General features: G+C 73.5%; 57 protein-coding genes (2 of these 57 cut by a window edge). 30 read left to right on the top strand and 27 right to left on the bottom strand.

The window, feature by feature from the left end; all coding sequences use genetic code 11:
- Positions 1 to 365, top strand: partial view of a hypothetical protein gene (locus NUM_RS01235; protein ID WP_207122593.1) — the 3' portion only. 319 nt of this gene lie to the left of the window's left edge; 365 of the gene's 684 nt are visible here — the last part of the coding sequence; its start codon lies beyond the left edge, outside the window; it ends in the stop codon at positions 363 to 365.
- A gap of 91 nt (positions 366 to 456) precedes the next feature.
- Here NUM_RS01235 and NUM_RS01230 read toward each other — a convergent pair whose 3' ends face one another.
- From NUM_RS01230 to NUM_RS01220, 3 genes are all read right to left on the bottom strand, one after another.
- Positions 457 to 2799 (bottom strand): arylsulfatase, encoded by a 2343-nt coding sequence (locus NUM_RS01230; RefSeq protein WP_207122592.1) that lies wholly within the window; start codon positions 2797 to 2799, stop codon positions 457 to 459.
- Between the two features lie 257 nt (positions 2800 to 3056).
- Complete coding sequence (locus NUM_RS01225) at positions 3057 to 3731, bottom strand: hypothetical protein (protein ID WP_207122591.1); 675 nt, start codon at positions 3729 to 3731, stop codon at positions 3057 to 3059.
- A 12-nt stretch (positions 3732 to 3743) separates the two neighbouring features.
- Positions 3744 to 5018, bottom strand: coding sequence for a hypothetical protein (locus NUM_RS01220; protein WP_207122590.1), 1275 nt, complete (start codon positions 5016 to 5018; stop codon positions 3744 to 3746).
- 292 nt (positions 5019 to 5310) lie between these two features.
- On the opposite strand from NUM_RS01220, the gene NUM_RS01215 reads away from it, so the two are divergent.
- From NUM_RS01215 to NUM_RS01205, 3 genes are all read left to right on the top strand, one after another.
- A complete protein-coding gene (locus NUM_RS01215; protein WP_207122589.1) occupies positions 5311 to 5826 on the top strand; it encodes a DUF7144 family membrane protein in 516 nt (171 codons plus the stop codon).
- Between the two features lie 169 nt (positions 5827 to 5995).
- Positions 5996 to 6421, top strand: coding sequence for a DUF6325 family protein (locus NUM_RS01210; protein ID WP_207122588.1), 426 nt, complete (start codon positions 5996 to 5998; stop codon positions 6419 to 6421).
- A 10-nt stretch (positions 6422 to 6431) separates the two neighbouring features.
- Positions 6432 to 6782, top strand: a complete 351-nt coding sequence (locus NUM_RS01205) for an SHOCT domain-containing protein (protein ID WP_225918250.1) — start codon at positions 6432 to 6434, stop codon at positions 6780 to 6782.
- 12 nt (positions 6783 to 6794) lie between these two features.
- On the opposite strand, the gene NUM_RS01200 is transcribed toward NUM_RS01205, so the two are convergent.
- Positions 6795 to 7769: a magnesium transporter CorA family protein gene (locus NUM_RS01200; protein WP_207122587.1), complete on the bottom strand. Its 975-nt coding sequence runs from the start codon at positions 7767 to 7769 to the stop codon at positions 6795 to 6797.
- 62 nt (positions 7770 to 7831) lie between these two features.
- Positions 7832 to 8851 carry a helix-turn-helix transcriptional regulator gene (locus NUM_RS01195; protein ID WP_207122586.1) on the bottom strand — a complete coding sequence of 340 codons (1020 nt, stop codon included), beginning with the start codon at positions 8849 to 8851 and terminating at the stop codon, positions 7832 to 7834.
- Positions 8852 to 8912: 61 nt separating this feature from the next.
- On the opposite strand from NUM_RS01195, the gene NUM_RS01190 reads away from it, so the two are divergent.
- Entirely contained in the window at positions 8913 to 10373 is a 1461-nt protein-coding gene (locus tag NUM_RS01190) for an MFS transporter (RefSeq protein WP_207122585.1), read from the top strand.
- Positions 10374 to 10392: 19 nt separating this feature from the next.
- On the opposite strand, the gene NUM_RS01185 is transcribed toward NUM_RS01190, so the two are convergent.
- The gene (locus tag NUM_RS01185; RefSeq protein ID WP_207122584.1) at positions 10393 to 10599 is read right to left on the bottom strand and encodes an acyl-CoA carboxylase subunit epsilon; all 207 of its coding nucleotides are present in this window, start codon (positions 10597 to 10599) and stop codon (positions 10393 to 10395) included.
- Positions 10600 to 10618: 19 nt separating this feature from the next.
- Entirely contained in the window at positions 10619 to 12229 is a 1611-nt protein-coding gene (locus NUM_RS01180) for an acyl-CoA carboxylase subunit beta (RefSeq protein ID WP_207122648.1), read from the bottom strand.
- Positions 12230 to 12447: 218 nt separating this feature from the next.
- Between NUM_RS01180 and NUM_RS01175 the strand changes: the two genes are divergently transcribed.
- The 9 genes from NUM_RS01175 (at position 12448) to NUM_RS01135 (ending at position 21068) form a co-directional block, all read left to right on the top strand.
- Entirely contained in the window at positions 12448 to 15141 is a 2694-nt protein-coding gene (locus NUM_RS01175; protein ID WP_207122583.1) for a phosphoenolpyruvate synthase, read from the top strand.
- Positions 15142 to 15301: 160 nt separating this feature from the next.
- Positions 15302 to 17056 (top strand): hypothetical protein, encoded by a 1755-nt coding sequence (locus tag NUM_RS01170; protein WP_207122582.1) that lies wholly within the window; start codon positions 15302 to 15304, stop codon positions 17054 to 17056.
- Positions 17057 to 17065: 9 nt separating this feature from the next.
- Positions 17066 to 17953, top strand: a complete 888-nt coding sequence (locus tag NUM_RS01165) for a biotin--[acetyl-CoA-carboxylase] ligase (RefSeq protein WP_207122581.1) — start codon at positions 17066 to 17068, stop codon at positions 17951 to 17953.
- Between the two features lie 208 nt (positions 17954 to 18161).
- On the top strand, positions 18162 to 18353 hold the full coding sequence (locus tag NUM_RS01160; RefSeq protein ID WP_207122580.1) for a hypothetical protein: 192 nt from the start codon (positions 18162 to 18164) through the stop codon (positions 18351 to 18353).
- 63 nt (positions 18354 to 18416) lie between these two features.
- The gene (locus NUM_RS01155; RefSeq protein WP_207122579.1) at positions 18417 to 18929 is read left to right on the top strand and encodes an Asp23/Gls24 family envelope stress response protein; all 513 of its coding nucleotides are present in this window, start codon (positions 18417 to 18419) and stop codon (positions 18927 to 18929) included.
- Position 18930: 1 nt separating this feature from the next.
- On the top strand, positions 18931 to 19263 hold the full coding sequence (locus NUM_RS01150) for a hypothetical protein (protein WP_207122578.1): 333 nt from the start codon (positions 18931 to 18933) through the stop codon (positions 19261 to 19263).
- Positions 19263 to 19802, top strand: a complete 540-nt coding sequence (locus NUM_RS01145; protein ID WP_225918257.1) for a DUF6286 domain-containing protein — start codon at positions 19263 to 19265, stop codon at positions 19800 to 19802. The genes NUM_RS01150 and NUM_RS01145 overlap by 1 nt, the downstream gene beginning before the upstream one ends.
- Positions 19802 to 20494 (top strand): hypothetical protein, encoded by a 693-nt coding sequence (locus NUM_RS01140; protein ID WP_207122576.1) that lies wholly within the window; start codon positions 19802 to 19804, stop codon positions 20492 to 20494. Before NUM_RS01145 ends, NUM_RS01140 begins: the two co-directional genes overlap by 1 nt.
- Before the next feature lie 64 nt (positions 20495 to 20558).
- Positions 20559 to 21068 (top strand): PH domain-containing protein, encoded by a 510-nt coding sequence (locus NUM_RS01135; RefSeq protein ID WP_225918249.1) that lies wholly within the window; start codon positions 20559 to 20561, stop codon positions 21066 to 21068.
- Between the two features lie 41 nt (positions 21069 to 21109).
- Here the strand turns inward: NUM_RS01135 and NUM_RS01130 are convergent, their stop codons facing one another.
- The 4 genes from NUM_RS01130 to NUM_RS37030 form a co-directional block, all read right to left on the bottom strand.
- Positions 21110 to 21907, bottom strand: a complete 798-nt coding sequence (locus tag NUM_RS01130) for an inositol monophosphatase family protein (protein WP_207122575.1) — start codon at positions 21905 to 21907, stop codon at positions 21110 to 21112.
- Between the two features lie 80 nt (positions 21908 to 21987).
- Complete coding sequence (locus NUM_RS01125) at positions 21988 to 22476, bottom strand: MaoC/PaaZ C-terminal domain-containing protein (RefSeq protein WP_207122574.1); 489 nt, start codon at positions 22474 to 22476, stop codon at positions 21988 to 21990.
- 33 nt (positions 22477 to 22509) lie between these two features.
- Entirely contained in the window at positions 22510 to 23064 is a 555-nt protein-coding gene (locus tag NUM_RS01120; RefSeq protein ID WP_207122573.1) for a GtrA family protein, read from the bottom strand.
- Positions 23065 to 23326: 262 nt separating this feature from the next.
- Entirely contained in the window at positions 23327 to 26014 is a 2688-nt protein-coding gene (locus tag NUM_RS37030; protein ID WP_225918248.1) for a sigma-70 family RNA polymerase sigma factor, read from the bottom strand.
- Positions 26015 to 26289: 275 nt separating this feature from the next.
- On the opposite strand from NUM_RS37030, the gene NUM_RS01110 reads away from it, so the two are divergent.
- From NUM_RS01110 to purE, 4 genes are all read left to right on the top strand, one after another.
- Positions 26290 to 27138, top strand: a complete 849-nt coding sequence (locus tag NUM_RS01110) for a hypothetical protein (RefSeq protein ID WP_207122572.1) — start codon at positions 26290 to 26292, stop codon at positions 27136 to 27138.
- 156 nt (positions 27139 to 27294) lie between these two features.
- On the top strand, positions 27295 to 27501 hold the full coding sequence (locus NUM_RS01105) for a hypothetical protein (RefSeq protein WP_207122571.1): 207 nt from the start codon (positions 27295 to 27297) through the stop codon (positions 27499 to 27501).
- A gap of 134 nt (positions 27502 to 27635) precedes the next feature.
- Positions 27636 to 28808: a 5-(carboxyamino)imidazole ribonucleotide synthase gene (locus NUM_RS01100; protein WP_207122570.1), complete on the top strand. Its 1173-nt coding sequence runs from the start codon at positions 27636 to 27638 to the stop codon at positions 28806 to 28808.
- Positions 28809 to 29009: 201 nt separating this feature from the next.
- A complete protein-coding gene (gene purE, locus NUM_RS01095; protein ID WP_207122646.1) occupies positions 29010 to 29483 on the top strand; it encodes a 5-(carboxyamino)imidazole ribonucleotide mutase in 474 nt (157 codons plus the stop codon).
- Positions 29484 to 29500: 17 nt separating this feature from the next.
- Here purE and NUM_RS01090 read toward each other — a convergent pair whose 3' ends face one another.
- A complete protein-coding gene (locus tag NUM_RS01090) occupies positions 29501 to 31045 on the bottom strand; it encodes a hypothetical protein (RefSeq protein WP_207122569.1) in 1545 nt (514 codons plus the stop codon).
- A gap of 639 nt (positions 31046 to 31684) precedes the next feature.
- Here NUM_RS01090 and NUM_RS01085 point away from each other — a divergent pair.
- Complete coding sequence (locus tag NUM_RS01085; protein ID WP_207122568.1) at positions 31685 to 32050, top strand: hypothetical protein; 366 nt, start codon at positions 31685 to 31687, stop codon at positions 32048 to 32050.
- Positions 32051 to 32094: 44 nt separating this feature from the next.
- Here the strand turns inward: NUM_RS01085 and NUM_RS01080 are convergent, their stop codons facing one another.
- The 3 genes from NUM_RS01080 to NUM_RS01070 form a co-directional block, all read right to left on the bottom strand.
- On the bottom strand, positions 32095 to 32859 hold the full coding sequence (locus NUM_RS01080) for a hypothetical protein (RefSeq protein ID WP_207122567.1): 765 nt from the start codon (positions 32857 to 32859) through the stop codon (positions 32095 to 32097).
- Between the two features lie 166 nt (positions 32860 to 33025).
- On the bottom strand, positions 33026 to 33397 hold the full coding sequence (locus tag NUM_RS01075; protein ID WP_225918247.1) for a CoA-binding protein: 372 nt from the start codon (positions 33395 to 33397) through the stop codon (positions 33026 to 33028).
- A gap of 35 nt (positions 33398 to 33432) precedes the next feature.
- Positions 33433 to 34866, bottom strand: coding sequence for a UDP-glucose dehydrogenase family protein (locus tag NUM_RS01070; RefSeq protein WP_207122566.1), 1434 nt, complete (start codon positions 34864 to 34866; stop codon positions 33433 to 33435).
- 225 nt (positions 34867 to 35091) lie between these two features.
- On the opposite strand from NUM_RS01070, the gene NUM_RS01065 reads away from it, so the two are divergent.
- Positions 35092 to 36261 (top strand): acyl-CoA dehydrogenase family protein, encoded by a 1170-nt coding sequence (locus tag NUM_RS01065; RefSeq protein WP_207122565.1) that lies wholly within the window; start codon positions 35092 to 35094, stop codon positions 36259 to 36261.
- A 149-nt stretch (positions 36262 to 36410) separates the two neighbouring features.
- On the opposite strand, the gene NUM_RS01060 is transcribed toward NUM_RS01065, so the two are convergent.
- Positions 36411 to 37160: an MFS transporter gene (locus NUM_RS01060; protein ID WP_207122564.1), complete on the bottom strand. Its 750-nt coding sequence runs from the start codon at positions 37158 to 37160 to the stop codon at positions 36411 to 36413.
- A 190-nt stretch (positions 37161 to 37350) separates the two neighbouring features.
- On the opposite strand from NUM_RS01060, the gene NUM_RS01055 reads away from it, so the two are divergent.
- From NUM_RS01055 to NUM_RS01045, 3 genes are all read left to right on the top strand, one after another.
- Entirely contained in the window at positions 37351 to 37881 is a 531-nt protein-coding gene (locus tag NUM_RS01055; protein WP_207122563.1) for a hypothetical protein, read from the top strand.
- Positions 37882 to 37967: 86 nt separating this feature from the next.
- Complete coding sequence (locus NUM_RS01050) at positions 37968 to 38795, top strand: alpha/beta fold hydrolase (RefSeq protein WP_207122562.1); 828 nt, start codon at positions 37968 to 37970, stop codon at positions 38793 to 38795.
- Positions 38796 to 38921: 126 nt separating this feature from the next.
- The gene (locus tag NUM_RS01045; protein ID WP_207122561.1) at positions 38922 to 39347 is read left to right on the top strand and encodes a hypothetical protein; all 426 of its coding nucleotides are present in this window, start codon (positions 38922 to 38924) and stop codon (positions 39345 to 39347) included.
- A 79-nt stretch (positions 39348 to 39426) separates the two neighbouring features.
- Here NUM_RS01045 and NUM_RS01040 read toward each other — a convergent pair whose 3' ends face one another.
- Entirely contained in the window at positions 39427 to 40071 is a 645-nt protein-coding gene (locus NUM_RS01040; RefSeq protein WP_207122560.1) for a hypothetical protein, read from the bottom strand.
- A gap of 142 nt (positions 40072 to 40213) precedes the next feature.
- On the opposite strand from NUM_RS01040, the gene NUM_RS01035 reads away from it, so the two are divergent.
- Positions 40214 to 40717, top strand: coding sequence for an acyl-CoA thioesterase (locus tag NUM_RS01035; protein ID WP_207122559.1), 504 nt, complete (start codon positions 40214 to 40216; stop codon positions 40715 to 40717).
- Between the two features lie 88 nt (positions 40718 to 40805).
- On the opposite strand, the gene NUM_RS01030 is transcribed toward NUM_RS01035, so the two are convergent.
- Complete coding sequence (locus NUM_RS01030; protein ID WP_207122558.1) at positions 40806 to 41060, bottom strand: hypothetical protein; 255 nt, start codon at positions 41058 to 41060, stop codon at positions 40806 to 40808.
- A gap of 167 nt (positions 41061 to 41227) precedes the next feature.
- Here NUM_RS01030 and NUM_RS01025 point away from each other — a divergent pair, with 167 nt between their 5' ends.
- On the top strand, positions 41228 to 41470 hold the full coding sequence (locus tag NUM_RS01025) for a GntR family transcriptional regulator (RefSeq protein WP_207122557.1): 243 nt from the start codon (positions 41228 to 41230) through the stop codon (positions 41468 to 41470).
- On the opposite strand, the gene NUM_RS01020 is transcribed toward NUM_RS01025, so the two are convergent.
- Entirely contained in the window at positions 41460 to 41642 is a 183-nt protein-coding gene (locus NUM_RS01020) for a ribbon-helix-helix domain-containing protein (RefSeq protein ID WP_207122556.1), read from the bottom strand. The genes NUM_RS01025 and NUM_RS01020 overlap by 11 nt on opposite strands.
- 91 nt (positions 41643 to 41733) lie before the next feature.
- On the opposite strand from NUM_RS01020, the gene NUM_RS01015 reads away from it, so the two are divergent.
- Positions 41734 to 43737: an acetoacetate--CoA ligase gene (locus tag NUM_RS01015; protein WP_207122555.1), complete on the top strand. Its 2004-nt coding sequence runs from the start codon at positions 41734 to 41736 to the stop codon at positions 43735 to 43737.
- 55 nt (positions 43738 to 43792) lie between these two features.
- Here NUM_RS01015 and NUM_RS01010 read toward each other — a convergent pair whose 3' ends face one another.
- The 3 genes from NUM_RS01010 to NUM_RS01000 all read right to left on the bottom strand — a co-directional run bounded on the left by NUM_RS01010 (position 43793) and on the right by NUM_RS01000 (position 46015).
- The gene (locus NUM_RS01010; protein WP_207122554.1) at positions 43793 to 44251 is read right to left on the bottom strand and encodes a DUF1877 family protein; all 459 of its coding nucleotides are present in this window, start codon (positions 44249 to 44251) and stop codon (positions 43793 to 43795) included.
- Between the two features lie 71 nt (positions 44252 to 44322).
- Positions 44323 to 45150, bottom strand: coding sequence for an alpha/beta fold hydrolase (locus tag NUM_RS01005; protein WP_207122553.1), 828 nt, complete (start codon positions 45148 to 45150; stop codon positions 44323 to 44325).
- Positions 45151 to 45361: 211 nt separating this feature from the next.
- Positions 45362 to 46015, bottom strand: coding sequence for a TetR/AcrR family transcriptional regulator (locus NUM_RS01000; RefSeq protein WP_225918246.1), 654 nt, complete (start codon positions 46013 to 46015; stop codon positions 45362 to 45364).
- A 75-nt stretch (positions 46016 to 46090) separates the two neighbouring features.
- On the opposite strand from NUM_RS01000, the gene NUM_RS00995 reads away from it, so the two are divergent.
- Positions 46091 to 46717 carry an NAD(P)-dependent oxidoreductase gene (locus NUM_RS00995; protein WP_207122552.1) on the top strand — a complete coding sequence of 209 codons (627 nt, stop codon included), beginning with the start codon at positions 46091 to 46093 and terminating at the stop codon, positions 46715 to 46717.
- 82 nt (positions 46718 to 46799) lie between these two features.
- Here the strand turns inward: NUM_RS00995 and NUM_RS00990 are convergent, their stop codons facing one another.
- Positions 46800 to 47540 (bottom strand): TIGR03089 family protein, encoded by a 741-nt coding sequence (locus NUM_RS00990; RefSeq protein ID WP_370466914.1) that lies wholly within the window; start codon positions 47538 to 47540, stop codon positions 46800 to 46802.
- A 274-nt stretch (positions 47541 to 47814) separates the two neighbouring features.
- On the opposite strand from NUM_RS00990, the gene NUM_RS00985 reads away from it, so the two are divergent.
- Positions 47815 to 48963, top strand: a complete 1149-nt coding sequence (locus tag NUM_RS00985; protein WP_207122551.1) for a glycosyltransferase family 4 protein — start codon at positions 47815 to 47817, stop codon at positions 48961 to 48963.
- Between the two features lie 81 nt (positions 48964 to 49044).
- The gene (locus NUM_RS00980; RefSeq protein ID WP_207122550.1) at positions 49045 to 50154 is read left to right on the top strand and encodes a mannose-1-phosphate guanylyltransferase; all 1110 of its coding nucleotides are present in this window, start codon (positions 49045 to 49047) and stop codon (positions 50152 to 50154) included.
- Between the two features lie 96 nt (positions 50155 to 50250).
- Here NUM_RS00980 and NUM_RS00975 read toward each other — a convergent pair whose 3' ends face one another.
- Complete coding sequence (locus tag NUM_RS00975; RefSeq protein ID WP_207122549.1) at positions 50251 to 51723, bottom strand: FAD-dependent monooxygenase; 1473 nt, start codon at positions 51721 to 51723, stop codon at positions 50251 to 50253.
- Between the two features lie 69 nt (positions 51724 to 51792).
- Here NUM_RS00975 and NUM_RS00970 point away from each other — a divergent pair, with 69 nt between their 5' ends.
- A complete protein-coding gene (locus tag NUM_RS00970; RefSeq protein ID WP_225918245.1) occupies positions 51793 to 52458 on the top strand; it encodes a TetR/AcrR family transcriptional regulator C-terminal domain-containing protein in 666 nt (221 codons plus the stop codon).
- Positions 52459 to 52524: 66 nt separating this feature from the next.
- Here NUM_RS00970 and NUM_RS00965 read toward each other — a convergent pair whose 3' ends face one another.
- The 3 genes in view from NUM_RS00965 to cofD are tightly spaced (each overlapping or abutting the next) and all read right to left on the bottom strand, a layout consistent with a single transcriptional unit that may run on beyond the window.
- On the bottom strand, positions 52525 to 53052 hold the full coding sequence (locus NUM_RS00965; RefSeq protein ID WP_207122548.1) for an NUDIX hydrolase: 528 nt from the start codon (positions 53050 to 53052) through the stop codon (positions 52525 to 52527).
- The gene (locus tag NUM_RS00960; RefSeq protein WP_207122547.1) at positions 53052 to 54371 is read right to left on the bottom strand and encodes a coenzyme F420-0:L-glutamate ligase; all 1320 of its coding nucleotides are present in this window, start codon (positions 54369 to 54371) and stop codon (positions 53052 to 53054) included. Before NUM_RS00960 ends, NUM_RS00965 begins: the two co-directional genes overlap by 1 nt.
- A protein-coding gene (gene cofD, locus NUM_RS00955) for a 2-phospho-L-lactate transferase (RefSeq protein WP_207122546.1) crosses the window boundary here: on the bottom strand, positions 54364 to 55250 show its 3' portion. It continues 73 nt past the right edge of the window; the window shows 887 of its 960 coding nt (coding positions 74–960); its start codon lies off the right edge, out of view; the stop codon is at positions 54364 to 54366. The genes NUM_RS00960 and cofD overlap by 8 nt, the downstream gene beginning before the upstream one ends.

The following is a 55250-nucleotide window of genomic DNA, read 5'->3' as shown; positions in this document are numbered from 1 at the left end:
CCCTGCCGAGCGGCCACTACAAGCTCACCTGGAACTGGGAGGGCGAGCAGGGCGCCGGCAAGTCGAAGGTGTTCACCGTCGAGTGCGCCAGCCCGTCACCGTCGACCAGCCCGTCGACCGGCTCGGCAAGCCCGTCGGCGAGTACCAGCCCGTCCGGTTCGGCGAGCCCGTCGACGTCGGCGAGCCCGTCCGCTTCGGCGAGTCCGACGTCGGCCGCGCCGGTGTCGCCGCACCCCAGCGGGTCCGGCTCGGCCGGCCCGACGCTGCCGGTCACCGGCATGCCGCTGGGCGTGCTGGCCGCGATCGCCGGGGCCCTGGTGGCCGGTGGGGTGGCACTGCGGATCCGGATGCGCCGCCGCAGCTGAGCCCGGCCGGTTCCCCGCGGTGATCCCGCGGGGAAGCGGCGGTTCCCGGCCCCCACCCGGTGCGTCGGGGCCGGGAACGGCCGTCGTCGGGCTACTCGCGGCTGGCGATCGCGACCGCTTCCTTCTCCAGATCGACGTACGGCTCCCCGGACACGTCGACGACGGCCTGGTGGATGGTGCCGCCGACGAACTCGTACGGCGAGACGCCCGGGTAGTCGTCGGTGACCGGCTCGGCCGGGTCCCGTCCGACGTTGAGCCCCTCGCCGACCAGCGAGAAGTTGCCGGGCTGGGTGGTGATCCGGCCCTCGCCGACCTTGCGGTCGCCGACGTAGAGCGTCAGCGTGCCGGTGGCCGGCATCTGCTCGCCCTCGCGTTCGAACACCGCGCCGAGGACCACCTCGCCGGTGGGCAGGTCGGTGTCGGCCTCGACGACCTGCAGGTTGCTGCCCACGAAGTTGTACGCGTACTTCAGCCGACGGTCCTTGACGTAGAGGCTGTGCCCGCCGAACCGGGCGCCGTGCGAGAACAGCACCCCGTTGGCGTCCGCCGAGTCGACGTGGACCGACACCGCGATCTGGTAGCTGCGGTTGCGGATGTTCACCGCCGCCGACTCGGGCACCTCGGCCGCGTCCGGGTAGTACACGTACCGGGACCGGGGCGGGGAGATCTGCGGCCGGGTCGGGTCGGCGAGCACCTCGACCGCGGTGCGGTCGTCCAGCGGCAGGCCGTGGTACTTGCCGGCCTCGTTGAACCAGATGTTGATCATCTCGCGCAGCTTCGTCGGATGCTCGGCCGCCAGATCGTGCATCTCGGTGGGGTCCTCGTCGGTGTGGTAGAGCTCCCAGCGGTCGTGCTCGAAGTTGCGCCAGCCCGACAGCGTCGGGTGCACCGAGACCGCCTTCCACCCGCGATGCCAGATCGCCCGCGAGCCGAGCATCGAGAAGAACGCCGTCTGCTTGGGCGTCGGCGCGTCCGCGTCCTCGAACGTCGAGCGCAGGCTGACGCCCTCCAACGGGACCTGCTGGAACCCCTTGACCTGTTCGGGCAGCTCGACGCCGAGGCAGTCGTACACGGTCGACACGATGTCGGTGGCGTGGCAGTACTGGTGGCGCAGCTCGCCGTGCGCCCTGATGCCGCGCGGCCACGAGATGATCAGCGGATCGGCCACCCCGCCCTCGAAGTTGTACCGCTTCCACAGCTTGAACGGCGTGTTGAACGCCCACGCCCAGCCCGACGGGTAGTGGTTGTACGTGGCCGGCGAACCGATCTGGTCGAGGTAGCGCAGGTTCTCGGCCATGTCGTCCGGGATCGAGTTGAAGAACTTGTTCTCGTTCACCGAGCCGTTCGGCCCGCCCTCGCCGCTCGCGCCGTTGTCGGACACGAACACCACGAGCGTGTTGTCCAGCTCGCCGGAGGACTCCAGGAAGTCCAGCAACCGGCCGATCTCGTGGTCGGTGTGCGACAGGAAACCCGCGTACACCTCGGCCATCCGGCAGAACAGCCGCTGCTCGTCGGCCGACAGCGAATCCCACGGCCGCACCACGTCCAGCGCCGGCCACTGCGCGCCGTCGACGCTGGTCTCCTCGACGTACGGGTTGATCGGGGTCAGTTCGGCGTCGGCCGGTAGCACGCCCAACTGCTTCTGCCGCTCCAGCACCAGTTCCCGGTACCGCTCGTAGCCCATGTCGAACTTGCCCGCGTACTTCTCGATCCACTCGCTCGGCGCGTGGTGCGGGGCGTGCGTCGCGCCGGGGCAGAAGTACATGAAGAACGGCTTCTCCGGCGCGATCACCTTGGCGTCCTTGACGAACTCGATCGCCTTGTCGGTCAGGTCCGCGGTCAGGTGGTAGCCCTCCGCCGGTGTCGACGGCTGCGACACCGGGTGGTTGTCGTACACCAGGTCCGGGTACCACTGGTTGGTCTCGCCACCGAGGAAGCCGTAGTAGCGCTCGAAACCGCGACCGATCGGCCAGTTCCGCTTCGAGGACGCCAGGTTCATCTCGTCCGACGAACACAGGTGCCACTTCCCGAGCATGTACGTGTTCCAGCCCTGCTCGCCGAGCACCTCGGCGACCGTGGCGCACTCGAACGGGATGTGCCCGTTGCCGTTCGGGAAACCGCTGGTGGCCTCGGCGATGCAGGCCATGCCGTTCGTCGTGTGGTTGCGTCCGGTCAGCAGGCTGGACCGGGTCGGTGAGCACAACGCCGTCGTGTGCCAGTTGGTGTAGGTCAGCCCGGACCGGGCCAGCCGGTTGATGTTCGGCGTGTCGATGAGCCCGCCCCACGGCTGCGCGGCCGAGAACCCCATGTCGTCGAGGACGATGTAGAGCACGTTCGGCGCGCCCTCCGGGGCGACCGGTTGCCGGTACGGCTCCCAGTCCGGCTCGGAGTCCCGGATGTCGACGTTGATCACACCACTGAACTGTTTGGCCACTTCGCCCTCCCCAGGACGAGGCTCCGCCGCAAACCGGCTTGGTCGAAGGGACCGCCGCCGGAGTGGATCCGCGGAGGTCCCCCGGCGGACGCAGGTGCTGGCGGGCAACGAAAGACCGCCGGTCGCAGGCGTGCGACCTACCCGATCGACTGTAGTTGAGCGAGGTTCGCACCGGAGCGGAACTCCCGAACGCGCCGCGAGGTCTCGGCCCCCATCGCCGACCAGAACGTCCACTGTGGAGTTTCCGGCGGTCCCGGTCAGATCTCGACGGGGAACAGCGCGAGCGTGACGATGCAGCCGAGCAGGGCGATCCCGGCCAACACGGTGAAGAACAGCTGGATGCGTCGGCCGTTGGCCTTGGTGGCCATGCCGGAGAAGAACAGCACGGTGGCGAACACGACCGCGGTCAGCACGTAGTTGTCCGACCGCTGGTTCGCGGCGCGGGCCGTGGCGGACAGCTTCTCCGCCCGGTCGACCAGGTGCTGCGCGCGCTGGTCGGCGGCGAGCCGGTACTGCGGCAGGTCGAACGGGGTCGCCGGGGCGTCCGGATCGATCAGCGGATGGGTGGCGAGCCAGGCGTCCACGGCCGGCCGGAACTCCGGCCGGAAGCGTTCGAACAGGAACCCGGAGACCATCTTCGTGTCCGGCGTGTAGGTGCCGTTCGGCCGGACCGACGGGTCGGCGACGATCTCCGCGTTCAGCGCGTTGAGCCAGGCGGTGAACGAGACGACGTCGATGGCACGCTGCTGGCTGGCCAGCGTCGTGGCGCGGCTCGCCTCGGCCCGGTCGGCACCGGCCGACGCGTACGAGTTGGCCTGGACCCCACTCCACTTGGCGCTCTCGAACCCGGCCCAGGCGGTGCCGACCGCGGCCAGCGCCATGAACAGCGCCACGATCAGGTCGAACCGGGAGGTTCGCGAGTCGTCCGGCATCCGCGCCTCACCTCACGCCGGGTCCGGAGTCGGCGCCGCGGCCGGCGCGGCGGGCGCGCCGGCACGGGCGAGGATCTCCACCACCAGCACGAGCGCCAGCAGGCCGAGGCCGAAGCCGATCGCGCTGTTCACCCCGGCACCGGTGAGCACGAAACCCAGCAGTGCCAGCACGAGGGCGACGATGTCGATGGCCACGTGGTACCGGCGCAGCACCCGCGGCACCGGCCCGAGCGGCACCCCGGTACGGCCCAGCGCGGCGCCGGTGGCGTCCAGGCCGCGGCCGGTGACGTGCCGCAGCGCGACCGCGGGACGCGCCGGTCCGGCGAGCCAGCAGACGATCGCGAGCAGCGCCCCGAGCACCGCGATCACCCGGTACGCCTGGTGGGTACGGCCCAGCACGTGGTCGAGGATGTGCGCGACCGCGGTCGGCGAGTGCACCTGCGGCGGCAGGTTGTTCAGGTAGTACGCGCGCAGCACCGCCATCGCCGCCAGGACGAGCAGCGCACCGACCGCGAGGAACACGCCGACCACCAGCAGCCCGCGGCGGTGCGCCGGGGCCACCGCGACCGCGATCGCCAGCAGTACCAGGCAGACCCAGGGCAGCCAGGTCGCCACCGTGTCCAGCAGCGTCACGTAGTTGCGCAGCTTCGGCAGCTGTGCCGAGGAGAACAGCACGAACTCGACGTTCACCGCCGGGATCTTGCTGGCCAGCCCGAATCCCTGCGCCTGCAACCGCTGCTTGACCGTGGCGATCAGTGCACCGAGGTCGACCGACACCGTGGTGCCCTCGCTCTTGATCGCGGTGGAACCGTGCCCGGTGAGCACCGCGTCGAGGTTCTTGTGCGCGGCACGGGTGGCCGCGTCCCAGGCCTGCGCGAACGTACCGCTGTGCACGATCGCGGTGATCTGCCGGGAGATGAACGACTCGGCGCCGCCGACGGCCGGCCCGACCAGCGAGTCGACCGCGGGCGGCGCGCCCTGCCGTTTCAGCCAGTCGGACGCCTCCCGGCCGAGCCGGTCCAGGTCGACCCGGTCGGTCACCTCGCTGGTCAGCCGCCGCGCGATCGCGTCCTGTACCGCGGGATCGCGGGCCAGCGGCGACATGGTGGCGACGAACCGGTCGGTGTCGAGCAGCTGGTTGCGGGCGAACACCGCCAGCACGGACACCATCGCGAGCAGCGCGGCCACGGTCACCAGCGCGATCGCGCCGACCCACCGCCCGGCCCGGGTACCGCGGCCCATCGTCCGCGCCGTGCCGGTCGCCGCGCGTGCCTGCTCCCCGGCCATGCCCGCACCCTCCCGCCGCAGCCGGGCGGCGACCGGACCCCGCAGCCACCCGAGCAGGCATTGAGCGTACGGTCCCGGCTTGGTTGCCCAACGTGGTTTCGAGCAATCTGCCGCGTGCGGTCGGCGTCGTGCCCGCCGTCGGGGACGTCCGGCTACGCGGCGTGACCCAGCGGGCGGGAGGGATGCGACCGCCCTTCGCCGGTGGCTCCATCGGCTGGTGGTTGCCGGGTTATGGCCCGCGGGAGGGGGCGTCGAACGTACCGTCGGGGCATTCACGGCGGGAGGGGGAATCATGGCTCGCCAGACCGGATTCGCGGCGCTGACCGGTGCGATGTTCGCCGCGACGATGCTGATCATGGTCGGGGTCTTCGAGATCGTCGCCGGTGTCACCGCGATCTTCCGGGACCAGTTCTTCGTCACGGTCCGCAACTACACGTTCGACCTCGACACGACCGCGTGGGGCTGGGTGCACCTGGTCCTCGGCGCGCTGCTGGTGATCACCGGTGTGGCGCTGATGTCCGGCCGTACCTGGGCGGCGGTGACCGGGTTGGTGCTCGCAGCGCTGTCCGCGATCAACAACTTCTTCTTCCTGCCGTACTACCCGCTCTGGGCGATCGTCGTGATCGCGGTGGACGTGTTCGTCATCTGGTCGCTGGCCACCATGCTCAGCGCGACCGGCACCGCCGACGACGGCGAACTGCCCCCGGCAGCCACCGGCCGCACGCAGTCGGGTCGCGCCGACGTCAAGGCGCCGCCGGCCGCTACCGAGCAGCCGGCCCGGCACGAACCGCCGGTCACCCGCGGCTGACCCGAGGCCTCGGGCTCGTCCCGCCGTCGCCACGGCTGGTCTCGCCCGCGGCCGGTGACGGCGACGCGCCCGGTACGTCGCTGTCACGGGCGGCGCCGCGGGTCGGGCCGTTCCGGCCGTGGCGACCCTCGCCGCCGCCTACGCTGCAGTCGGGGGAAGGAGACCAGCGATGGGCCGTGGTCCGATGGAGTTCGTGGTCGTCGAGTTCCCGACCACCACGATCGATCAACAGCTCGCCGGACAGCTGCGCGAGGTCGTCACCTCGGGGCTGGTCCGGGTCGTCGACGCGATGGTGATCCGGCGCGACGAGGCCGGCACGGTGACGGTCCAGGAGTTCGCCGACCTGGCGCCCGAGGCGGCTCGACCGTACGCGGACGTCGTCGGCACGATCGAGGGGCTGATCGCGGACGAGGACGCCGCCGACATCGCCACCCGGGTGCAGCCCGGTACCAGCGCGCTGGTCGTGCTGTTGGAGCACCTCTGGCTGTCCGGCATCGCCGGTGCGATGACCGCGGCCGGCGGTCGGGTCGTGTTCACCGAACGCATCCCCGCCCCCGTGGTGGACCAGGTCCTCGCCGAACGCGCCGCGAGCTGAAGGGGTCGAGATGTTCATGCGTCCAGGACTGCGCCGCGGGCCCGGCCTGCTCGGCGCCGTCGCTCGTACCGCCGTCGTCGCCGGCACCGCCACCGCGGTGTCCCGCGGCATCAACCGGTCGCTGGACAACCGGGAGCAGGAGCGCGCCGAGGCGGCGGCCTACGAGCAGGCGGCGGCCCAGCAACAGGCACCGGCCCAGCAGCAGGCGCCGGCCCCGCAGCAGGCGCCGGCACCGCAGCAGCCGCCCGGGCGGCAGGACGACCTGATGGCCCAGCTGCAACAGCTCGCCGACATGCGGCAGCAGGGTCTGCTCGACGACCAGGAGTTCGCCGCCGCCAAGGCGAAGCTGCTCGCGTCCTGACCGGCCGCCGGGTCACAGCCAGTCGTGCCGTTTGAAGGTGGCGTACAGGGCGGCGAAGCTGCCCACGAGCACCGCGCAGCACACCGCGAAGCCCCAGACCCGGCCGACGCCCGGATAGGGCACGTTGATGCCGAAGAAGCCGGTGATCAGCGCCGGCACCCCGATCAGCGCCGCCCAGCCGCTGACCTTCTTGCTGATCACGTTCATCCGGCTGTCGGCCAGCGCCATCCTGGTCTGCAGGATGGTGGAGACGGTGTCGCGCTGGCTGTCGGTCCACTCCGAGACCCGGTTCGCGTGGTCGCTCAGGCCGCGGAAGTAGGTCAGCAGGTGATCGTTGATCAGGTTGTCGTTGGTACTGATCAGCCGGTCCAGGCAGTCCGCGGTCGGCAACGTGTACCGGCGCAGCTGGACCACGCACTTGCGCAGGTCGTGGGAGCGCCGTTGCACGTACATGTCGTTCGGGTTGCCGGTGAACAGCTGGTCCTCCAGATCGTCCAGCGCGGCGTCCAGCGCGCTGACCGCCTGGTACTGGCCCTGGACGACCGCCTCCAGCACGCCGTGCAGCAGGAACCCGGGATCGCCGTGCACACTCGCCGACGCGGCGTCGCAGTGCTCCACCGCCGCCGCCCGCGGGAAGTCCGCGCCGTGATGCACCGTCAGCAGCGCCGTCTCGGTCAGGAACGCGGCGAACGGTGCCTGCCGGACCTCCGCCCGTTCCGGGTCGAACGACACGGTGCGCCCGGAGAGGAAGTCGTGCTGCGGATAGTGCTGGTACGAGGAGCGCGGGTGCGCGGCGAGCGCGTCCCGTACGGCGGCGGGGTGCAGCCCCAGCCGGTCCACGATCGCCGGCGGAACCTGCGCGCCGTCGTCGGGGCCGAGATCGATCCAGACGACCGTGCCGGGACTGCCGACCAGATCTAGCCCCGCGTCCAGCGACACGTCCGCACCGTCGTCCGCACCCTCGCGGTACACCCGTAGCTGCGCCATGCCCGGAGCCTAGGAGCCGCGGACCAGCGCCCGGCCGCCAGGCCGCTCCCGATGCCCGCTGTCTACCCGACGTCCCGCCCGGCAGCCGCGCCGGGCGGGATTCGGCCGAGCCTGCCGGCAAGGCGGGCAAACGCCTCGACCAGCTGCGGCGGCTCGGCGTCGGACAGGTCGGCGTCGAACGTGACGAACAGCCCGGCGACCCCCATCCAGGACCAGCCGCCGATCGTGAGCCGGCAGCGGCGCTCGTCGATGCGTTCGACCACCGACCCGCCGGGTGCCCACCGCGCGACGACGTCGGCCGGCAGCTCGATGGTCGCGCTCCCCTGACATCGCCACTGCGCGGCGGTGTCCCCGCGCTCGGGGTTCTGCACGACGAGCCCGGTGAGGTCGTCGTCGGTCAGCGGCCTCGGCGTGAAGCTGGCGCCGGCGGGGTCGCGTGGGGCGATCCGGTCGACCCGGAACGTGCCCCAGGCGCGGGTCCGCGCGTCGCGTGCGAGGAGGTACCACCGGCCGGCCCACACGACCAGGTGGTGCGGTTCGACCGTGCGCGGCGGCCGGAACTCCGGGTGGCCTGGATCCGGGATCGCGCCGTCCGGCGTGCGGTAGTCGAAGTCCAGCCTTCGGTGGGTGCGGATCGCCGAACCGACCGCCCGCAGCGTCGCGACGTCGACCGGCGGTGCGGCGAACTCCCAGTAGTTGCGCAGGGCGGTGAGCTCGAACGCCTCCGCCGCGGCCCGCAGCCGGGCGGACATCACCTGCCGCAGGGTGGTCAGCGCACGGGCGACGGCGTCGTCGATGCCGGTGACCGTCGCCGGTGCGGTCTGCAACGCGATCGCGATGGCGATCGCCTGATCGTCGTCGAGGACCAGCGGCGGCAGCTTCGCGCCGGCCCCGAGCCGATATCCGCCGCCGGGACCCTTGACCGCTTCGACCGGATAGCCGAGCTCGCGCAGCGTGTCGACGTCTCGTCGCAGGGTACGCGCGCTCACGTTCAGCCGAGCGGACAACTCGGCACCGGGCCAGTCGACTCGCGCGCCGAGCAACGACAGCAGGCGCAGGATTCGCGCGGAGGTGTCGGCCATCCCGTCAGGTTGTCATCCGTGGCGGTCACTCCGTGGCCGGTACCGGTGTCACGGTGCGACCATGAGTATCGAGAACCCCGCCACGACGTCGCCCCGCGCGACCTCGTCGACCGTCACCGGTGGGCGAGCCCAGGTCGCGTTGCTCGTCGTCCTGTTCGCGTCGTTCATGGACCTGCTGGACGCCACGATCGTCACCGTCGCGGCCCCGTCGGTTGCCGCCGAGCTTCCTGCCACCCAGTCCCAGCTCCAGTGGATCCTCGCCGCGTACCCGCTCGCGCTGGGGTCGGGGCTGATCACCGGCGGCCGGATCGGCGACGAGTTCGGCCGCCGTCGGGTCTTCCTCGCCAGCCTGGTCGCGTTCGCGCTCACCTCCGCGGCATGCGCACTTGCCCCGTCGGCCGGGATGTTGATCGCGATGCGGGCTGTGCAGGGGTTGGCCGGCGGGGTCATGGTCCCCCAGGTGTTCGGCATCATCCGGTCCTCGTTCGCCCCGGCCTCGATGGCGCGCGCCTTCGGCGCGTTCGGCGCCGTCCAAGGCCTCGCGTCGGTCGCCGGGCCGCTGCTGGGCGGGGCGCTGGTGGCCGCCGACCTGTGGGACCTGGCCTGGCGCACGATCTTCTGGGTCAACGTCCCGGTGGGCGCCGTCGCGCTGGTGCTCGGCATCCGGGTACTACCGGAGTCCAGCGCGCCGCGGCGCGCTCGCCTCGACCTCGCCGGCGCAGCGCTGTCCGCACTCGCGATCGCGCTGATCCTGCTGCCGCTGGTGCAGGGCCGGGACTGGGGGTGGCCGTGGTGGGGCTGGCTGCTGCTCGCCGCCGGTGGCGGGCTGCTGGCCGGGTTCGGCTGGCACGAGCACGCGCTCGCCGCCCGCGGCGGGGCACCGGTACTGCCGCCGGCACTGCTGCGGACCCGGAGCTTCACCGCCGGGCTGGCCGCAGCCGTGCTGTTCTTCGGTGCCCTCGGGTCGTTCTTTCTGGTGCTCTCGTTGTACCTGCAGGCCGGCACGGGGCGGTCCGCATGGCAGACCGGACTGGTGATCCTGCCGTACGCGATCGGGTCCATCGTCACCTCGGGCGTCGGCGTCCGGCTCGCCGCGCGGGCGGGACGCAGCCTGCTGGTGACCGGGTCGCTGCTGCTCGCCGCCTCCCAGGCGGTGCTCTGGGCGCTGGTCCGGGATGGCGGGAGGCCCGGCTACTGGCCGCTCGGCGCCGCGCTGCTGCTCGGCGGGCTCGGCCTCGGGCTGGCCGCGCCGATCCTGGTGAATGTCGTTCTCGCCGGGGTGCCCGGCCGACACGCGGGCGCCGCCGGCGGCGCCCTGTCGACCGTCAACCAGATCGGCGGCGCGACCGGGGTCGCCGTGCTGGGCACCGTCTTCTTCGCGGCGCTCGCCCCGGCCCGATCGGCAGCGGAGACGTTCGGCGACGCGCTCGCCACCGTGCTGCCCATCCAGATGGCCGTCTACCTGGTCGCCGCCCTGCTGATGCTCGCGCTACCCGGGCGGGCTGGCACCCACCGCACCTGATTCCGGCGCTCGTGCCCGGTCAGCGGGGGCGGGCGCTGGTGGCCCAGGCCAGCGGGCCCCGGCGCGGCACGCCCAGCCGGGCCGCCGGGTCGCGCCAGGTCGACGGCGCGGCCGGCGGTACCGGCGGGGCGGGCGGGCGGCGGGTGGCGAGCGCGGTGACGAGCGCGGCGAGCTCCTCCGCGGTCGGCTCGCCGCGCACCACCCGCAGCATCGGTTCCTCCATCATGGACACTCCAGATCCGTTGCTACAGCGGGATGTTGCCGTGCTTGCGCGGCGGGTTGGTTTCCCGCTTGCCGCGCAGCATCGCCAGGCCGCGAGAGATCGCCACCCGGGTCCGGGACGGCTGGATCACCGCGTCCACGTAGCCGCGTTCGGCCGCCTCGTACGGGTTGCAGAGGGTGTCCTCGTACTCGGTGACCAGCTCGGCGCGGGTCGCGTCCGGATCCTCGGCCGCCGCCAGGGTGCGCCGGTGCAGGATGTTCACCGCGCCCTGCGCGCCCATCACCGCGATCTGCGCGGTCGGCCAGGCGAAGTTGAGGTCCGCACCCAGGTGCTTGGACCCCATCACGTCGTACGCCCCGCCGTACGCCTTGCGCGTGATCACCGTGATCAGCGGCACCGTGGCCTCCGCGTACGCGTAGATCAGCTTGGCGCCGCGGCGGATGATGCCGTTCCACTCCTGGTCGGTACCGGGCAGAAAGCCCGGCACGTCGACGAACGTCAGGATCGGCACGTTGAACGCGTCGCAGGTGCGCACGAACCGGGCCGCCTTCTCGGACGCGCCGATGTCCAGGCAGCCGGCGAACTGCATCGGCTGGTTCGCGACCACCCCGACCGGATGCCCGTCGACCCGGCCGAAACCGCACACGATGTTCTGCGCGTACAGCTCCTGCACCTCGCAGAACTCGCCGTCGTCGAGGACGTGCCCGATCACCGCGTGCATGTCGTACGGCTGATTGTCGGAGTCCGGGATCAGCGTGTCCAGCTCCGCGTCCGCCTCGGTCGGCTCGGCCGGGTCGACCACGTCGGCGTACGCCGGAGCCGCGGCGGAAATCGCGTCGACCGGCGGCTCGTCCAGGTTGTTGCTCGGCAGGTACGACAGGAGCTGCTTGACGTAGTCGATCGCGTCCTGCTCGTCGGACGCCAGGTAGTGCGCGTTGCCCGACCTCGTGTTGTGCGTGCGCGCCCCGCCCAGCTCCTCGAACCCGATGTCCTCGCCGGTCACCGTCTTGATCACGTCCGGTCCGGTGATGAACATGTGCGAGGTCTGGTCGACCATCACCGTGAAGTCGGTGATCGCGGGGGAGTAGACCGCGCCGCCGGCCGCCGGGCCGAGGATCAGCGAGATCTGCGGTACCACCCCGGACGCCTTGACGTTGCGCCGGAAGATCTCCGCGAACAGGCCGAGCGCGACCACGCCCTCCTGGATGCGCGCGCCGCCACCGTCGTTGATGCCGACGATCGGGCACCCGGTCTTGGCCGCCAGGTCCATCACCTTGCAGATCTTCTCGCCGTACACCTCGCCGAGCGAGCCGCCGAACACGGTGAAGTCCTGGCTGAACACCGCGACCGGGCGACCGGCGACGGTGCCGTAACCGGTGACCACGCCGTCCCCGTACGGCCGGTTGGCGGCGATGCCGAAGTTGACCGAGCGGTGCCGGGCCAGCTCGTCCAGCTCGGTGAACGAGCCCGGATCCAGCAGCATGTCGATCCGCTCCCGGGCGGTCTTCTTGCCCTTCGCGTGCTGCTTCTCCACCGCCCGGGCCGAACCGGCGTGCACCGCCTCCTCGGTACGGCGGGCCAGGTCGGCGAGCTTGCCCGCCGTGGTGTGGATGTCCGGCCGCGGTTCACTCACGTCTGCACTCACGCCGGGCAGCCTAACGCCGAGGCGCCGGACGCCCGCCGGGCCGGCGGAGCGGGAGTGATTCGTGCCGGAAAGAAGAAGGGCGCCCGAATTCGGTGCGCCCCTTGCCCCACTCTCATTTTATACACGATCAAGGCCGCTCATGAGGCGGCAATTTCTGCGCCATAATCGGCCGCCACGTGCGCAAACACAACAAGGAGCGAGCGGAATTGGCTTACCTGTCGAGCCTTCACGACATCGACCGGACGCAGCTGGCGGTGGCCGGCGGCAAGGGCGCGAACCTGGGGGAACTGGCCAGGATCGACGGAGTACGCGTACCTGACGGCTTCTGCGTGACGACCGATGCCTTCGACCGGGTGCTGGCGACGGCCCCGGCGATCGGGGCCCGAATCGAACGGTTGGCCGGGCTGGACCCGGACGACCGGAACGGCGTTCGCACGCTCGGCGCGGAGATCCGCCGGGCCCTGGCCGAGATCACCGTACCGGCGGAGTTGGCCGCCGCGATCGACGAGCAGCTCGGCCGGCTCGGTGCGCACGGCGCCTACGCCGTCCGGTCCAGCGCCACCGCGGAGGACCTGCCGACCGCGTCGTTCGCCGGCCAGCAGGACAGCTACCTGAACGTGCCGGGACCGGACGTGTGTCGGCACGTCGCCCGGTGCTGGGCGTCCCTGTTCACCGAGCGCGCGGTCACCTACCGGCTGCGCAACGGGTTCGGGCACCGGGCGGTACGGATGGCGGTCGTCGTGCAGCGGATGGTCGTCCCGCGGGCGGCCGGGGTGCTGTTCACCGCCGATCCGGTCACCGGCAACCGGAAGCTCACCTGCGTCGAGGCCGTCCCCGGGCTCGGCGAGGCGCTGGTGTCCGGACAGGCGAACGCCGACTCGTACACGGTGCGTGACGACGCCGTGCTCGACCGGGTCGTCGCCGTCAAGCAGCACGCGCTGCGCGCCGCGCCGGGCGGCGGCACCGAGCAGCGGCCGGTCGAACCGGACCTGCGGCGGCAACCGGTACTGACCGACGAGCAGGTGCTGCGGCTGGCCCGGCTGGGCCGGCGGATCGAGGCGCACTTCGGCCGCCCGCAGGACATCGAATGGTGCCTGACCGACGCTCCCGACCCGACCGACGGTTCCGGCTCGGTCGGCGGAGCCGACAACTCCGGCTCGGTCGGCGGAGCCGACGGTTCCGGCTCGGTCGGCGGTGCCGAGGGGGAGTTCCAGATCGTGCAGAGCCGGCCCATCACCACGCTGTACCCGGTGCCGGCGGTGGCCGACGACGGCGCGTACCACGTGTTCCTGTCCGTCGGCCACCAGCAGATGATGACCGACGCCTGGAAGCCGCTGGGCATCTCGATGTGGCAGGCGACCGCGGCCGGGCCGATGCACGAGGCCGGCGGCCGGCTGTTCGTCGACGCCACGAAGCTGCTCGCGGCGCCGCCCGGCCCCTGGCTGGCGATGGTGACCCGGAACGACCCGCTGACCGGCGACGCGCTGCGCACGATCCTGGGCCGGGGAGACCTCGTCCCGGCGCCCCCCGCGGCCCCGCCGAGCGGTGCGGCGGCGCCGGCACCGGCCGGGCCGGAGCCGCTGCCGACCGATCCCGCGATCGTGGCCGAGCTCGTCGCGCGCAGCAGCGAGTCGATCGAGGCGCTGCGCCGCGACATCGGTACGCACAGCGGGGCGGAGCTGTTCGACTTCATCGTGGCCGACCTGGCGGACGGGCTGAAGCCGACGCTGTTCGGCCCGCGCAGTCACCAGGCGATCATGGCCGGGATGGACGCCGCCTGGTGGCTCAACGACCACCTGGCCGAATGGCTCGGCGTCACGAACGCGGCGGACACCGTCAGCCAGTCGGTGCCCGGCAACGTGACCGCCGAGATGGGGCTGGCGTTGCTCGACGTCGCCGATGCGATCCGCCCCCATCCGGAGGTGGTGGCGTACCTGGAGCAGGCCGGGGACGACGACTTCCTGGCGAAGCTGCCGCAGTTGCCCGGCGGCCGCGAGGCGCGCGACGCGATCCGTGGCTTCCTCGACCGGTACGGGATGCGCTGCCCGGCCGAGGTCGACATCACCCGGCCGCGCTGGAGCGAGCGGCCGAGCATGTTGCTCGCCGCGATCCTCGGCAACGTCAAGGGGTTCGGGCCGGGTGCCGGCACGCTGCGGTTCGAGCAGGGCCGGCGGGAGGCGCGGGAGTTCGAGCGGGACGTGCTGGCCCGGCTGCGCGCGCTACCGGACGGCGCCGGGAAGGCCGCCGAGACGAAACGGATGATCGACCGGGTGCGCACGTTCGCCGGCTACCGCGAGTACCCGAAGTACGCGATGATCAGCCGCTACCAGCTGTACAAGCAGGCCATGATGCGCGAGGCCCGGCGTCTCGTCGAGGCCGGCGTGCTGGCCGACGCCGAGGACGCGCACTACCTCACCCTCGCCGAGTTCCAGGACGCGGTACGCACCGGGCGCCTCGATGCGGAGCTGATCCGGCGGCGCAAGGCGGACTTCCTGACGTACCAGGCGCTCACGCCGCCGCGGGTGCTCACCTCCGACGGCGAAGCCGTCACCGGGGCCTATCGCCGGGACGACCTGCCGGCCGGCGCGCTCGCCGGTACCGCGGTCTCGGCCGGCACCGTCGAGGGGCGGGCCCGGGTGGTGCTCGACATGGCGCGGGCCGACCTCGACCCGGGCGACATCCTGGTCACCACGTTCACCGATCCCAGCTGGGTACCGGTGTTCGTCGGGATCGGCGGCCTGGTGACCGAGGTCGGCGGGCTGATGACGCACGGCGCCGTGATCGCCCGCGAGTACGGCCTGCCCGCGGTCGTCGGGGTGGAGAACGCCACCCGGCTGATCCGCGACGGCCAGCGCATCCGGGTACACGGCACCGACGGCCACGTCGAACTCCTCGACTGACGCCGCCCCTCGATCGAGGACCCGTCCCGGTCCCCGATCGAGGACTCCGGCCCCTCCGCGCCGCCCCGTCCGCGTCGCTTCGTGATCGGCGGGTGGACGCAGCGGTGCCGGTGCGGCTCGGCTGGGTACGCTGGCCCGATTCGGACCGGAAGGTGGCGAGGTGGCCGGAAGGACTGGCAGCGCGCGGCGGCGGCTCGGCTGGGTGATGCTCATCGGCCTGTCCGGAATCGCCGCGGCGCTGCTCGTGATCCATCTGCTGTGGCCGACCCGGGTCGACGCGATCACGCTGGTGCTGCTGGTGCTCGTCGCGTTGCCCGGGCTCGGGCTGGTGCTCGACTCGGCCGAGCTGCCCGGCGGCGTGAAGGTCCAGTTCCGGCGGCTGGAGCAACGCGTCGAACGCAACGAGCACACGGCCGAGGCCGCGATGGGCGCGGCCACCGCCCGGGCGGCCCGGTCCCCCCACCGGCTACCGGCACCGCCGGCCCCGTTCGCACCGCCGGCCCCGTTCGCGCCGCCGGCCCCGTTCGCGCCGGTGGTTGCGGTCGCACCCGTCGCGGCCGAGGGTTCCGCCGGGCTGCCCGGCCATCCCTTCTGCGTCGGCTGCGGTCACCGATTGACCGGCCGGTTCTGCGGCGACTGCGGTACCGACAGCCGCCCGTCGCCGATCCCGGCCGAGACCGGCGTGCCGGCGCCGTTCGAGCCGGCGCCGGTCGCCGACCGCGGACCCGCCTGGCCGGACATCGGTGACCCGATGACCGCCTGGCCACGCCGAGAGCCGTTCGGCCGCCCGGACCCGGGCCCGCCGCCGCCGTGGGGGATCGAACAGACGGGCGCGGCGTCCCTCGTCGAGTCACGTGGCGACTTCGGCCGCCCCGCCACGGGCGTCCCCCAGCAGCCCACCCGGTACCCCGAGGTCGACGCCGCCGTCGGCGCCCGCGCGCACACCGATGACGAGATCGCCGCCGACGGGGCCGAGACCAGCGAACCCGCCGAATCCGACGCCGCCGGGACCGACCACGTTGGCGCCACCGGCGCCGGGGCCGACGGAGCTGGGGCAGTCGGCGAGGGCGCGGTCACCGACGCCGGGGCCGACGTCGGTCGAGCCGACGAGCGGGTCGAGCCGGTGGACGCAACCGAGCCGGTCCTCCCGCTCCCCGATCGGGTCGGGCCACCGTCGTGGCCGGCGGAAACAACGCCGGTGGAGGCAACGTCGGAGGAGTCATCGCCGGCTGATTCAACGCCGGTGACGGCACCGCCGAGGGAGCCGTGGCCGGCCGAGTCGTGGCCGGCGGAGTCGACGCCGGCTGAGTCGTGGGCGGCGGAGTCGACGCCGGCTGAGTCGTGGGCGGCGGAGTCGACGCCGGCTGAGTCGTGGGCGGCGGAGTCGACGCCGGCAGAGACGTGGGCCGCGACCAGCTCGGCGGTCGCCGAGCTGGTCGCCGAGTACGGCCGGATCCGGGCCGACTGGCCGAGCGGGCCCCGCCGTACCTCGCTGCTGACGGAGCTGTGCGGCCGGCTGATCGTCGAAACGGCGGCCGACCCGTCGTTCGAGCCGGTGATCGCGATGAGGTCGCCGGATCCGGGCTGGCGGCTCGCCGGCTACGCCGCCGGCTACGGCCGGCCCCGTGCCGAGTTGCTCGCCCCGCTGACCGTGGCGTCGACGGTCGAATCGGTGGCGTTCAACCGGTACTGGGCGGTTCGGGCGGTCGGCCGGGTGATCGACCGGTGGGACCCGCGGTCGCCCGTCCCGCCCGAGCTGGTGAGGCAACTGGCCGACCTGAGGGGCCGGGTGGGCCCGGACAGCGACGAGTGGTTCGAACTCGACGCGATCCTCGCCGGGCTGCCGCACGGTGCGACGCCGCCGCACGAGGGCGGCGGGCCGGCTGGCGGGAGCGGGCCGTACCGCGGGTCGTAGCCTGGGCCGATGAGTTCGGCGTACTCGGATCTGGGCCGGCCGCCGCTGTCGGCGGGGGCGTTGACGCGGGCGCTGGTGCACCCCGGCGAGCTGTGGACCGAGGTACGGGTGGTGCCGAGCACCGGCTCGACCAACACCGACGTCGCCGCGGCCGCGGCCGACGGTGCGGCGGAGGGGCTGGTACTGGTCGCCGAGCAGCAGGTCGCGGGCAAGGGCCGGCTGGGGCGCACGTGGACCTCGCCGCCGCGGGCCGGGCTGCACGTCAGCGTGCTGCTGCGGCCCGGCCGCGCCGATCCGGACGGGCACCGTCCGGTGCCTCCGGCCCGGTACGGGTGGCTCACCCTGCTGGCCGCGGTCGCGCTGCGCGACGCGGTGCACCGGCTCGCCGCGGTGTCCGCCGCGGTGAAGTGGCCGAACGACCTGCTCGTCGGGCCGGCAGGAGAGCCGGCGACGGGCAAGTGCGCCGGCATCCTCGCCGAGATGGTGCCCGACCCGGACGGTTCCGCCCCCGCGGTGGTGCTCGGGGTCGGGCTGAACGTGACGCTGCGCGCGGACGAGCTGCCCCGCGCCGACGCGACGTCGCTCGCCCTCGCCGGCGGTACCTGCACCGACCGCGATCCGCTGCTGCGGGCGCTGCTGCGCGGCCTGGCCGACTGGTACGGGCGGTACCGGGCGGCCGGCGGTGATCCGGTCGGCAGCGGCCTCGCCGCCGCGTACCGGCGGGTCAGCGGCACGCTCGGCAGCGAGGTGCGGGTCGAGCTGCCGGACGGCGGCACCCTGGTCGGCCGCGCCACCGACGTCGACGACGACGGCCGGCTGATCGTCACCCCGGCCGGCGGCCGCCCGGTCCCGCTGGCCGCCGGCGACGTCACCCACGTCCGCCCCGCCACCTCCTGACCCCGCCCCGGCAGGCCGCCCCGGGCACCGGCTCTGGCAGGTCGCCCCCGGCGCCGCCGGACGCCGCCTCGGCAGCTCGCCGGCCGCCGGACCGCCGGCTCGGCTGGCATTTGCCGGAATCGGCCGCGCTGCCAGCGGAAATGGACCACGCTGGTAACAACCTGCCGTGGCGCTGGCAACGGCCGGGTCGCGGCGGCGAGGAGGAGCGATGTCCCACCGGCAGTACGCCTTCCTGGTCGGGCTGCTGATCGCCTGGCTGTGGGCGAGCGCCGGTTTCCTGGTCGCGGTCGGCGGCGTGGCCGCCGGGCTCGTCGGCTACGCGATCGTGCGGGTACTGGAGGGCGACATCAGCCTGGGCGACCTGACCGACCGGTTCGGCTCGTCGAAACGACAACGCTGACGGCCGGCGGCCCGGCAGAGCTGACGGCCGGGGGTCCGGCAGACACGAGGAAGGGGTCTGGTGATGTCGAGCAGTTCGTCGGCCGCGGCGACGGAACGGGACGGTACCGGCGGCACCGGATCGGGTGCGCCACGGCGTACCGGACCGGCACCCGGCGCGCCACCCAGCCACGCCGCGCTGACCACCGAGCACGGCCAGACCCGGATCGCGGACGCGGTGGTCGCGAAGATCGCCGGCCTGGCCGCCCGGGAGATCCCCGGCGTCTACTCGATGGGTACCGGGTTCGCCCGCCGGATGGGGCAGCTGCGCTCGCTGGTACCCGGCAGCACCGACATCGACACCGTCGCGCAGGGCGTGTCGGTGGAGGTCGGCGAGCGGGAGACCGCGGTCGACCTGGACGTGGTCACCTGGTACGGGCAGAACATCGTCGAGGTGACCGAGGCGGTGCGCAGCAACGTGATCGAACGGGTCGAGGGGATGACCGGGCTGCGCGTGGTCGAGGTGAACATCAACGTCGACGACATCTACGTCGAGGGCCAGGACAGCGGCGAGCCCAGCCAGTCACGGGTGCAGTGAGGTGGGCGGTTCGGACCGGGTCGGGTTGGCCCGCGCCGTCGCCGCCGCGGCCGGTTCGACGCCGGGGGTGTCGCGGCTGGTCGCCGGCGGGCTGATCCCGGCGGTCACGCACGTACCCGGCGGCACCGTGACCGGCGTGCGGCTCGGCGCCACCGCGGTGTCGGTACACATCGCGATCGACCGTTTCCCGCTGGAGCCGGTGATCACCGGCGTGGTGCAGGCCGTCGGCGCGGTGCTGTCCGGCGCCGACGACGAGCGCCGGGTCGAGGTCGTCGTCGAGGACGTGGAGGACAGCGCGCTGCGCTCCGGCCCGTTCGGTACCGGGGCGTCGTGATGCGGCTGGTCAACCGGCTGCTGGCGCTGCTGCTCGGGCTGGTGCTGCTGGCCGGCGGCCTGCTGCTCGCGGTCGAGGCGGTACTCGCCGCCGTCGGTCACCCGCCGTGGCTCGTGCGGTTCGACACCTGGCTGGCGCCGCTGCAGCGCACCACGCTCGGCGATCCGATCGTGCCGGGCATCGCCCTGGCCGTCGCCGCGCTCGGCCTGCTGCTGCTGTTCGTGCAGCTCCGGCCGTGGGCGCCGCGGCTGCTCGTGATCCGCCGCCGGTCCGGGGCGGAACCGGTGCACTGGTCGGTGTACCGGCGGTCGGTGGAGCGCGAGGTGTGCGCCGCGGTCGACGCCGTCGCCGGGGTCACCGAGACCACGGCCCGGTTGCGCGGCAAGCGATCCCGCTGGCGGTTGACCGTCAGCCCGCGCGGCCGCGCCGACTCGCGTCCGCAGGTGCGCGAGGTGGTGGCCGGTCAGCTGGACCGGATCGCCGCGCCGCTGCCGGTCAAGCTGCGGGTGTCGATGCGCCGACCCCGGCGGGTGGCCTGATGGACCGCGGCAACCGGATCCTGTTCGTGATCCTCGGCGCGGTGCTGCTGCTCGCCGGGCTCGCCGTCGGACTCGCCGGCTTCGGGCTGATTCCGGCCGTCGACCCGGCCACCCGGCTGCTGCCGGACCAGGTGCGGGACCGCTGGCACGACTGGGGGACCCTGGCGTGGATCGTCGCCGCCGCGGTCGGCGTGCTGCTCGCCGCGCTCGGCGTACTGCTGGCCCGCGCCCAGTTCGTCTCCGGCCGGGGCCGTCCGATGCCCGACCTGCTGCTCACCGACCCCGCGCTGACCGGCGGCCACGCCGCCCCGCCGCGAAGCGCCGCGGCCGGTCCGGACTCCGCGGGCGGTGCGGACTCCGTGGCCGGTGCGGGCTCCGCGGGCGACGCCGAGCCGGGGCCCGCCGCCGGCCCGGGGCGTACCCGGGTGCGGGCGGCGGCGCTGGTGCACGGCATCGAGCGCGACCTGGCCCGGCATCCGAAGGTACGGCGGGTCAGCGTGCTGCTCGCCGGCGACGCCGCCGACCCCCGGGTGTACGCCCGGCTGGAGCTGCGCGCCGGTGCCGACGTGCCGCACGTGCAGGCGTACGTGTCCGAGAGCCTGGCCCGGTTCACCGAGACGACCGGGCTGGCGCCGACCGACGTCGACGTCGTCGTGCAGCTCACCGACCGCGACCAGCTCCGGGTGCGCTGACCGGACGGCGGCGCCGGCCGGGCGGTACTGGCACGAGTCGACTAGATTGCCGGGGAATCGGTCGGTGCTGCAGGAGGTCGTCGTGGGTTTCCCGGAGAACTTGCTCGTCGCCGAGGAGCGGGTCGCGCTGAGCCTGCACCCGCACTGGAAGCGGCTGGTCGGCGCGTTCCTGTTCACGCTGCTGGTGGTGGCCGCGGCGATCGCCGGCGTGGTGTTCACGCCGTGGCAGATCGTGCGGTACGTCATCCTCGGCGTCGCGCTGCTGCTGCTGATCATCTACCCGCTGCGGCGGCTGATCGGCTGGGCCACCACCCACTACGTGTTCACCACGCACCGGATCCTGCTGCGTTCCGGCGTGATCTCGCGCAAGGGCCGGGACATCCCGCTCGATCGGATCAACGACGTGTCGTTCCAGCACAACCTCTTCGAGCGGATGCTCGGCTGCGGCACCCTGGTGATCGAGTCGGCCGGCGAGCACGGGCAGATCGTGCTCAAGGACGTGCCGCACGTCGAGCGCACCCACGGCACCCTCTACCAGCTGGTCGAGCAGGACGACAGCCGCGCCGGCGCCTGACCGCCAGCCGTCGAACCGACGCCGGCGCCCTCGCGCGGGCGTCAGGCGTCGGCGAGTTGGCGGGCGATCAGGTCGATCAGGGCCGCGTGCGTGTCGGCGTCCGCGGCGGCGACCAGGCCGCCGATGCCGCTGCCGAGCGGCGCCCCGTCCAGCTCGGTGACCACGCAGCCGGCCGCCCGGCAGAGCGCCGCCCCGGCGGCGCCGTGCACCCCGAGCGCCAGCGCCCCGTCGGTGACGTACGCGGCGCGCCGGCCGGCGGCGACCCAGGTCAGCGGCAGGCTGGTGGACAGCACCCGCGGGCGGAACCGGTCGGCGAAACCGGCATCGGCGAGCAGCCGGACGGCGCGGAACCGCGCCCCGTTCGGGAACGGCGGATCGAGGTTGACGTCCACCAGCCGGGAGGCGCCGGACGGGACGAGCGGTTCGTCACCGCCGGCCCGGCGCACCGCGGCGCGGCTGCCGTCGGTCCAGAACACCTCGTCGGTGAACGGGTCGGCCACCGCCGCGACCGTCCCGCCCGCCGCCCGCAACGCGACGTTCACCGCGACCAGCATCGTGCCGGCGGCGTAGTTCAGCGTGCCGCACAACGGATCCACCAGCCAGCGGCGGTCGGCGTCGGCCGGGCCGCTGTCGCCGTACTCCTCACCGGTCACCGCGTCGGTCGGCCGGGCGTCCCGCAGTACGGCCAGGATCGCCCGCTCCGCGTCGAGATCGGCGGCCGTCGCGAAGTCGCCGCCGCCCTTGTCCTGCCGGGCCAGCGCCGTCCCGTACCGCTCGCGGACGATCGCGGCGCCGGCCCGAGCCGCCGACACCGCCAACTCCGCATCCCCCACTGCCATCCGTTCACCCTATGCGCGCGCCGCTCGCGTCGGTCCGGGGCCCGGGGCCGGGCAGAACCCGCCGACCCGGGGGATCGGGGTCAGGTGGGGCGGCGGGCGAACCAGCCGCGAAAGCGCAGTTGCAGGACGGGGACCTCGCCGTCGGCGCCGCGGCGGGACAGGGAGCCGGCCAGGTGGACGGTACCCAGGCCGGGACGGGTCGCCGACGGCGCGCGGTCCAGCACGTGCAGCTGACCGGTGAGCGTGTCGCCGGCGCGTACCGGTGCCTTCCAGCGCAGCTCCTCCAGCCCCGGCGAGGCCGCGGCCGCGGCGCGGGACAGCACCCGGTCGACGTAGCCGCGCATGAACAGCGAGGCGGTGAACCAGCCGCTCGCGATCAGCCCGCCGTACTCGCTGTCGGCGGCGAGCCGCTCGTCCACGTGGTACCACTGCGGGTCGAAGCGCTGCGCGAACGCCAGCATCTCGGTGCCGTCCACGACGGTCTCGCCGAGGTCGAAGCTCCGGCCCGGAGCCAGGTCCTCGTAGTACCACTGTGGCACCTCGCCGGTGCCGGAACGCGCTGCGGTCACTGCCACTCCGAACGGTTGGCCTGGGGCCGTGCCCTAGGGCCGGTCGCCGTCGGCCGGCTCCGGCAGGCCCGTCGCCGGGTCGACGCCCGGATCCTCCGCCGGCAGGAACACCCACTTGCGGTAGGCGAAGAACCGGAACAGCGTACCGAGCGCGGTTCCCACGATCGAGCCGGAGATGTTGTTCGCCAGCGTGGTCTGGAACACCGCCGGCCACTGCTCGCCGAGCACGTAGTAGCTGAATCCCAGGCACAGCAGGGAGATCAGCAACCCGACCGCGTTCATCACGAAGTAGAGGAAGTACTCCCGGGCCAGGTTGGTGCGCGGCCGGTTGCGCCACGTCCAGTACCGGTTGCCGACGAACGCGAGGGTGGCCGCCACGGTCACCGAGATCGTCTTGGAGGTCAGCGGACCGAGCCCGAGCAGCGACTCGCACACGTTGTAGATGCCGATGTCGACGAAGAAGTTGATCCCGCCGACGATGCCGAACTTGGCGACCTCGTGGATCAGCTGGCGGAACCGGGCATACAGGCCGCGCAGCCCGCCGACACCCGGGGCTGCGGCCGCGCTCTCCGCTCGCGACTCCGCCACCCGGCCGAGAGTACCGACCGGCCCGGGCCGCCCCGCCGCGAGCACGGGAATCGTGCCGCCACACCGCGGCAGCGTTCACCCGCCTGGCCGACCGACCAGGGGATATCGCCCTCGGTGCCGGTGTCGCCGCCCTCGGCGACCTGGCTGTACCCATCCGGCCGTCGGGTCCGGGTCGCCGGTCGACCAGCCGAGCCGGCCCGCCGAACGACCGGCGGGCCGGCTCGCCGGCGTCCGGGTGGCACGGGCGTCGCCGGCGGGCCGGTCAGCCGGCGGGGCCGGCGATGGCGAGGGCGCCCACGTAGTACTTGTCCTGGCCGCCGGTGCTGAAGGTGAGCTGGCCGTCGCCGGACACCGAGGTGGCGCGGGTGGCGACATCGGTACCGAGCAGGTTCCAGCTCGGGTCCGCGGTCGACTCCGGTGCGCTGGTCGAGGCGCTGTGGCCGACGTCGGCGACGGTGCTGGAGCCGAACCGCAGGGTGTCGTCACCGAGCTTGCCGTCCTCCTCCCGGTCGCCGTCCCACAGCGTCGCACCGACCTGCGCGGTACCCGCGGTGCCCACGCCGAGCCGCGCCACCAGCTGCGACCCGATCTGCTGCGCGCCGTCGAACACCGCGACGTTGCGGTTCGGCCCGCTCGGCAGCGTGACCACCACCTGCAGGCTCCACCCGTCGAACACCCCGCCCACCGCGCTGCCGGTGAGCAGATCGTCGGTGGCGAACGTCCAGGTGCCACCGCCACCGCTGGCGAGCAGCGAGGTGACGTTCGCGCTGTACTGCCGGCCGTCGGTGAGGGCGGTCTGCGCGCCGGTGACGCCGTGCGTGCCGCCGGACGGGTCGATCAGCCGCACCCCGGCCGGCAGCGAGCCCTTGCTGCCGCGGCCGGCCCAGGTCAGCTGCGCGTACGCGACGTGCGCGCCGGCCGGCAGGCTCACCCGGGCGCGGCTGCGGGCGCCGGAACTCGCCCCGTACGAGCCACCGTCGCCGTGGTACGGGACGACCGTGCACTCGTCGTTGATCTCGCACGGCTTGCGCTGCCCCAGCGGCAGCGGGATCGGCAGCAGCCCGCCGCTGGTACCGCGGATCAGCGTGTTGCCGGCCGACACCAGCTGCGCCCGCCCGGTGGTGGCGTACGCGGTGCGCATCTGTTGCGGCGCGACCACCACCGGGAAGCTCTCCGACACCGCCTGCCCGGGTACCGCGACCCGCACCCGGACCGGCTGGAACCCGGCCACCGAGCCGACGTCGACGTGCGGTTTGAGGGTGCTGCTGGCGCCGGCCGCGAGCAGCGCGTGGGTGCAGGTGATGGTGGTCTGGTGACCGGTGCAGTCCCAGCCGCTGCCGGCCGCGCCGGAACTGCCGGCGGTCATCGGCGCCGGCAGCGTGATCGTCACGGTCAGCCTGCCCGCCGCCGACGGGCTGGGCGACGCGGACGGCGACGGCGAGGCGCTGGCCGACGGCGTACCGCCGGGGGTGTCGTACCCGCCGGCTGGTCGCTGCGCGGGTGCGGGGGCCGCCGAGCCGACGGACGGCGCCTCACTCGGTACCGGCGGGCCGGGTGCCGGATGCGGCGTGGGCCGGTCGGTGGGCTGCGGCGCGGACGGCAGCAGCGGCGGCGCCGTCGGGTCGGCGAGCGGGATCAACCCCTCGCCGTCGCCGCCACCCCCACCGCCGGCCGGGTTGCTGATGGTGATCGGCAGCGCCGAGTCGGTGTCGCCGACCGACAGCGTGCCGGTGCTCAGCTTCGGCGGCGTCACCCGGTACGGCGGCTGCCCTGGGGCCGGCTGGCGTTTTTTCGGCGGCGCCGGGTTGTGGTGCCTGGTGGTCGGCCCGGCGGTCGGGTGCTGGGCCGGTGGCGTGGCGGCCGGCGGCTGGTGCCCGGGTGGTTGCCCGCCGGGCGGGGCGCCGGGCGGCGCGGCCGGCTGCGACCCGGCGGCGCGCGGCTGGTGCCGCGGTGGTGGCGCCGACGACGAGGTGAGCAACAGCCCGATCACCACGGCGACCGCGACCGCGGCGCCGCCGCCGATCGCGGCGTTGCGCGGGCCGATCTTCGTCCACAGGCCCTTGAGCCACAGCAGCATCGCGTGCCAGGTGTGCTGGAACCACACCACGACCCCGGTACCGGCGACGGCGGCGGCCTTGGTGGCGCTGCCCAGCCCGAGGTAGGCCGACCAGGTCGTGCCGGCGATGACCGGTGCGATCAGCTCGCGCAGGCCGGAGTTGATCTCGCCGAGCTCGGTGTAGAGCAGGGTGCACTTGGCGCAGTCGGCGAGATGCTCGTCGACCTTGTGCCGCTCCCGCCGGGACAGCCCGTCCCGTACCCGGGTGCCGAGCCGCTCGGCCGCCCACCGGCAGGCGGCGTCGGTCTCCCCGGCGATGTGCTCCTGCAGGTACATCTGCTTGAGCCGTTCCCGCGCCCGGTAGGCGAGCGCGGACACGCCGTTGGCGGTCAGGCCGAGCAGCGGTGCCACCTCGGCCGGGCTCTCGCCCTCGATCTCGGTGTGCCACAGGACCGTCTGCCAGCGTTCCGGCAGCCGGCGGAACGCCCGCGCGGCCAGGCTGCGCTCCAGCCCCTCGCTCGCGGTGTCGGTGAACGGCACCCCGGTCTCGTACTGCCCGATGTCGTCGGTCACCGTCAGCCGCCGGTCCCGGCGTACCTGGTCGTAGAACAGGTTGCGCAGGCTGGTCAGCAGGTACGCGCGGAACGCCTCGGTCGGGCCGTGCCCGGCCCGCAGCGTCGACAGCACCTTGGCGAACGCCTCGGCGACCAGGTCGTCGACCGCCGCGGAGTCGCGGACCAGGGTGCGGGCGAGGCGCTTCGCGGCGTCGACGTGGCGCAGGTACAGCAGCCCGAACGCCACCGCGTCGCCGTCTCGGGTCGCGGCGATCAACTCGGCGTCGCTGCGGTCGACCGAGGCCGCCGCGGTCGACCCCGGATCGGGTGAGGTTGTCATTACCGGCCGTTCTCTGGGGGGAGCGGTGCGTTGACCGACAAAACACGCTTACCGATTCAACGGCCCAGCTCGATCTTGGTGACGGAGCGGTCGCGCACCGTCTGCGTCCTTCTGTGACGACAGTCCCAAAATTGCTGTCAAATTCGCGTCATGAACCGGGCCCGGCGGAGTCACTCCATCGGGGCCACGCGCGCTGCGGCGGGGGGCTGTCGTCCGGACAGTTGCCAGCAGCGCTCCGCGTGGCCCGACAGGTGCCGGTCGACGAGGGAGACGGTGTGGCAGGCAGCCACCGCAGGTTGACCAGCGTGCCCGGGGTGCCGGGCAGCTGGAGTTTCGGGCGCAACCTGGAGCAGATCCGCCAGACCTGGCGGCGCGAGTCGGTCGCGTCCGGCTGGAGTCGCCCGCACGACTGGTGGGTACCGGAGGTCGACGTGCTGGCCGCGGCGCTGAGCCGGGCCAGCACCACGTTCGCGCCCGGCCCGGGGCGGGCCCCGCTCGTCGACACCGCGGGCCGGCTCGGCGCGGCGGTACCGGCATGCGCCGGGCTCGGGCAGGCGCGCGCCGAGGCGGGTGTCGGCCTCGCCGAGGCGCTCGACGACCTGGCCGCGCTGTACCGCACGCTGCCGGTCGGCACGCCACCGCTGCCGGCGGTACGGGCGTTCGTGGAGGCCTGGGCGGACGTCTGGCTGCGGGTGGTGGCCGACGCGGGCTGCGTCGACCCGCTCACCGAACTGGCCAGCCGCGGCTACCTGCGCGCCCGGCTCACCGAGCTGTACCGCGCCGCCGAGCAGACCGGCGAGCGGGTACCCGACCGGTACCGGCTGGTGGTCGTGACGCTGGGGGCGGCGAGCCGGCCGGAGGGGCGGCCCGGCTGGCGGCTGCTGCTGCGCCGGGTGGCGGTCGCCGAGGCGCTGCGGGAGGCGTTCCCGGGTGGCGAGACGCTCGCCGCGGTCGCGCCGGATCGCGCGGTCGCGATCGTCGACCAGCGGCTGCCCGACCCGGTGCACCGGCTGCGCGGTGTGCTGGCCGGTCGGCCCGGCATCGCCCCGGTCCGGGTGACCACGGCCGAGTTGCCCGAGCGGGTGGTGGGCCTCGCCGAACTGCTGACCGAACTCGGCGAATGACGTTGTTCGACCCCTGGGGGCGGGGGTGGGTGGTGTGGGGTGGCCGGTGGCTGCCCCACACCACCCGGAACCGATCCGATCTGGGCAAACGCCGGATACCGCGGCCCGATCGGTCCTAGCGTTCGTGCGGAGGGTTCGTCGACGGGGGGACCGGTCATGGCTGGTATGGAGAGCAAGCTCGACAAGGCGTGGGAGAACAAGAGCGTCCAGGAGATCGCGGACGCACCGGTGGCGGCGTTGCAGGGCGTCAGCGACTCCGACGCCGAACTGCTCGGCAAGGCGTTCAACATCAAGACGGTGCGTGACCTCGGCACCAACAAGTACTTCCGCTGGGCGCAGGGCATCGCCACCCTCGCCGACTGACGGCGGTTCCCGGCGCCGACCGGCGGGCACCGCGGTCGGCGCCGATCCGTACCCCGGGGCAGAGCCGGGGACATACCCGGCGGCCGCCGGAGCCGCCGACCGGCCGGTACGGCGGGGCCCATAGGCTGGGCGCGATGGACACGCGCACCAACCTCCCCGTGGTCGGCATGGTCGGGGCCGGGCAGCTCGCCCGGATGACCCACCAGGCCGCGATCCCCCTCGGCCAGTCCCTGCGGATCCTCGCGGCCGACGCCGACGACGGCGCCGCGCTCGTCGCCAGCGACGTACTGATCGGGTCACACACCGATCTGGCCGCGCTGCGCGAGCTGGCGGCCGGCGCCGACGTGGTCACGTTCGACCACGAGCACGTACCGACCGAGCACATCCGCGCCCTGCTCGCCGAGGGGCACACGGTGTTCCCCGGCCCGGACGCGCTGATCTGCGCGCAGGACAAGCAGGTGATGCGGGAGCGGCTGGGCAAGCTCGGGGCGCCGTGCCCGCGCTGGGCGCCGGTCGACACGCCGGCCGACCTCGACGCGTTCGCCGGCGGCAGCTGGCCGGTGGTGCTCAAGGCCGCCCGCGGCGGGTACGACGGGAAGGGCGTCTGGCTGGTCGGCTCGGCCGACGAGGGGCAGCGGCTGGTCACGCAGTTGCGCGCCGCCGGTACGCCGCTGATCGTCGAGGAGCGGGTCGCGCTGCGCCGGGAGCTGGCCGCGGTGGTGGCCCGGTCACCGTTCGGGCAGGTCGCCGCGTACCCGGTGGTCGAGACGGTGCAGCTGGACGGGATCTGCGTGGAGGTGATCGCGCCGGCGCCGGGGCTGCCCGAGCAGCGCGCGATCGAGGCGCAGCAACTGGCCATCCGGATCGCGAACGAGCTGGGCGTGGTCGGCGTGCTCGCGGTCGAACTGTTCGAGACCGGTTCCGGGGACGAGGCGGACGGCGGGCTGGTCGTCAACGAGCTCGCGATGCGGCCGCACAACTCGGCGCACTGGACCATCGAGGGCGCCCGTACCTCGCAGTTCGAGCAGCACCTGCGGGCGGTGCTGGACTACCCGCTCGGCGCCACCGGGCTGACCGCGCCGTGGGTGGTGATGGCCAACGTGCTCGGCGGCGAGCCCGGCGGGATGGGCATCGACGAGCGGCTGCACCACCTGATGGCCGAGCTGCCCGACGCGAAGGTCCACCTGTACGGCAAGCAGGTGCGGCCGGGCCGCAAGATCGGCCACGTCACGGTGCTCGGTGACGACCTGGCCGCGGTCCGCGACCGGGCCGCGCGCGCCGCGGCCTGGCTGCGCGACGGCAGTTGAGAGACTGGCGGGGAACCTCCTGATCGGCTCGCTCGATCGAAGGCCCCCCCACGGTCTCCGGGACGACCGGCGGGACGCCCGCCGACCCCGGACGGCCGCCGCGGGACGGCGGTATGGCCGAGACTCCGGCGGCGAGCGTCCGCCGGACCGACGACAGGCGAGGTACTCGTGGCGGAGCAGGCACCGACGGTCGGCGTGATCATGGGCAGCGACTCGGACTGGCCGACGATGCAGGCGGCCGGCGACGCGCTGGCCGAGTTCGACGTCGACTTCGAGGTACGGGTGGTCTCGGCGCACCGCACCCCGGCGCTGATGCTCGACTACGCGCGGCAGGCCGCCGACCGCGGCCTGCGGGTGATCATCGCCGGCGCCGGCGGCGCGGCGCACCTGCCGGGCATGGTCGCCTCGGCGACGTCGCTGCCGGTGATCGGGGTACCGGTGCCGCTCAAGCACCTGGACGGGCTCGACTCGCTGCTGTCGATCGTGCAGATGCCGGCGGGCATCCCGGTGGCGACCGTCTCGGTCGGCGGCGCCCGCAACGCCGGCCTGCTCGCGGTACGCATCCTGGCCGCGTCCGACGCCGCGCTGCGGGACCGGATCGTCGCGTTCCAGCGTGACCTGGAGCGGATGGTCGCCGACAAGGACGCCAGGCTGCAGGAACGCCTGCGCCCCTGACGCCCCGGCCGGGCCGGTCAGTCCAGGACGGCGGTGCCGGCGCGTCGCCACCACTGCGCGGCCGTCCGTACCGCCGGGTCGGCGGCCGGGTCCGCGGCCAGCTCGGCGACGAGCGGATGGCCGGTCATCCCCGCCGCGTAGGTCGCGGTGCTGCGCAGCGGACCGTCCGCCGCGATCAGCGGGGCCAGCAGTTCGCGGTCGAGCGGGAGCTGGCAGTGCGCGCTCGCCACCAGACCGGCCCGCCGCATCTGCTCGTCGTCGGACCGGACCAGTCGCAGCACCGTGTCGGGCGACCGGAGGTGTCCGAGGTTGAGGACCGCCCGGACCGCCGCCCGGCGCACCTCGTCGTCGCGCGCCGCGTGCGCCAGCCGCGTCACGACCTCGACCACCTGCCGCACGTAGGGCACCGCCTGCAGCACCGAGACGGCATGGAACCGGCGGGTGGGCCGCGGCTCGAACAGCGCCTCGTACAGCAGCCGGGTCAGCATCGGTTGCTCCCGGTCGGCGCCGATCGCCTCGACCACCCGCCGCTGGGCGCGGGCGGCGACCGTGCACAGCGCGGCCCGGTGGTCGGTGTCCACGGGCGCCTCGACGGCGCGGAGCTGTTCCCGCGCGCGCTGGTCGAGCCGGTCCAGCAGCTGCGTGGTGCGCGCCGCCGGCAGCGATCGGATCACCGCGACCAGCGCGTCCCGGGTGCGGTCCTCCGCGGCGGCGAGGTACGCGTCGAGCACCCGTGCGGCGACCGTGTCGAGCGTCTGCTCCGGCAGCCGGCCGGTCTCGCACGCGACGTCGAGCGCGTACGCGGCGCCGAGCACGACCTTGGGTCGCGGGTCGGCGAGCAGCTCGGCGAGCCAGCCGATGCGGTCCGGGACCGGCGTCTCGGCGAGCACGCAGATCGGGTCGAGCAGCACCTGGGTCCGTTCGTCCAGCACGGCGTCCTGCACGAACGTCTGCGCGCGAGCGCCGTACGGGCTGTCCAGGATGCTGGCGAGCGCCTCGTAGCGGGTCAGGTACGCGGCCGCGACCGACCGGCTCATCTCCGAGACCAGCCGCGTCGTCGGCTCGTCCACCAGGAAGGCCGGCAGCACCACGCGTTCCTCGTTGAGCAGGTCGGCGAAGTGCAGCCAGTCGATGCCGCGCGGGCTGCCCCGCAGTACCACCTCGCAGCGCGCGGTCACCTCGGCGAGGTCGAGCCGGCGCCGGTCGACGCGGCGCGGCGGCAGCCGCCCACCGCGGTAACAGCGGCGCAGCGTGTCGATGATGCCGCGCAGCAGGCCGGGCGGTGCGCCGGTGATCTGCTCGTACGCCTCGATGACCGTCGCCGATGCGGGCGTGACGCCCTTCTCCCAGTGCGACACGTCGGCGTTGGACGATCGGACGCCGAGCCGGGCCAGCGCGGCGACCATGGCCGAACCGGTCGGCACCGAGCGCTCGCCGGCGAACTCCCGGCCGTGCCGGAGCAGGAAACCGGTGCGCGCCTCGACGTCGATCGTCGGAGCATCCAGCGGGGTGTCGTCCACGGGTGGGTCGGAGCGGCGTCCGCGCCGGCTCGATGGACTCACCCGACCTCCCCCACCTCGTGGTCGCGCCGCGTCGCGAGGATATGCAGCCGATGCAAACCGACGGTCGGAGCCGATGGACGGTATCGTTTCCATCGGCATTCTCGCCGGGTGCCGGAATGGTTTCGATCGCCGCCCCCGGGGTCGGCGATCACCGGTTGTGCAACACCTGGTGACGGCGCCAACCGGCGGCAAGAAGTGGGCGCGCACCGCGCTGAGCTGCGGTTATGCTCGCGCGATTCGACGATACCGACCGTTGTCAAATTTCGGGAATCGGCGCCGGAATCAAATAATCGATTGCCGGGACTTTGGTCCATATCGCGAACCGGCGACCGTCGTTACGTTTCGAGCTGCCCACCGCCGATGCGGTTCGGTGGGCAGTCGCACGACGACGAGGAACCGATGGGAGTACACACGATGCACCGAGTCCTGCGTGGACTTTCCGTGGCCGTGCTGGTGGCAGGTGCGGTCGGGCTGGCCGGCTGTCAGCAGGGCACCGATGCCGCGCGACCGGCGTCCGACGCGAGTACCGAGGTCTCCGCGAGCGCGACCCCGACCGCCGGTTCACGGTCGCCAGGACCGAGTGCGCGCCCGAGCAGGTCCCGGGCAGCGCAGCCGAGTCGGGGTTCGGCGCAGAGCGGCATGCCGCGGTCGACGCCGACGCCGCCGCCCTTCGGGGACAAGCCGCCGTCGAGCATCCGGGCCCAGCACAAGGGCGTCTCGGTGACCAAGGCCGTCGTCTCGTCGGACCGGCGCACCCTGACCCTCACGTACTGGCAGAGCAACCAGTCCTGCGGGGAGCAGTGGCGCGGCCACCACACGCTCGTGAGCGGTCAGTTCGCGGTCTGGATGTCGCAGGACAGCACCGCCGCGCCCGGCCGGGTCACCTGCGCGCACACCCCGATCCTCTGCCGGGCCCACTGCGACCACACCGCGACCCTGCGGTTGGCGAGCCCGCTGGGCGAGCGCGCCGTCTACGACGCGTACACCGGCAAGCGGCTCGTCTGAGCCGCCGGCGGGCGGCGATCGGGCGGTTCTCGGGGCCGCCGAGGTCAGCGGAACAAGCGGGTACGCCGCGGGGCCGGCCAGAGCTCGGCGAGGTCGGCCGGCCAGGCCGCGGCGCCCCGGCGGTCCCGCAGCGCCAGCGCCGTCGCGTACAGCTGGACGTCGCGCAGGTCCAGCCCGTACCCGGCGGCGCGCAGCCGCTCCAACACCGGGGCGACCTCCTCGGCCCACCAGTCCGCGGCCAGTTCCTGCCGGTCGGCCGGCGGTCGACCGGCCAGCGTGCGATCCAGCGCCCAGGACTGCGCGGCGTCGGCCAGCCGCAGCCACTCCGCCGGGGTGTCCAGCCACAGCTGGGTGCGTACCGGCTGCGGCAGCGGGATCCGGCGCAGGAACGCAAGCTCCGCCCGCTTGCTCGCCAGGTCGGCGGCGCGCAGGCAGGCCATCCCGTACGCGATGGTGCAGATCCGGCGGATCCGGGCGGTGATCACCAGCCGGCCCAGCTCGCGGGCCACCGAGACCCGGTGGTGCCCGTCGGCCACGAAGTACAGCTCGCCGAGCTGGATCAGCTCGACCGGCGGCGGCTCCACGCCGGTCGCCATGGCGTCGGCGAGGCTCCGCCAGCGCCGCTGCAGGTGGCTGCTGACCAGCCGGAACTCCTCGTCGAAGTCGTTGGCCCGGTCGACCGTGCCGACCACCTGGGTCAGCGGCACGTCGGCCACCCGCTGCTCCATCACGCCGTCGGGGCCCAGCGCGGTCAGCACGTCGTCCAACCGCATCAGCCCGGCCCGGGCCCGCCCGCCAAACACCCGCATGTAACCACCAACCCGCCAACACCGGTGCCCATTCCGCCCCGGAACGCGACCCGGAACACACCGCCGCGCAGCCATGGAAGGGCAGGTATCGGATGTTCGGGACCGGGGCGCTGCTCCGGTTACGGCGGGGCGACACCCGCGGCGGGTCCGGCCCGCCGCGCGAGCGTCAGCGGTGCCGGGACCATTCGATGGCGGGGCAGGTGTCCATGACGACGGACAGGCCGGCCGCCGCGGCCCGGCCGGCGGCCGCCTCGTCGATCACGCCGAGCTGCAGCCAGACCGCGCCGGCGCCGGCGGCGATCGCCTCGTCCACGTGCGTACCGGCCTGCTCGGAGCGGCGGAAGATGTCGACCACGTCGATCGGTTCGTCGATCTCGTCGAGCGAGGTGACCCCGGGGCAGCCGAGCACCGACTCGCCGCGCGGGTTGACCGCGATGACGTGCTTGCCGCGGTCGAGCAGCACCTGCGCGATCCGGTACGCGGTGCGGGCCGGGTTGTCGGTGAGCCCGACCACCGCCCAGGTGTTCGCGTCGAGCACGCGGGCGATGGTGGCGGGGTCCTGGTAACGGGAGGTCACAGGATCGGGCGGCCCATGCCGCGGTAGTCCCAGCCGGCGGCGATCCACGACGCGTGGTCGAGGCAGTTCATCCCGTCGATGATCCGGCGTGCGCTGGCGAGCTCGCCGATCGCGTGCGGGTCGGCCCGGCGGAACTCGTCCCAGGCGGTGACCACGCAGGTCAGGTCGGCGCCGGTGACCGCCTCGGTGAGCGAGGTGACGTACTCGACGTCGGGCAGCTCGCGGCGGGCGTTCTTGGTGGCCTCGGGATCGTAGATGACGATGTCGGCGTTGGCCTTGGCCAGCGCCTTGGCCACGGCGAGGCCGGGCGAGTTGCGCACGTCGTCGGTGTTGGGCTTGAACGCCGCGCCGAGCACCGCGATCCGCACGCCGGCGAGGTCGGGGCCGGCCGGGCCGAGCGGCCGGTCGAGCAGGTCCGCGGCGAGCGCGAGCACCCGGTTGCGGCGGCGCTGGTTGACCAGGTCGACCTCGTGCAGGAAGCGCAGCGCCTCGCCGGCGCCGATCTCCTGGGCGCGGGCCTGGAAGGCGCGGATGTCCTTGGGCAGGCAGCCGCCGCCGAAGCCGATCCCGGCGCGGAGGAACTTGTTGCCGATCCGGGAGTCGTACCCGATCGACTTGGCCAGCAGCGTCACGTCGGCGCCGGCGGCCTCGCACACCTCGGCCATCGCGTTGATGAACGAGATCTTGGTGGCGAGGAACGCGTTCGCGGCGACCTTGACCAGCTCGGCGGTGGCGTAGTCGGTGACCACGACCGGCACCTCGCGGTCCTCGGTGGCGGCCAGCTCGAACAGCGCCTTGTGCGCCGCGTACAGCATCTGGCGGGCCCAGTCGGACTTGACGCCGAACACGACCCGGTTGGGGCGCAGCACGTCCTCGCAGGCGAACCCCTCGCGCAGGAACTCCGGGCTCCAGGCGATCTGCACGTCGACCCCGTCCGGTGCGTGCTTGCAGGCCAGCTCCTCGACCCAGTTCGCGGTACCGACCGGGACGGTGGACTTGCCGACGATCAGGGTGCGGCGGGTCAGGTGCGGCGCGAGCGTGGTGACGACCGACTCCACGTACGACAGGTCGGCGGCCTCACCGTCGGCGCGCTGCGGGGTGTCGACGCAGATGAAGTGCACGTCGCCGAACTCGGCGGCCTGCGCGTACGAGGTGGTGAACTTCAGGCGGCCGCTCTCCAGGTTGTGTTTGAGCAGCTCGTCGAGGCCGGGCTCGTGGATCGGGTTCTCCCCGGCGGACAGCTTGGCGATCTTCGCCTCGTCGATGTCGACGCCGAGCACCTCGTAGCCCAGCTCGGCGAAACACGCCGCGTAGGTCGATCCGAGGTAGCCGCAGCCGAGGAAGGTCAGCCGCGGCTTGGGCGCGCCGGACGGCGGGGTGCTCGTCGCTTGCGGCTGCACCGGTGACGTGCTGGGGTACTGGACGGTCACGTTGTCTCCGCTCCGCGAGGGCGCTCCGACGCCGGGTCATCGTGGCAGATCGTTGCTGTTTTTCGGATATATCCTGGCCGTTTCGGCCCGCTTCGCGCTGCCTCGGCGAGGATAGCGCCCTGGCCTCGGTGCTGACCGACGGCGGATGCTACTCGTCGGTATCCTCACAGGGGTCAATGTGGATGCGGTGGCCTGCGAACGCCTCGGGCCAGTCGGGAGCGAGTCATGAGCCTGAACAATCCGGATTTCGCGGTGTACGAGCTGCCCGAGGAGCACCAGACGATCCGCGAGGCGGTGCGTGCCGTCTGTGACGGCAAGGTCGCGCCCCACGCCGCCGAGGTCGACGAGAAGTCCGTCTTTCCGCAAGAAGCGTACGACGCGCTGCGGGCCAGCGACTTCCACGCGCCGCACATTCCCACCGAGTACGGCGGGGCCGGTGCCGACGCGCTCGCCACCGCGATCGTGATCGAGGAGGTGGCCCGCGCCTGCGCCTCGTCCTCGCTGATCCCGGCGGTGAACAAGCTCGGCACCATGCCGCTGCTGCTGGCCGGCAGCGACAAGCTCAAGCAGCGGTACCTGCCGCCGGTGGCGCGCGGCGACGCGATGTTCTCGTACTGCCTGTCCGAGCCGGAGGCGGGCTCGGACGCGGCGTCGATGAAGACCCGCGCGGTGCGCGACGGCGACTTCTGGGTGCTCAACGGCGCCAAGCGGTGGATCACCAACGCCGGTGTCTCCGAGTACTACACGGTCTTCGCGGTCACCGACCCGGAGAAGCGCTCGAAGGGCATCTCCGCGTTCGTGGTGGAGAAGGGCGACGAGGGCGTCAGTTTCGGCGCGCCGGAGCACAAACTGGGCATCAAGGGCTCGCCGACCCGCGAGGTGTACTTCGACAACGTCCGGATCCCGGCCGACCGGATCATCGGGGTCGAGGGCGAGGGGTTCAAGACTGCGATGCGCACCCTGGACCACACCCGGGTCACCATCGCCGCGCAGGCGCTCGGCATCGCGCAGGGCGCGCTGGACTACGCCGCCGGCTACGTCAAGGAGCGCAAGCAGTTCGGCAAGCCGATCGCCGAGTTCCAGGGCGTGCAGTTCATGCTCGCCGACATGGCGATGAAGCTGGAGGCGGCGCGGCAGATCACCTATGCCGCGGCCGGCAAGTCCGAGCGTGGCGACGCCGACCTGACCTTCTTCGGTGCCGCCGCCAAGTGCTACGCGTCGGACGCCGCGATGGAGATCACCACCGACGCGGTGCAGCTGCTCGGCGGGTACGGCTACACCAAGGACTACCCGCTGGAGCGGATGATGCGCGACGCCAAGATCACCCAGATCTACGAGGGCACCAACCAGGTGCAGCGCGTCGTGATGGCCCGCCAGGTCCTCGCGCAGCACTGATCAGGTCCTCGCGCGTCAGGTCCTCGCGCGTCAGGTCCTCGCGCGTCAGGTCCTCGCGCGTCAGGTCCTCGCGCGGCATCGAGGTCCCGCCGCCGGCGGCCGCACCGGATGCGGCCGCCGACGCCGCTCGCCGTCGCGCCGGCCGGCGATCAGGCCGGCCAGGTCGGCGCCGGGGCGACCGGCCGGGGCGCGCGGCGGACCAGCCCGGCGATCGCCACGGCGGCCGTCGCCAGCCCGACGCCCAGGCCCAGGACCAGCCCGAACAGGAAGCCGGTGCGGAAGCTCAGCTGGGTGGTGAACAGGCCGCCCAGCACGACCCCGAACACCGCCGCGAGCACGGCGCCGACCCCGGCGACGACGGCCAGCACCGTCCGGGTGGCCGGCGCGACCCCGACGACCAGTGCGGCCGCGGTACCGACGAGCGCGCCGGCGCCGAGGCCGGTCAGCACCCGGGCCACCGTCAACACCGTGGCACCCGGGGCGAACGCGGTGACGGCGACGCCGAGCACCAGCAGTACGACGCCCGGCAGGGCGACGGCGTTCGGGGCCCGCCGGCCGAGCAGGTACCCGACGGGGATCAGCAGGACCGCCGCGACCAGGTACGGCAGGATCACCCGGGCCAGCCCCTGCCCGCTGGACATCCCCAGGTCCCGGGTGATGGTCTCCAGCGTGCGTCCGGTCGCCAGCGTGCCGGCGAACACCGCGAGCCACGCCGCCGGCACGATGCCGGCCAGCGCCCACACCGGTCGGGCCGCCGGCGGCTGCGTCCGGCCGGCCGTCGGCACCTGGCCGGGCGCGGCGACCGGGCCGGGAGTGGTACCGGGGGCACCGGGGCCGGGGCCACCGGGGGCGGGCGGGGTGCCGGGATCGCCGGGTGTGCCGGGCGCAGGGGGATGCACGGCGTGAGCGTACAAGGCGGCCACAGCGCCGACAAGGCGACGCTGACCGGCACCCGGGGCCTGGCGGGCGGCCCGTGATCGCGCGCTGTCCACCGGTGGCGCCGCGTCGAGGTGTCGCTCTCCGGTACGGGTCGCGAATGGCTCCCCGGTACGACGACCGCGGCGTCCGGCGGCCCCTACCGTCCCGGTCATGACGACGACGTACTCGCCCGCCCCGGTCCGTGTCCTGCGTTCGGTACCGGCCGCCGCCGGTCGCGGCGCGCTGCTGTTGCCGCGGGGGCTCGTGGCGCTGGCCGCCACCCTCGCCGGACGCTCCGCCCTCGCCACCAGGATGCTGCGTCCCGGTGCTACAGAATCCGGTGTGGGGCAACGGATCTGGGCGAGCCTGACCGCGGTGGTGCTCGGCGTGCTGGCGCTGATCCCGGTCGGGGCCGAGGTGCTGTGCGTGGCGCGCGGGCTGTGCTACGGGCTGGTCGACCGCGGCCCGTACGACCACTCCTGGGGTGGTCCGACGCTGGCCGGGGCGTGGGCCGCGCACTTCGCGATCGGCCTGCCGTTCGTGGCGCTCGGCCTGCTCGTCCTCGCCGGCCTCGACGGCCTGCACCGGCAGCTCGCCGCGCCGCTGGCCGGACGGCGTACCCCGGTCTGGGCGGTGCCGGTGGCGCTGGTGGTCTGCGCGGCCGGCGCGTTGCTGTTCACCGCCTGGCTGCGGCAGATCTGACCGGGCGCCCGGGTTCCGGCACGCGGTCCTGGAACGGGGCGCAGGGCGATCGACGCCGGGACGGGCTCGCTGGCAGGATCCGTGGCATGGCTACCTTCTCTGCGGCGGACGGGACCCGGCTCGCCTACCGGGTGCTCGGCGACGGCGATCCGGTGGTGTGCGTGCCGGGCGGACCGACCGACTCGGTCTACCTGGGCGACCTGGGCGGACTCTCCGGGTACCGCCGGGTGATCGTCCCGGACCTGCGCGGCACCGGCGGTTCGGCGATCCCGGCCGACCCCGCCTCGTACCGGTGCGACCGGCTGGTCGACGACCTGGAGGCGCTCCGCGACCATCTCGGGCTGGACCGCGTCGACCTGCTCGGCCACTCGGCCGGCGGCAACATCGCGGTGCAGTACCTGGCTCGGTTCCCGGCGCGGGTGCGGCGGTTCGCGCTGGTGTGCCCGAGCCCGCGCGCGGTCGGCCTCGACATCACTCCGGCGATGCGGCTCGACCTGGCCCGGCAGCGCAGCGCCGAGCCCTGGTACCCGGCCGCGTACGCCGCGCTGACCGTCGCGGTCGAGGGCGGCGAGCCGGACCGGGACGCGATCGCGCCGTTCTTCTGGGGCCGCTGGGACGAGGCTGCACGCCAGCATCCGGGAAACCGGCCGCACACCAACCCGGACCTGGTCGAGGGGTACCTCGCCGACGGCGCGTTCGATCCGCCGGCCACCCGGGCGGCGATCGCCGGGTACGGCGGGCCGGTGCTGGTGCTCGCCGGCGAGTTCGACATGAACAGCCCGCCGGCGCCGATGGCCGAGTACGCCGGGTTGTTCCCGCACGGCGCGCTGGCGGTGCAGCCGGGCGCCGGGCACTACCCGTGGGTCGACGACCCCGACCGCTTCCTCGCCATCCTGAACGGTTTCCTGGACTGAACCGTCGTCCATCCACAGTGGACAGACCGGAACGGTGCACTGTGGATGGTCGGTTCGGTGTCGCGACGCCGGGCGTCCGCGTACCGCTGCGGACCGTTGCGGGCGCGCGGGTCCTACCATGCCGCCATGGACGAGGGAGTTCCGGTACTGGTCCACGCGATGGATCCGTACCGCAGAGTGGCACGGCGGCCGGCCAGCTACTGGCTGTCGGTCGACGACGGAGCACCCACGGCGCTGCCGTTCGGCGGTCCGTGCCGGCTCACGCTGCCGCGCGGCCGGCACGAGCTGCGGTTCGTGTACACCATCCCCTACCAGCACGACGCCGGCTGCCGGATCCTGATCGACACCGCCGCGGGGCCGCCGGTCGTGCTGTACTACTCGGCCCCGTTCTCCCGCTACCAGCCGGGCGTGGTCGGCTTCCAGCCCGACCCTCGGGCCCAGCGCACCGGCCGCGGGCTGCGCGCAGCCAACCGTGTCGTGCTCATCGTGAGTGGCGCGCTGGCGCTGCTGGTGATCGTGGCGGTCCTCGGGTTCCTGCTTCAGCTGGGGTAGCCGACGGCCGGCTCGCGGGTGTCCGGGGCAGCGCCCACCGTACGGCCGTGCCGGGCACGGCCGTACGGTGGGCGGACGCTCAGCGCGGCTCCGGTGGGCGGCCGATGGACGGGCCGCCCCGCTCGTCGGTACCGGGCTGCACCCGGGTCGGCTGCTCCTCGCCGGCCTGCTGGGTCGTGCCGGCGTCGGTGGTCAGCGAGCCGGGACGGCTGCCCGACAGCGGGAACTGCCCGCCGGCCGCCTCCCCGGTGCCGGTGGCCATCCCGGTACGGCCCGGCGCGACCTGCTCGGCGTGCGCGCCGGCACCGGCCCGCGACGGCCAGCGCTGCCAGCGTCGCACGCTGGCGACCGCGACCAGCATCGTCAACCCGAGTACCGCGAACAGGCCGCTGCGGGCCGGTCGGGTCCAGATGTCGGTCTGGCCGACCACGCTGTGCGGCAGCCAGTTGAGGAACCCGGGCCACTGCACGTACAGCGCCTGCAGCACCAGGTAGCCGATGCCGGCGATCAGCGGACCGCTCGGCGAGATCCGGGTCGAGGCGATCAACCCGATCAGCAGGCCGCCGACCGCGAGGAACAACAGCGGCCACGAGTAGGTGCCCCAGTTGTGGCTGGAGATGCCGGAAACCGCCGTGGCGCCGAGTTTGGCCTGAGCCCAACCCAGCACTCCCCAGGCGACGATCGCGATCACGATCCCGGCGATGAAACTGCTGAGGTGTCGCATGTCTGCCTCCCTCGACAGCGAGCCGAGGCGATAACCTCCCGGGCCGATGGGATTCGACCCGCCGGGTCGGGCGGTGTGGCGGCCGTCCGGCGCCGGGCGGGACGAGAAAACCGGCCCCACGCTCGACCGTACCGTGTCAGGCATGAACCTGCTCGCTGGCAAACCGACGTCGTACTCCCGGGTAACCCTCAGTCGGATCATGACCGCCGCCGACGTCAACCTGTACGGAACGGTGCACGGTGGCGTGATCATGAAGTTCGTGGACGACGCCGCCGGCGCCGCCGCGGCCCGCCACTCCGGCGGCAACGCCGTCACCGCGGCCATCGACGAGATCGTCTTCGCGGCACCCGTACGGGTGGGTGACCTGGTGCACGCGCACGCCGCGGTGAACTGGACCGGCAGCTCGTCGCTGGAGGTCGGCGTCCGGGTGGTGGCCGAGCGCTGGGACACCGCCGGTACCGAGCCGGTCGAGGTGGCCACCGCCTACCTGGTGTTCGTCGGCATCGACGCGGACGGCAGGCCGCGGTCGATCCCGCCGGTACTGCCGGAGACCGCCGACGACGAGCGCCGGCAGCGTGAGGCCGAGATCCGCCGCAAGCACCGCCTCGCCCGCCGCGACGCCATAGCCCAGTCCCGCACCGCCTGACCGCCCTATCGCTGCCGATGTGCGCAGCACATGCCGAGAACGAAGGCTAGTACCAGTGAAAACGTCCAACCCAGCGCGATCGGGATAGTCACGGCATCCGCCGGACCAGCAAGCCGGAGATCCGCGCGTAGAAGACCTTCGGCGTCGCGGTGCCGGTCTCGATGTCGTCGACCGGCACGACGCGCAGATAGACCGCACCATTGACCAGTGCGGGCATCGTGGAGACGACCATCGCCCACCAACATCCGTGTCCATGAATCCCGGCGCGGGGGGCGATGAAGACCTGATCGCCTGCTCTGATGTCGTCCGCCGAGAGCACGTACGTGGCCGTAGGCTTGGACATGTCCGCTCCCTTCACGAGCGGTCAGACCCTCGGGCGCCCCGACCGGTGTCCGAGGGTCGCTTTGTGCGCTGACGCCATCACGATAACCAACTCATCTGTAGACGTCTACTCCGGGCTCATGACAGATCTAGAGATCATGGCATCGATGTACGCCATAGCCTCGGGGCATGGTCGACTTCTCGGGGGTGGATCCCGATCGGGTCGAGCCCCTGTACGAGCAGGTGGCCGACGTGCTCCGGTCTGCGATCAAGGCCGGTGAGGTGCAGCCCGGCTATCGGTTGCCGTCAGAGTCCGGCATCGTGCAAGCGAGCGGCGTCTCGCGGCTGACCGCTCGCCGCGCCGTCCAGTTGCTCGTCTCGGAAGGTTTGGTCACGGTGGTGCAGGGCCGGGGCACCTTCGTCAAGAAGTAGCGTGATCCGGGCCGCGCGGCGTCGGTCCGGACGTGTCGGCCACTCTCAGCAGCGCGAGATCGATGCCTTCTCGGATGAGTTGGTTTCGAGACCGGCCGGTCGAACGGGCCATTTCCTTGAGTCCATCCATCTGCGCGCGACTGAGATAGACGCTCGTGCGCACCTTGTCCATGTGCCCAGCCTAGGCATAGCCGGGGGTGACGGGGGAGGCGTGGGTGGGCAAGATGGGGGCCGGTCACGACGGGGTGATGCGAGGAGGCGGTATGGGCGGGATCGACCAGGACGCGACCGGCGCGGCGGACGGGACCGGCACGGTGCTGTGGCGGCCGCCGGCGGACGTCGCCGACCGTACCCGCGTCGGTGACTACCTGCGCTGGCTGCGCGAGCACCGCGGGCACGACTTCGCCGGCTACGCGGAGCTGTACGACTGGTCGGTGACCGATCTGCCCGGCTTCTGGTCGTCGGTCTGGGAGTACTTCGACCTCACGCCCGGCGTGCCGGCCGGCCCGGCGCTGGCCGAGGACCGGATGCCCGGCGCCCGCTGGTTCCCGGCGGCGCGGCTGAACTACGCGCAGCGGGTGCTCGCGATGCCCGGCCTGGCCGACGACGACCTCGCGGTGATCGGCCGGTCGCAGAGCCGCGGCCCGGTCGAGCTGACCGCCGCGCAGCTGCGCGACCAGGTGGCCCGCGCCCGGGCCGGCCTGCAGCGGCTCGGTGTCGGCACGGGCGACCGGGTCGCGGCGTACCTGCCGAACGTGCCGGAGACGGTGGTGCTGCTGCTGGCCACCGCGAGTCTGGGCGCGGTGTTCTCCAGCTGCGCGCCGGAGTTCGGTACCCGCAGCGTCTGCGACCGGTGGCAGCAGATCGAGCCGACGGTGCTCGTCGCGGTCGACGGCTACCAGTACGGCCGGAAGGCGATCGACCGTACCGCCGAGGTCGCGGCGATCCGCGCCGCGCTGCCCAGCGTCCGGCACACCGTCATACTGTCCTATCTGGACGGTGTGGCGCCGGTGCCGGATGCGCTGTCCTGGCAGGAGTTCACCGCCGAGGCCGGGCCGCTGGAGTTCGAGCAGGTGGGCTTCGACCACCCGCTCTACGTGCTCTACTCGTCGGGGACGACGGGGCTGCCGAAGCCGATCGTGCACGGCCACGGCGGCATCCTGCTCGAACACGTCAAGTCGCACGCGCTGCACGTCGACCTCGGCCCCGGCGACCGGTTCTTCTGGTTCTCCACCACCGGCTGGATGATGTGGAACTACCTGGTCAGCGCGCCGGCGGTGGGGGCCGCGATCGTGCTGTACGACGGGAATCCCGGCCATCCCGACCTCGGTGCGCTGTGGCGGCTCGCGGCCGAGACCGGGGTGACGTTCTTCGGCACCTCCGCGCCGTTCCTGCTGTCCTGCCGCAAGGCGGAGCTCGTCCCCAAGGAGCTGGTCGACCTCGGCCGGATCCGCGGCGTCGGCTCCACCGGTGCGCCGCTGCCGCCGGAGGGCTTCCGCTGGGTGTACGACAACGTCGGCGCCGACGTGCTGCTGTCGTCGTTCTCCGGCGGTACCGACGTCTGTACCGGCTTCGTCGGCGGCTCGCCGCTGCTGCCGGTGTACGAGGGGGAGATCTCCGGCCGCTGCCTGGGCTGCGCGGTGGAGTCGTTCGACGCCAACGCAACCCCGCAGCGCGACCAGCTCGGCGAGCTGGTCATCACCCGGCCGATGCCGTCGATGCCGGTCGGTTTCTGGGGCGACACCGACGACTCCCGGTACCGCGACGCGTACTTCTCGGTGTTTCCGGGGGTGTGGCGGCACGGCGACTGGATCACCATCACCTCCCGCGGCACCTGCCTGATCACCGGCCGGTCCGACGCCACGCTCAACCGCGGCGGGGTACGGCTGGGTACCGCCGAGTTCTACTCGGTCGTCGAGGGGTTGCCGCAGGTCGCGGACTCGGTCGTGGTGCACCTGGAGGACGACGAGGGCGGTGCCGGCGAGCTGCTGCTGTTCGTGGTGCCGGCGGCCGGCGTCGAGCTGGACGACGAGCTGCGCCGCACCATCAACACCGCGCTGCGGTCCAACCTGTCGCCCCGGCACGTACCGGACGCGATCTACCAGGTGCCGGCGGTGCCGCACACGCTGTCGGCGAAGAAGCTGGAGGTGCCGGTCAAGCGGATCCTGACCGGCACGCCGGCCGACTCGGCCGCCGCGAAGGGCGCGCTGGCCAACCCGGAGTCGCTGTCCGCGTTCGAGCAGCTCGCCCGGGAACGCCAGGGCTGACCCCGCCGGGCCCGGATCCGGTGGCCGGTGTCTGCCGGCCGCCGGATCGTGCCGGTCAGAACGAGAAGAACATCAGCGCGGGGGCGCGCGCCGCGGACACCGTGGCGAAGAACGCGGTGAGCGCCTGGTAACCCCAGCGCAGCGGTTCGAGGTCGTCGGCCGCCCACAGGTGCCGGCCGGGGTACACCTCCAGCCGGCTCAGCTCGGCCGGGTCGTAGTGCGCGGCCAACTGCTCCCAGCTGGTGTCGCGCAACACCGTCGCCACGTGCTCGACCTCGTCGGGCGCCCAGGCGAACAGCGTGCCGTCGTCGTCGACCGGTTCGCCGCCGGCGCCCAGGATGTCGATGCCGACGCCGGCGCGCCCGAACAGGTGTTCCAGCCCCGGCCAGCTGCTGTCCAGGTCGGCGCCGGGAACGTCGCCGTCCCAGTCCTGGTCCCAGGCCCACTCCGGATCGTCGCGGGCGGTCGCCAGCTGCTCGGGTGTCACCTGGGTGAACCAGATCGTCACGCTCATCGCGGGATGTCCTCCGGTGGCCGCCGTCGCCGTCCGGCGATGGTGACACACCGGTACGACCCTGCCGGCGGTCAGCTCTCGAGGAAGTCCAGCAGGTCGGTGTTGAACTGCTCGCGGGTGCCGGCGACGCTGGCCAGCGCGTGCGAGGCGCCCGGGTACACCTTGAGGGTCGCGTTCGGGATGATCGTCGCGGCCTTCTGCGATGCCGGCCCGATCGGCACGATCTGGTCGTCGTCACCGTGCACCAGCAGCGTCGGTACGTCGATCTTGCGCAGGTCCGGCGTGAAGTCGGTCTCGGAGAACTGCGCCACGCAGTCGATCGCGCCCTTGATCGTCTGTTGCATCGCGATGCGCCAGAAGTCGTCCTTGTTGCCCTGGGTGACCTTGTTCCCCGGCCGGTTCGCGCCGAAGAACGGTTCGGTGAAGTCGCGCCAGAACTGCGCCCGCCCGTTGCGGATGCCGTCCCGGATGCCGTCGAAGACCTCCATCGGCAGCCCGTCCGGGTTGCTGCCGGTCTTGAGCATCAGCGGCGGCACCGCACCGATCATGACCATCTTGGCGATCCGGGCGGTGCCGTGCCGCCCGACGTACCGGGCGATCTCGCCACCGCCCATCGAGTGCGCGACGAGGACCACGTCGCGCAGGTCGAGCTTCTCGATCAGCGCGGCGAGGTCGTCGGCGAACGTGTCGTAGTCGTACCCGTGCCATACCTTCGACGAGCGGCCGTGGCCGCGCCGGTCGTGCGCGACGCCGCGGTACCCGTTCTCCGCCACGCACAGCAACTGGTCCTCCCAGGCGTCCGCGCTGAGCGGCCAGCCGTGACTGAACACGACGGGTTGCCCGCTGCCCCAGTCCTTGTAGTAGATCTCCGTCCCGTCCGCGACGGTCACGTAGCCCATGACGCCTCCCGTTGATGCGAGCCCGGCTCTGTGCAGGCAAGGACCGGCCGCGACACCGTTTCGTACGGCCCGGTGACGACGTGGCGGGGTCCTCTGCCGAGGCTCGCAGCAACGGTGCGCCCGGCCGGCCGGAACGCCGAAATCCGGGCGGGGGTTGGCCGAGCGTCGGACCCGGCATCCCACGGTCGGACGAGCGCCCCCGCGGGCGGGGTCACGCCGGGGTCAGGCCGGCGAGCAGGGTGTCGACGAGGGCCGCGGCCCGGTGCTCGGCTCGGCCCGGGTCGAACTCGCGCTGCGCGAACGTGTCCAGGAACGCGTGGTGCAGGCAGCCACCGATCAGCAGCTGGGCCGCCGCGGCGCAGTCGGCGTCGGCGCGGATCCGGCCGGCGCGCTGCTCGGCACGCAGGTACCCGGTGAGGCCGTCGACCGGTTTGTGCGGGCCGGCGCCGCGACGCTCCAGCTCGGCCCGGTGCGCGGCGAGCAGCGTCGGCTCGGAGAACAGCGACGCGCCGATCGGGTAGCTGTCGTGGTAGAAGGCCTGCGTGCGGGCGGCGATGGCGACCAGGTTGTCGCGCAGCGAGCCGTCCGGTTCGGCGGCGAGCAACCCGCCGAGCGGGGGCAGCCGCTCCTTGAGCACCGCGAGGAACAGGTCGGTCTTGTCGTCGAAGTGCTTGTACAGGGTGGCCTCGGAGTAGCCGGCCGCGCGGGCGATCTGCTTGGTGGTGGAGCGGGCGAGCCCGTCCCGGTGCATCACCTGGGCCGCCGCGTCGAGGATCCGGTCCCGGGTACCGCCGCGCGGCCGGGTGCCGGCGCGTTCCGGGGTGTCGCCGGGTGCCCGGGTCTCGCGGTCGGGAGTGCTCGGCACGGTTCCTCCTTGACGGGTTAGTGGTTGCTCACCATACTAGGTGGGTGAGCACTCACTAACCAGAAGGGCGCGCTCATGCAGATCACCGTCTTCGGCGCAACCGGCCGCATCGGTACCCACGTCGTACGGCAGGCGCTCGAAGCGGGGCACAAGGTCGTCGCCGTGGTCCGCGACCCGGCCCGGCTCGACGTGGCCGCCACTCCGGCGCTGCGGGTGCACACCGCCGCGGTGCTCGAACCCGACGGCGTCACCCCGGCGGTGGACGGCTCGGACGCGGTGGTGTCCGCGCTCGGCCCGCGCGGCCGGGGCCCGACCACCGTGTGCTCCGACGGCACCCGCGCCGAGCTGGCCGCGATGGCCGCCACCGGGGTGCGCCGGCTGGTCGTGGTCAGCGCCAACGGCGCCTACGTCGACGCGGGCGACAACCTGCTCAACCGGCTGGTGGTCAAGCCGCTGCTCGGCCGCCTGCTGCGGGAGGGGTTCAACGACACCCGGCGGTCCGACGACCAGGTACGGGCGAGCGACACGGACTGGACGATCGTGCGGCCACCCCGGCTGACCGACGGAGCGCACCGGCCCTACCGCACCGCGCTGGACCGCAACATCGGCATCACCATCGCCCGTACCGACGTGGCGGCGGCGATCCTCGCCGCGCTCGCCGACGACGCGACGATCGGCCACACCCTCGGCGTCGGCTACTGAACCGACCACCGGCCGTGCGCGGCGGCGTGCCGACTCGGCGTCGGTTACCGAACGGACCGGCGCAATCGTCCACAGTGGACGATCAGGTACGGGTGGTGACCCGCTCGGTGGCGGCGATCGCGTCCAGCCGCTCCGCGTCCGCGTTGCGGACCAGCACCACCGAGGCGCCCAGCAGCAGCGGCGCGAACAGCCAGGCGACCGGGTCCGGCTCGGCGTCCACCGGCACCAGCAACCGCCCACCCGGCAGCAGGCCGGACTCGCCGGCATGCCGCCGGGCCCGGTCCGCCAGCGCCGCCTGGCTCACCGGTTCCGGCTCGTACCAGGCGATCCCGCTCGGGTCCGCCGGTGCCGAGGAGAACCGGTCACCGAACGCGCGCACCGCCACCACGTAGTCCAGCGCGCCGTCCGGCACCTCCCGCAACGGCAGCGCCATCGGCGCCAGCCCCAGCAGGTACGTCTCGGCCGGGCGCGCCGCGCGGGCCTGCTCGGCGCGGTCCACCGCGGCGAACGCGACGTCGACCGGCGCCGGCCCGGTGGCCGTGGCACCGAACCGCACCGGTACCCCGGCGGTCAGGCAGCCCAGCAGCACCGCCGCGGTCTGCCAGTGCGCCGGCAGCAGCACCGCGGCGCTGTCGTCGGGGCCCAGCGCCGCGCCGTCGACCAGCAGGTTCGCCGTCTTCGCGACCCAGTTGTCCAGCGTCACCGCGGACAGTTCGGTGCGCTCGCCCAGCCGCTCGTCGTAGTACGTGATCAGCGGCGCGTTCTGGTTCGCGCGCAGCGCGGCGGCCAGCGCCGCGGGCACGGTGGCGGGATCGCTCGACACGGCCACACCATAGCGTCGGCCAGGCGCCCACCCGAGGCCGGGCGCGTCGTGCCGTCGCCGCCGCCGGCCCGACGAACTGCGACGATGCCGCGGTCAGGTGAACGGGGCGGTACCGGGACGTGTCGGTCGTCGTGGCGTCCTTCGTTCGCGACGCTTCCGGCGTACGCTGGCATGCTGGCACCCGGCGCGGCGCGGCCCACCGCGCGGCGGATGCCGGGGTACGAGACGGTGACTTCGCGTCAGCGAAGCGCGCAGCTGCTGGGGAGTGGTCGGGATGGCCGGAGGCGAACTGCCCCGGGTGCTGTTCGACGCGACGAGCGTGCCAGCCGACCGAGGTGGCGTCGGGCGGTACGTGGATGGGCTGCTGCACGCGCTGTCCGGGGTCCAGCACGGCCTGACCGTGGTCTGCCAGCGCACCGACGCCGAGCGGTACTCGCGGCTGCTGCCGCACGCCGACGTGGTGGTCGGCCCGGCCGCGGTGTCGCACCGGCCGGCCCGGCTGGCCTGGGAACAGACCGGTCTGCCGCTGCTGGCGCAGCAGCACGCCGCGCACGTGATCCACTCGCCGTTCTACACCTGCCCGCTGCGGGCGGCCTGCCCGGTGACGGTGACCGTGCACGACGCGACGTTCTTCACCGAGCCGGACCACTACGAGAAGGCGCGCGGCACGTTCTTCCGGTCCGCCATCAAGACCTCGCTGCGCCGGGCGGCGCGGGTGATCGTGCCGAGCAAGGCGACCCGGGACGAGCTGATCCGGTTGCTGGACGCCGATCCGACCCGGCTGGACGTCGCCTACCACGGCGTCGACCCGGAGGCGTTCCACCCGCCGTCGGCCGACGAGCAGGCCCGGGTGGCGGCCCGCCTCGGCCTGGCCGACACGCCGTACGTGGCGTTCCTCGGTGCCAAGGAGCCGCGCAAGAACGTGCCCGAGCTGATCCGCGGCTGGGTGCGCGCGGTGTCGACCCGGGAGAACCCGCCGGCGCTGGTGCTGGCCGGCGGCACCGGGCACGACGAGGAGATCGACAAGGTGGTCGCCGAGGTGCCACCGCACCTGCGGCTGCTGCGGCCGGGCTACCTGCGCTACACCGACCTGCCCGGCTACCTGGGCGGCGCGCTGGTCGCGGCCTACCCCAGCCACGGTGAGGGGTTCGGGCTGCCGGTGCTGGAGGCGATGGCCTGCGGCGCGCCGGTGCTGACCACGCCGCGGTTGTCGCTGCCGGAGGTGGGCGGCGACGCGGTGGCGTACACCGGCGAATCGGCCGAGGAGATCGGGCACGACCTGGCCGCGCTGCTCGACGACGAGCCGCGCCGCGCCGACCTGGGCCGCCGGGGGTACGAGCGGTCCCGGGAGTTCACCTGGGAGCAGAGCGCCGAGGTGCACATCGCGGCCTGGACCAGGGCCGCCGCGCTGGTCGCCGCCTGACCGACCGGTCCGTTCGGCGTCACCCGATCACTCCCTGGTGCCGTCCAGGTAGCTTTCAGTTCGGCCGGTTAGTCTGCCGAGATGACCGACGAGGGCGGCTTCTACGCGGTGGTACCGGCGGGCGGTAGCGGCACCCGGCTGTGGCCGCTGTCGCGCGCCGGTCGACCCAAGTTCCTGCATCACCTGACCGGTTCGGACCGCACCCTGCTGCAGGCGACGATCGACCGGCTGGCGCCGTTCGCCCCCGCCGAACGCACCTACGTGGTGACCGGGGTGGCGCACGCGGCCGGGGTGTCCCGGCAGCTGCCGGCGCTGCCGACGGACAACATCCTGGTCGAGCCGTCGCCGCGGGACTCGTGCGCCGCGATCGGGCTGGCCGCGATGGTCATCGCCCGCCGCGACCCGGACGCGATCATGGGCTCGTTCGCCGCCGACCACCTGGTCCGCTTCACCGAGCGGTTCCACTCCTCGGTACGGCAGGCGATCGACGCCGCCCGCGCCGGCTACCTGACCACGATCGGCATCACCCCGACCGAGCCCGAGACCGGGTACGGCTACCTGCGCTGCACCGAGACGCTCGACGGCGGGCCGGCGAAGCTGGTCGGCGAGTTCAAGGAGAAGCCGTCGCACGAGGTCGCGGTCGAGTACGTCGAGTCGGGAAAGTACCTGTGGAACGCCGGCATGTTCGTCTGGTCGGTGCGCGCGTTCCTGGCCGAGCTGGCCCGCCAGCAGCCGGAACTGCACGACGGGCTGAGCCGGGTGGTGGACGCCTGGGACTCCCCGCAGCGGGAGGAGGCGATCGGCGAGATCTGGCCGACGCTGCCGAAGATCTCCGTCGACTACGCGGTGATGGAGGGCGCGGCGCGCGCCGGCCGGGTCGCCACCGTGCCGGGCAGCTTCGGCTGGACCGATGTCGGTGACTTCCACACCCTCGGCGTGGTGCTGCCGATGGACGACGACGGCAACGTGGTGGTCCGCGGCGAGGAGCGCGGCGGCGAGGTGCTCGCCATCGACGCGCACGACACGGTGGTGGTGCCGCGTTCCGGCCGGCTGGTGGCCGCCCTCGGCGTGCACGACCTGGTGGTGGTCGACACCAACGACGCGGTGCTGGTCTGCCCGCGCAACCGCGCCCAGGACGTCAAGAAGCTCGTCGACCGCCTCAAGGAACGCGGCGAGCGCGAACTGATCTAGCCCCGCGATCCGGCGCCACACCCTAGGGGATCTTCCAGACTTCCGGCGCGGCGCGGCCTGCCCGGTCCCCGGCGATCGCCGGGGACCGGATGGGCGTCAGGCGTGCGCCGCGAGTGCCGGCTGGCGCACCCAGGTCGCCAGGGCGGCGTCCAGGCCGGTGGTGTCGCCCTCGGTGCTGCTCGCCCAGGCGACGTGGCCGTCCGGCCGGACCAGCGCCGCGGCCGGTGCCGGTACCGCGCCGAGCACCGGCAGCCGCCACGTCGCCGCGGCGCTGCGGGCGTGCATGTGGTCGACCGCGCCGGCCCAGCCCTCCGGTACCGCGAGGGGGGTGGCGCCGAGGTCCAGCAGCACCGGCCGGGCCGGGTGCAACAGCTGGTAGGCGCGGCGGCCGTCGGGCAGGTCGACGTCGGGCAGCCGGCGGCCGACCAGCGGGTGCCCGCCGCCCAGCGGGTAGGCCACGTCGAGCGCGGTGACCATCCCGGCCAGCTGGTCGTTGACCGCGGGCTGCGCGATCATCCCGGCCACGGTGGCCCGCAGCGCCTCGGTCTGCGCGTCGTACCGGCCGAGCGCGACCTGCGCGCGGGTGTTGTCCAGCACCCGGGCGCCGACCGGGTGCCGCTCCTCGTGGTACGTGTCGAGCAGCGTCTCGGCGGCGTCGCCGCGCAGCACCGCGGCGAGCTTCCAGCCGAGGTTGACGGCGTCCTGCACGCCGGTGTTGAGGCCCTGCCCGCCGGCGGGGTAGTGGATGTGCGCCGCGTCGCCGGCGAGCAGCACCCGGCCCTGCCGGTACCGGTCGGCCTGCCTGGCGGTGTCGCCGTAGCGGGACAGCCAGCGCGGGGAGTGCAACCCGAAGTCGGTACCGGCGATCTCGGTCAGGGTGGCGCGCAGCTGGTCGAGGGTGACCGGGCCGTCCTGCGGGCGGACGCCGGTCTGGGTGGTCATCACCCGGTACCAGCCGGCCTCGAAGCCGAGCACGCTGTAGTCACCGCGGGCGGTGCGCCGCTGGAAGACGTTCCCGGCGGGCGGGTCGGCCAGCTCGACGTCGCCGAGCAGCGAGGTCAGCGTGGCGTCGGTACCGGCGTAGCCGATGCCGGCGAGGTGCCGCACCACGCTGCGGCCGCCGTCGCAGCCCACCAGGTACCGGCCGGTGACGGTGCCGCCGTCGCCGAGCGTGACGGTGACCCCGTCGGCGTCCTGTCGCAGCTCGGTGACCTCGGCGCCGCGCCGGATGGACACGCCGAGGGTCGTGGCGTGCTCGGCGAGCAGCCGCTCGACGTGCGCCTGCAGCAGCACCAGCAGGTACGGGTACCGGGTGGGCAGGTCGTCGAGCCGCAGCGGCAGCCCGGAGAAGTGGCCGGCCGGAAGCGGCCGCCCCTCGGCGAGGAACGGTTCGACCATGCCGCGCTGGTCGAGCACCTCCAGCGTGCGGGCGTGCAGGCCCCCTGCCCGGGACTCGCCGGTGGGCCCGGTGCGCCGTTCCAGGATCAGCACGTCGGCGCCGGCGAGGGCGAGCTCGCAGCCGAGCATCAGGCCGGTCGGGCCGGCCCCGGCGATCACCACATCGGCCATGACGACTCTCCTTAACGTTGTTAAATCCAACGCTGTTAAGGATGGCTCGAACGCTGTTAAGCTGTCAACGTGCCGAAGGTGCGAACCGGATCACGTCTCAGCCGGGAGACGATCGCCGCCGCCGGGCTGCGGCTGCTCGACGACACCGGCCTGGACGGGCTGACCATGCGTGCCGTCGCCGCGACGCTCGACGTGCAGGCGCCCGCGCTCTACTGGCACATCCGCAACAAGCAGGAACTGCTCGACGCGATGGCCGAGCGCATCTTCGTCGCCGTCGCCGACGGGGTGCACCCACCCGCCGCCGGCGTCGACTGGCGGCAGTGGTCCGCCGACGTGGTCCGGCGGCTACGCCGCGAGCTGCTCCGACACCGCGACGGCGCCCGGGTGCTCGCCGGTACCGACGTGTCCCACCCGGCGGTGCACGGGGTGATCGAGCTGACCCTGCGCACCCTGACCGACGCCGGTTTCGCCACCCGGCAGGCCGCCCGCGCGTTCCCGACGCTGCTGCACTACACGATCGGCTTCACCATCGAGGAGCAGGCCCGCGCCGGCGAGGCGTACCCGGAGAACCCGTACGAGCCGGAGCGCATCGCGCGGACCATCGATGCGGCCCGGTTCCCGCTCACCGCCGCCAGCATCGGCGACATGTTCGACCCCGACCCCGACGCCGCCTTCGACGAGGGCCTGCAGGTCATCCTCACCGGCATGTCCGCCCTGCTCCCCGCCGACTCCTAGCCGGTCACCCGTCCGACCGGCCACGGCGGTCGGATGCCGCCGGCCGTCGCCAGGCGACGCACCCGGTCAGCGGAACGCGGCGAGAGCGGGGGCGATCAGGTGCTCGGTGGCGGAGGCGAGCGGGGTCGGCAGCTCGTCCGGGCGGAACCAGCCGAGCGCGTCGGACTCGGCACTGACCCGCTCGCGGGCGTCGGGCGGCGCGAGCACCGCGTAGCGCACGTCGTGGTGGTACGAGTCGCGGCCGGCGCAGCGCACCGGATGGATGTCCAGGTCGATCGGCTCCGGGTGCAGCCGCAGCCCGTCGATGCCGGACTCCTCGGTCGCCTCGCGCAGCGCCGCGGCGGCGAGCGACGGGTCGTCGGCCTCGACGTGCCCGCCCAGCTGCACCCAGCGGTGGAACCTGCCGTGCAGGCACAGCAGTACCCGGCTCAGGTCGGCCGAGACGACCAGGGCGCTCGCCGTGACGTGGCCCGGGTCGTACCCGCGGGTCAGCGCCACCGGCCCGGCGTCCAGCAGCGCCAGGCTGCGCTCCCGCGACTCGCCGGCGCGCCAGCCCGACAGCACCTGTACCGCGTCGTCGTACAGCGCGGTCATCACCGCTCCAGGTAGGCGTCGCCGGGGTCGTCGTCGGCCGGTACGACCGGGTGTGCCGGGAAGCCGGCGGCGGTGGCGCCAAGGAACTGCCAGCTCGCCGGTACGTCGAGTGCGGCGCCCAGCGCCACCGGATCCGGCGGGTCGATCAGGCCGGGCGTGACCATCACGTGTACCAGGCCCTCGGCGGCCAGCGCGTCGGCGGCGCAGGCGATCCCGTCCATCTGCCGCAGGACCGTGGCGATCGTCTCCGGGTCCTCGTCGTCCAGGTCGAACGCGTCCATCGCTTCGGTGCGGAACGCCACCAGCAGCACCGGCGCGCGCGTCACCAGGTCGGTGTCGACCTCGCCGGGCAGCAGCTCGGTCAGTGCCCGGCGCGCGGCCGGTGAGCTGACCCGCACGTACCGCCAGAGGCCCGGTTCGCTGGCCTGGCCCCGCATGACGGCGACGGCCCGGCGTACCGCGGCGTCCGGGACGGGCTCGTCGGACAGCTCGCTCGCGGCCAGCCGGGTGGCGAGCACCTCGCGCCGGCCGGCGTCCCGCGCCTCCGCGGTGCCCAGCGAGAACATGTCCTCGGCCGACGGCCGTACCAGGGCGGCCGCGCCGGGGCCGTCGTCGGCGGCGACCGGGCCCAGGCCGCGTACCACCGCGACGGGCACGCCGGAGGTCTTGCCCTTGACCAGGTCGGCGGCGGCGGCGAGCTCGTCGATCACCGCCGCGGCGGTCACCGACAGGTCGTTGCCGTACGGGTCGGTCTGGCCGCGGTGGTCGCGCAGCGGCGCGAGCCCGGCGGCGCCGATCGCCACGTCGGTCTGCCCGTTGCGCCAGGTGCGGCCCATCGTGTCGGTGACGACGACCGCGACCCGGATGCCGAGCCGGGCGCGCAGCCCGGCCCGCAGCGCGCGGGCGGACGCGTCCGGGTCGACCGGCAGCAGCACCAGCTGCGAGCTGTCCACATTGGACGCGTCGACGCCGGCGGCGGCCAGCACCAGCCCGTGCCGGGTCTGCACGATCCGGGTGCGGCCCCGGGCCGCGACGACCCGGACGGTCTCGGCGGTCACCGCGTCCTGCCGGGCGGCCTCGCGGGCCTCCGGGTCGCTCGGCGCCGGGACCAGCCGGCCCTCCGCCTTGCTGACGATCTTGCTGGTCACCACCAGGATGTCGTCGTCCCGCAGGTCCGCGCCGAGCTCGGCGATCAGCGCCGCGATCTCGTCGCCCGGCGTCACCTCGCCGATGCCGACCAGCGGCAGCACCTCGATCCGCGCCGGCACCGCCTCGCCGGACTGGTGGTCGGTGGCGTCCGGGGTCGCCGGGTCAGACATCGGCCAGGCCGATCGCGTCGGTGACGATGGCGGCGGTCTCGGCCTCGTCGGTCATCAGCAGCGGGCGGGCCAGCACCCGCACCCCCGGTACCGTCGTGGCGGCGTCGGCCGGGTCGACCAGCCAGCCGGACAGCAGCCCGCCGTCGCCGGCCGCGCCGAACATCCGGCCCACCCCGGCGGCGCTGACCTCGACACCGATCGCGGTCAGGCACTTGTCGGCCATCCCGCGAACCGGGGCGCCGCCGATGATCGGCGCGATCCCGACGACCGGCGCGGTGCCGGCGACCAGGGCGTCGCGCAGCCCCGGTACGGCGAGGATCGGGCCGATGCTGACCACCGGGTTGCTGGGCGCGAGCATTACGACGTCGGCGGCGGCGAGCGCGTCGAGCACCCCGGCGGCCGGCTTGGCCTGCTCGGCGTCGACGAACACGAACCGCTGCGCCGGCGGCTCGGCGTGGTAGCGCACCCACCACTCCTGGAAGTGCAGCGCCCGCGGTGCCGCCTCGCCCTCGACGGTGGCGACCACGTGGGTCTCCATCCGGTCGTCGGTGGCCGGCAGCAGCCGGATGCCGGGCTGCCAGCGGGCGCACAGCGCCTCGGTCACCGCCGAGAGCGGGTAGCCGGCGGCGAGCATCCGGGTGCGAACCAGGTGGGTGGCGAGGTCCCGGTCACCGAGGCCGAACCAGGTCGGTTCGGCGCCGTACGCGGCGAGTTCGTCCCGGACCGCCCAGGTCTCGCCGGCCCGCCCCCAGCCGCGTTCCGGATCCGCGCCGCCGCCCAGCGCGTACATCACGCTGTCCAGGTCGGGGCAGATCCGGACGCCGTGCAGGGTGACGTCGTCGCCGGTGTTGACGATCGCGGTGACCTCGTGGCCGCCGG

Source organism: Actinocatenispora comari, assembly GCF_017312725.1.
GTDB lineage: Bacteria > Actinomycetota > Actinomycetes > Mycobacteriales > Micromonosporaceae > Actinocatenispora > Actinocatenispora comari.
Note: the sequence above shows the minus strand (reverse complement) of the source record. Positions and strands in the feature narration are given on the sequence as shown.

What these genes read in the sequence shown, in the direction of transcription:
- NUM_RS01225 (WP_207122591.1), bottom strand. Translation starts at nt 3,731, where the DNA reads ATGCCGGACGACTCGCGAACCTCCCGGTTCGACCTGATCGTGGCGCTG.
- NUM_RS01220 (WP_207122590.1), bottom strand. Translation starts at nt 5,018, where the DNA reads ATGGCCGGGGAGCAGGCACGCGCGGCGACCGGCACGGCGCGGACGATG.
- NUM_RS01215 (WP_207122589.1), top strand. Translation starts at nt 5,311, where the DNA reads ATGGCTCGCCAGACCGGATTCGCGGCGCTGACCGGTGCGATGTTCGCC.
- NUM_RS01210 (WP_207122588.1), top strand. Translation starts at nt 5,996, where the DNA reads ATGGGCCGTGGTCCGATGGAGTTCGTGGTCGTCGAGTTCCCGACCACC.
- NUM_RS01205 (WP_225918250.1), top strand. Translation starts at nt 6,432, where the DNA reads ATGTTCATGCGTCCAGGACTGCGCCGCGGGCCCGGCCTGCTCGGCGCC.
- NUM_RS01200 (WP_207122587.1), bottom strand. Translation starts at nt 7,769, where the DNA reads ATGGCGCAGCTACGGGTGTACCGCGAGGGTGCGGACGACGGTGCGGAC.
- NUM_RS01195 (WP_207122586.1), bottom strand. Translation starts at nt 8,851, where the DNA reads ATGGCCGACACCTCCGCGCGAATCCTGCGCCTGCTGTCGTTGCTCGGC.
- NUM_RS01190 (WP_207122585.1), top strand. Translation starts at nt 8,913, where the DNA reads ATGAGTATCGAGAACCCCGCCACGACGTCGCCCCGCGCGACCTCGTCG.
- NUM_RS01185 (WP_207122584.1), bottom strand. Translation starts at nt 10,599, where the DNA reads ATGATGGAGGAACCGATGCTGCGGGTGGTGCGCGGCGAGCCGACCGCG.
- NUM_RS01165 (WP_207122581.1), top strand. Translation starts at nt 17,066, where the DNA reads ATGAGTTCGGCGTACTCGGATCTGGGCCGGCCGCCGCTGTCGGCGGGG.
- NUM_RS01160 (WP_207122580.1), top strand. Translation starts at nt 18,162, where the DNA reads ATGTCCCACCGGCAGTACGCCTTCCTGGTCGGGCTGCTGATCGCCTGG.
- NUM_RS01155 (WP_207122579.1), top strand. Translation starts at nt 18,417, where the DNA reads ATGTCGAGCAGTTCGTCGGCCGCGGCGACGGAACGGGACGGTACCGGC.
- NUM_RS01145 (WP_225918257.1), top strand. Translation starts at nt 19,263, where the DNA reads ATGCGGCTGGTCAACCGGCTGCTGGCGCTGCTGCTCGGGCTGGTGCTG.
- NUM_RS01140 (WP_207122576.1), top strand. Translation starts at nt 19,802, where the DNA reads ATGGACCGCGGCAACCGGATCCTGTTCGTGATCCTCGGCGCGGTGCTG.
- NUM_RS01130 (WP_207122575.1), bottom strand. Translation starts at nt 21,907, where the DNA reads ATGGCAGTGGGGGATGCGGAGTTGGCGGTGTCGGCGGCTCGGGCCGGC.
- NUM_RS37030 (WP_225918248.1), bottom strand. Translation starts at nt 26,014, where the DNA reads ATGACAACCTCACCCGATCCGGGGTCGACCGCGGCGGCCTCGGTCGAC.
- NUM_RS01105 (WP_207122571.1), top strand. Translation starts at nt 27,295, where the DNA reads ATGGCTGGTATGGAGAGCAAGCTCGACAAGGCGTGGGAGAACAAGAGC.
- NUM_RS01100 (WP_207122570.1), top strand. Translation starts at nt 27,636, where the DNA reads ATGGACACGCGCACCAACCTCCCCGTGGTCGGCATGGTCGGGGCCGGG.
- purE (WP_207122646.1), top strand. Translation starts at nt 29,010, where the DNA reads ATGGGCAGCGACTCGGACTGGCCGACGATGCAGGCGGCCGGCGACGCG.
- NUM_RS01085 (WP_207122568.1), top strand. Translation starts at nt 31,685, where the DNA reads ATGCCGCGGTCGACGCCGACGCCGCCGCCCTTCGGGGACAAGCCGCCG.
- NUM_RS01080 (WP_207122567.1), bottom strand. Translation starts at nt 32,859, where the DNA reads ATGCGGGTGTTTGGCGGGCGGGCCCGGGCCGGGCTGATGCGGTTGGAC.
- NUM_RS01065 (WP_207122565.1), top strand. Translation starts at nt 35,092, where the DNA reads ATGAGCCTGAACAATCCGGATTTCGCGGTGTACGAGCTGCCCGAGGAG.
- NUM_RS01055 (WP_207122563.1), top strand. Translation starts at nt 37,351, where the DNA reads ATGACGACGACGTACTCGCCCGCCCCGGTCCGTGTCCTGCGTTCGGTA.
- NUM_RS01050 (WP_207122562.1), top strand. Translation starts at nt 37,968, where the DNA reads ATGGCTACCTTCTCTGCGGCGGACGGGACCCGGCTCGCCTACCGGGTG.
- NUM_RS01045 (WP_207122561.1), top strand. Translation starts at nt 38,922, where the DNA reads ATGGACGAGGGAGTTCCGGTACTGGTCCACGCGATGGATCCGTACCGC.
- NUM_RS01040 (WP_207122560.1), bottom strand. Translation starts at nt 40,071, where the DNA reads ATGCGACACCTCAGCAGTTTCATCGCCGGGATCGTGATCGCGATCGTC.
- NUM_RS01035 (WP_207122559.1), top strand. Translation starts at nt 40,214, where the DNA reads ATGAACCTGCTCGCTGGCAAACCGACGTCGTACTCCCGGGTAACCCTC.
- NUM_RS01030 (WP_207122558.1), bottom strand. Translation starts at nt 41,060, where the DNA reads ATGTCCAAGCCTACGGCCACGTACGTGCTCTCGGCGGACGACATCAGA.
- NUM_RS01025 (WP_207122557.1), top strand. Translation starts at nt 41,228, where the DNA reads ATGGTCGACTTCTCGGGGGTGGATCCCGATCGGGTCGAGCCCCTGTAC.
- NUM_RS01020 (WP_207122556.1), bottom strand. Translation starts at nt 41,642, where the DNA reads ATGGACAAGGTGCGCACGAGCGTCTATCTCAGTCGCGCGCAGATGGAT.
- NUM_RS01015 (WP_207122555.1), top strand. Translation starts at nt 41,734, where the DNA reads ATGGGCGGGATCGACCAGGACGCGACCGGCGCGGCGGACGGGACCGGC.
- NUM_RS01010 (WP_207122554.1), bottom strand. Translation starts at nt 44,251, where the DNA reads ATGAGCGTGACGATCTGGTTCACCCAGGTGACACCCGAGCAGCTGGCG.
- NUM_RS01005 (WP_207122553.1), bottom strand. Translation starts at nt 45,150, where the DNA reads ATGGGCTACGTGACCGTCGCGGACGGGACGGAGATCTACTACAAGGAC.
- NUM_RS00995 (WP_207122552.1), top strand. Translation starts at nt 46,091, where the DNA reads ATGCAGATCACCGTCTTCGGCGCAACCGGCCGCATCGGTACCCACGTC.
- NUM_RS00985 (WP_207122551.1), top strand. Translation starts at nt 47,815, where the DNA reads ATGGCCGGAGGCGAACTGCCCCGGGTGCTGTTCGACGCGACGAGCGTG.
- NUM_RS00980 (WP_207122550.1), top strand. Translation starts at nt 49,045, where the DNA reads ATGACCGACGAGGGCGGCTTCTACGCGGTGGTACCGGCGGGCGGTAGC.
- NUM_RS00975 (WP_207122549.1), bottom strand. Translation starts at nt 51,723, where the DNA reads ATGGCCGATGTGGTGATCGCCGGGGCCGGCCCGACCGGCCTGATGCTC.
- NUM_RS00965 (WP_207122548.1), bottom strand. Translation starts at nt 53,052, where the DNA reads ATGACCGCGCTGTACGACGACGCGGTACAGGTGCTGTCGGGCTGGCGC.
- NUM_RS00960 (WP_207122547.1), bottom strand. Translation starts at nt 54,371, where the DNA reads ATGTCTGACCCGGCGACCCCGGACGCCACCGACCACCAGTCCGGCGAG.